This window comes from Nitrosomonas sp., assembly GCF_040240425.1.
In the GTDB taxonomy this organism is placed as follows: domain Bacteria; phylum Pseudomonadota; class Gammaproteobacteria; order Burkholderiales; family Nitrosomonadaceae; genus Nitrosomonas.
In genome coordinates, this window is record NZ_QPHG01000025.1 from 1 (window position 1) to 44,160 (window position 44,160).

39 protein-coding genes are annotated in these 44,160 nt (G+C 47.8%); 19 read left to right on the forward strand and 20 right to left on the reverse strand.

Features of this window, described 5'->3' with window-relative positions:
* Positions 1-411: 411 nt before the first annotated feature.
* On the forward strand, positions 412-486 hold the full coding sequence (locus DU481_RS10515) for a PEP-CTERM sorting domain-containing protein (RefSeq protein ID WP_350134358.1): 75 nt from the start codon (positions 412-414) through the stop codon (positions 484-486).
* Between the two features lie 100 nt (positions 487-586).
* Here the strand turns inward: DU481_RS10515 and DU481_RS10520 are convergent, their stop codons facing one another.
* Entirely contained in the window at positions 587-1,801 is a 1,215-nt protein-coding gene (locus DU481_RS10520) for an ExeA family protein (RefSeq protein ID WP_350134311.1), read from the reverse strand.
* Entirely contained in the window at positions 1,801-2,499 is a 699-nt protein-coding gene (locus DU481_RS10525) for an OmpA family protein (RefSeq protein ID WP_350134312.1), read from the reverse strand. The genes DU481_RS10520 and DU481_RS10525 overlap by 1 nt, the downstream gene beginning before the upstream one ends.
* A 373-nt stretch (positions 2,500-2,872) precedes the next feature.
* On the opposite strand from DU481_RS10525, the gene DU481_RS10530 reads away from it, so the two are divergent.
* Positions 2,873-3,766, forward strand: a complete 894-nt coding sequence (locus tag DU481_RS10530; RefSeq protein ID WP_350134313.1) for an SPFH domain-containing protein — start codon at positions 2,873-2,875, stop codon at positions 3,764-3,766.
* A 311-nt stretch (positions 3,767-4,077) separates the two neighbouring features.
* Complete coding sequence (locus DU481_RS10535; protein ID WP_350134360.1) at positions 4,078-5,286, forward strand: hypothetical protein; 1,209 nt, start codon at positions 4,078-4,080, stop codon at positions 5,284-5,286.
* A 169-nt stretch (positions 5,287-5,455) separates the two neighbouring features.
* Here the strand turns inward: DU481_RS10535 and DU481_RS10540 are convergent, their stop codons facing one another.
* Positions 5,456-7,075, reverse strand: coding sequence for an MFS transporter (locus DU481_RS10540; protein WP_350134314.1), 1,620 nt, complete (start codon positions 7,073-7,075; stop codon positions 5,456-5,458).
* A 320-nt stretch (positions 7,076-7,395) separates the two neighbouring features.
* On the opposite strand from DU481_RS10540, the gene DU481_RS10545 reads away from it, so the two are divergent.
* Positions 7,396-7,908 carry a DUF1993 domain-containing protein gene (locus DU481_RS10545; protein WP_350134315.1) on the forward strand — a complete coding sequence of 171 codons (513 nt, stop codon included), beginning with the start codon at positions 7,396-7,398 and terminating at the stop codon, positions 7,906-7,908.
* A gap of 68 nt (positions 7,909-7,976) precedes the next feature.
* On the opposite strand, the gene DU481_RS10550 is transcribed toward DU481_RS10545, so the two are convergent.
* Genes DU481_RS10550 through hsdR form a run of 3 tightly spaced genes read right to left on the reverse strand, consistent with a single transcriptional unit; the run spans position 7,977 to position 14,332 of the window.
* Positions 7,977-9,449, reverse strand: coding sequence for a restriction endonuclease subunit S (locus DU481_RS10550; RefSeq protein WP_350134316.1), 1,473 nt, complete (start codon positions 9,447-9,449; stop codon positions 7,977-7,979).
* Positions 9,446-10,918: a class I SAM-dependent DNA methyltransferase gene (locus DU481_RS10555; protein WP_350134317.1), complete on the reverse strand. Its 1,473-nt coding sequence runs from the start codon at positions 10,916-10,918 to the stop codon at positions 9,446-9,448. The genes DU481_RS10550 and DU481_RS10555 overlap by 4 nt, the downstream gene beginning before the upstream one ends.
* Before the next feature lie 30 nt (positions 10,919-10,948).
* On the reverse strand, positions 10,949-14,332 hold the full coding sequence (gene hsdR, locus DU481_RS10560) for a type I restriction-modification system endonuclease (RefSeq protein ID WP_350134318.1): 3,384 nt from the start codon (positions 14,330-14,332) through the stop codon (positions 10,949-10,951).
* Between the two features lie 143 nt (positions 14,333-14,475).
* On the opposite strand from hsdR, the gene DU481_RS10565 reads away from it, so the two are divergent.
* Complete coding sequence (locus tag DU481_RS10565) at positions 14,476-15,321, forward strand: LOTUS domain-containing protein (protein ID WP_350134319.1); 846 nt, start codon at positions 14,476-14,478, stop codon at positions 15,319-15,321.
* A gap of 287 nt (positions 15,322-15,608) precedes the next feature.
* On the opposite strand, the gene DU481_RS10570 is transcribed toward DU481_RS10565, so the two are convergent.
* Positions 15,609-16,049 (reverse strand): helix-turn-helix domain-containing protein, encoded by a 441-nt coding sequence (locus DU481_RS10570; RefSeq protein WP_350134320.1) that lies wholly within the window; start codon positions 16,047-16,049, stop codon positions 15,609-15,611.
* A 138-nt stretch (positions 16,050-16,187) separates the two neighbouring features.
* Here DU481_RS10570 and tmpT point away from each other — a divergent pair, with 138 nt between their 5' ends.
* Positions 16,188-16,832 (forward strand): thiopurine S-methyltransferase, encoded by a 645-nt coding sequence (gene tmpT, locus DU481_RS10575; RefSeq protein WP_350134321.1) that lies wholly within the window; start codon positions 16,188-16,190, stop codon positions 16,830-16,832.
* A gap of 9 nt (positions 16,833-16,841) precedes the next feature.
* On the forward strand, positions 16,842-17,645 hold the full coding sequence (locus tag DU481_RS10580; RefSeq protein WP_350134322.1) for a sulfite exporter TauE/SafE family protein: 804 nt from the start codon (positions 16,842-16,844) through the stop codon (positions 17,643-17,645).
* A 575-nt stretch (positions 17,646-18,220) separates the two neighbouring features.
* Here the strand turns inward: DU481_RS10580 and DU481_RS10585 are convergent.
* The 11 genes from DU481_RS10585 to DU481_RS10635 form a co-directional block, all read right to left on the reverse strand.
* Positions 18,221-18,877, reverse strand: coding sequence for a hypothetical protein (locus DU481_RS10585; RefSeq protein WP_350134323.1), 657 nt, complete (start codon positions 18,875-18,877; stop codon positions 18,221-18,223).
* Positions 18,870-20,867 carry a DUF927 domain-containing protein gene (locus DU481_RS10590; protein ID WP_350134324.1) on the reverse strand — a complete coding sequence of 666 codons (1,998 nt, stop codon included), beginning with the start codon at positions 20,865-20,867 and terminating at the stop codon, positions 18,870-18,872. Before DU481_RS10590 ends, DU481_RS10585 begins: the two co-directional genes overlap by 8 nt.
* On the reverse strand, positions 20,864-21,697 hold the full coding sequence (locus tag DU481_RS10595) for a hypothetical protein (protein WP_350134325.1): 834 nt from the start codon (positions 21,695-21,697) through the stop codon (positions 20,864-20,866). Before DU481_RS10595 ends, DU481_RS10590 begins: the two co-directional genes overlap by 4 nt.
* Complete coding sequence (locus DU481_RS10600) at positions 21,675-22,205, reverse strand: hypothetical protein (protein WP_350134326.1); 531 nt, start codon at positions 22,203-22,205, stop codon at positions 21,675-21,677. The genes DU481_RS10595 and DU481_RS10600 overlap by 23 nt, the downstream gene beginning before the upstream one ends.
* 2 nt (positions 22,206-22,207) lie before the next feature.
* Positions 22,208-22,537, reverse strand: a complete 330-nt coding sequence (locus DU481_RS10605) for a hypothetical protein (protein WP_350134327.1) — start codon at positions 22,535-22,537, stop codon at positions 22,208-22,210.
* Between the two features lie 167 nt (positions 22,538-22,704).
* Positions 22,705-22,932, reverse strand: a complete 228-nt coding sequence (locus DU481_RS10610; protein ID WP_350134328.1) for a hypothetical protein — start codon at positions 22,930-22,932, stop codon at positions 22,705-22,707.
* Complete coding sequence (locus DU481_RS10615) at positions 22,929-23,207, reverse strand: helix-turn-helix transcriptional regulator (protein ID WP_350134329.1); 279 nt, start codon at positions 23,205-23,207, stop codon at positions 22,929-22,931. Before DU481_RS10615 ends, DU481_RS10610 begins: the two co-directional genes overlap by 4 nt.
* Before the next feature lie 93 nt (positions 23,208-23,300).
* Positions 23,301-24,059, reverse strand: a complete 759-nt coding sequence (locus DU481_RS10620; protein WP_350134330.1) for a hypothetical protein — start codon at positions 24,057-24,059, stop codon at positions 23,301-23,303.
* A gap of 317 nt (positions 24,060-24,376) precedes the next feature.
* Entirely contained in the window at positions 24,377-24,622 is a 246-nt protein-coding gene (locus tag DU481_RS10625; RefSeq protein WP_350134331.1) for a hypothetical protein, read from the reverse strand.
* Between the two features lie 63 nt (positions 24,623-24,685).
* Positions 24,686-24,943 (reverse strand): helix-turn-helix domain-containing protein, encoded by a 258-nt coding sequence (locus DU481_RS10630; RefSeq protein WP_350134332.1) that lies wholly within the window; start codon positions 24,941-24,943, stop codon positions 24,686-24,688.
* 602 nt (positions 24,944-25,545) lie between these two features.
* On the reverse strand, positions 25,546-26,778 hold the full coding sequence (locus tag DU481_RS10635) for a tyrosine-type recombinase/integrase (RefSeq protein ID WP_350134333.1): 1,233 nt from the start codon (positions 26,776-26,778) through the stop codon (positions 25,546-25,548).
* Between the two features lie 311 nt (positions 26,779-27,089).
* Here DU481_RS10635 and DU481_RS10640 point away from each other — a divergent pair, with 311 nt between their 5' ends.
* The 11 genes from DU481_RS10640 (at position 27,090) to DU481_RS10695 (ending at position 41,381) form a co-directional block, all read left to right on the forward strand.
* Positions 27,090-28,340 carry a tyrosine-type recombinase/integrase gene (locus tag DU481_RS10640; protein WP_350134335.1) on the forward strand — a complete coding sequence of 417 codons (1,251 nt, stop codon included), beginning with the start codon at positions 27,090-27,092 and terminating at the stop codon, positions 28,338-28,340.
* A 77-nt stretch (positions 28,341-28,417) separates the two neighbouring features.
* Positions 28,418-29,314, forward strand: a complete 897-nt coding sequence (locus DU481_RS10645; protein ID WP_350134337.1) for a hypothetical protein — start codon at positions 28,418-28,420, stop codon at positions 29,312-29,314.
* A gap of 20 nt (positions 29,315-29,334) precedes the next feature.
* Positions 29,335-29,532, forward strand: coding sequence for a ribbon-helix-helix domain-containing protein (locus DU481_RS10650; RefSeq protein ID WP_350134362.1), 198 nt, complete (start codon positions 29,335-29,337; stop codon positions 29,530-29,532).
* A 486-nt stretch (positions 29,533-30,018) separates the two neighbouring features.
* Positions 30,019-30,450: a hypothetical protein gene (locus tag DU481_RS10660; RefSeq protein WP_350134339.1), complete on the forward strand. Its 432-nt coding sequence runs from the start codon at positions 30,019-30,021 to the stop codon at positions 30,448-30,450.
* 517 nt (positions 30,451-30,967) lie between these two features.
* On the forward strand, positions 30,968-31,276 hold the full coding sequence (locus tag DU481_RS10665) for a type I restriction endonuclease subunit M (RefSeq protein ID WP_350134340.1): 309 nt from the start codon (positions 30,968-30,970) through the stop codon (positions 31,274-31,276).
* A 195-nt stretch (positions 31,277-31,471) separates the two neighbouring features.
* Positions 31,472-31,687, forward strand: coding sequence for a hypothetical protein (locus DU481_RS10670; RefSeq protein ID WP_350134342.1), 216 nt, complete (start codon positions 31,472-31,474; stop codon positions 31,685-31,687).
* Between the two features lie 9 nt (positions 31,688-31,696).
* Positions 31,697-32,617 (forward strand): site-specific integrase, encoded by a 921-nt coding sequence (locus DU481_RS10675; protein WP_350134344.1) that lies wholly within the window; start codon positions 31,697-31,699, stop codon positions 32,615-32,617.
* Between the two features lie 5 nt (positions 32,618-32,622).
* Complete coding sequence (locus DU481_RS10680) at positions 32,623-33,195, forward strand: hypothetical protein (protein ID WP_350134345.1); 573 nt, start codon at positions 32,623-32,625, stop codon at positions 33,193-33,195.
* A gap of 261 nt (positions 33,196-33,456) precedes the next feature.
* Positions 33,457-36,501 carry a BPTD_3080 family restriction endonuclease gene (locus DU481_RS10685; RefSeq protein WP_502889945.1) on the forward strand — a complete coding sequence of 1,015 codons (3,045 nt, stop codon included), beginning with the start codon at positions 33,457-33,459 and terminating at the stop codon, positions 36,499-36,501.
* Positions 36,502-36,506: 5 nt separating this feature from the next.
* The gene (locus DU481_RS10690; protein WP_350134349.1) at positions 36,507-39,293 is read left to right on the forward strand and encodes a site-specific DNA-methyltransferase; all 2,787 of its coding nucleotides are present in this window, start codon (positions 36,507-36,509) and stop codon (positions 39,291-39,293) included.
* Between the two features lie 3 nt (positions 39,294-39,296).
* Entirely contained in the window at positions 39,297-41,381 is a 2,085-nt protein-coding gene (locus tag DU481_RS10695) for a UvrD-helicase domain-containing protein (RefSeq protein ID WP_350134350.1), read from the forward strand.
* 268 nt (positions 41,382-41,649) lie between these two features.
* Here the strand turns inward: DU481_RS10695 and DU481_RS10700 are convergent, their stop codons facing one another.
* Together DU481_RS10700 and DU481_RS10705 are read right to left on the reverse strand one after the other, a co-directional pair.
* On the reverse strand, positions 41,650-42,243 hold the full coding sequence (locus DU481_RS10700) for an HNH endonuclease family protein (protein WP_350134352.1): 594 nt from the start codon (positions 42,241-42,243) through the stop codon (positions 41,650-41,652).
* Positions 42,244-42,308: 65 nt separating this feature from the next.
* Positions 42,309-43,076: a hypothetical protein gene (locus tag DU481_RS10705; protein WP_350134354.1), complete on the reverse strand. Its 768-nt coding sequence runs from the start codon at positions 43,074-43,076 to the stop codon at positions 42,309-42,311.
* A gap of 559 nt (positions 43,077-43,635) precedes the next feature.
* On the opposite strand from DU481_RS10705, the gene DU481_RS10710 reads away from it, so the two are divergent.
* Positions 43,636-43,824 carry a helix-turn-helix transcriptional regulator gene (locus DU481_RS10710; protein ID WP_350134356.1) on the forward strand — a complete coding sequence of 63 codons (189 nt, stop codon included), beginning with the start codon at positions 43,636-43,638 and terminating at the stop codon, positions 43,822-43,824.
* The last annotated feature ends 336 nt before the right edge of the window (positions 43,825-44,160 follow it).

Sequence of the window (44,160 nt, forward strand, 5' to 3'; positions counted from 1 at the left end):
AGCCGGGTTTGATAAAGCTGCCAGATTTCCTGACGATCCAATAATGTTAAGCGAGTGCGTTTGTGTATGTTCATCTGCAGTATTCTCCTGAATACTGTAAACAACGCTAGGAATTCTTACAATTAAGTTTAACAAAACTGATGACATTATGCTGTGTGGCCGGTATTTTTAGTTTAAGCGCTTTGGCTTACGGAATTCCGGGTAATGCTGGGAAAACGGCACCAATTTCCAGTAGGCCATCTTCCGATGAAGAAAGTTACCCGTCATCCTGCAACTCTGATGATGAATGATCAAATGACGATGCGCATATTACCGTGAACGTGAATGCTGCATAGAATGGCAAATTCGTATTAAATGAGCACTCTTTCGATTATGCTGGTGTACAAGATATGTGCATTGGAGTGATTTTCTGTGCCGGAGCCAAAAATATATGCCATGCTGTTTGCGGGATCTAGTTTATTGAGTTTTATCGTGCGCAGGAGATAGCCTGAGCGATTAAATTCGATTGAGCCTGGCATAAACAAAGCCCGCTTCACGAGCGGGCTTTGTTTTAATTCAATCCTGACTGATTTGCGTGCAAAATTGATCAAAGATCCAGTAAGTTACGAAGGCAATCAAGTATTCCCGAAGAATCGGAACGATGGCAAAAGAAAAAAATACTGGCTATAAACGCAGTAATTGATAGAGCGAGGACCGCCATGGAAAGCATCAAACCTTTCTGATCGTATTTAGCCTTGATCACTTTTGCAATATCGTCATACGAGGGTTCAGATGGTTCGACTTTTTCTTCAGGAATATTCAACGGTTCATTGCTAGCTTCCAGATTTACTTTCGGTTCGGTTTTTTTGACAGTATGCGCAGCAGTCTGAACTTTCTCAACTGCGGGTGGTGTTGATTCTTGCGCTACAGTTCCGGTTGCAGGCGAGTGTGTTTCCTGATTCTTTCTTTCCCTGTTGTTGAGTAAAATAATGTAATGAAATACGTCAGTTATCATACCCATTCGTTGGGTAGCTTCATACACATCCTGAGCATCAACAATGGTTTTATTGCGTTCATATGAAACATTGAGCGATCGATCACAGAGTGAATTGATGGTCCGTGGCGTTCCTCCAGAACCGAACGCGATCGTGAGTGCTTCCCATCCGGTATCTGAAATGAGCTCAGGTGTTCCTCCTGCTACATGAATGCGATGTTTGATGTACTGTAATACCCGGTCGATATTCATCTTTCCCAGTGTTTCCAGCGCAGCGATCCGCTGTTTAAAGGGCGCCATCTCAGGCCGGTTGATTTTTTCCATCAGCTCTTCCTGACCAAGAAGCAATAGCTGAATGAGTTTGGTTGATCCTTCTTCAAGATTGTTGAGTAAGCGAATACCGTTGATCACATCTTCCGTCATCAGATGGGATTCATCCATAATGACTAAGCACTTTTTTCCTTCCGCATTGATTTTCAGCAATGCATTCCGGATATCCCGCATGACGAAGGTTTTTTCCGCCGAAGTCGGCTGCACTCCAAGTTCTTGCGCCAGAAATAAGTAAAGATCCGAGCTATTCGCGGGCGGTTCAGCCATCCAGATGAGTTTGATATTTTCGGGAAAATCAGACTTTATCATCTGACTCAATGTTGTTTTCCCCGATCCGATCGGACCGGTGACAACAATCAAGCCACGTCCGCTGAGCAGTGAACCGGAGATTTGCTTACGAATCCGGGCATGATCTCCATGATCATAAAAGAATAATGGATCCGGTACATTCTCGAATGGAAGTCGGTTGAGGTTAAAGTGCTGCGAGTACATGTGCATTAATTGGCTCCCTCTTGCGGCAAAAGTTTTACTTCAACTCTGCGGTTTTTGGCTCTACCTTCTTCGGTATTATTCGAAGTTATCGGTTGTGTATCACCGTAACCAGTAACCGATATCCGATCTTTCGGTATGCCGTGTAAAACCAATATATTGGCAATCGCCTTTGCGCGGCGCAAAGATAAATCCATATTGTCGCTGCCGGATTTACCAGTCGGTATATTGTCGGTATGACCTTCGATGAGAATACGGCTATTGGGAAATGCGGATATTTCCTGCACTAGATTTTCAATTGCGGAATAAGCAACATCTTGTATCACATCCTGCCCGGAACGGAATGTCTTACCGCCGAATACTGTCACGGTGTGCGATTGGGTATCCGTATTGATCGTCTTAATACCGTCTATTTTATTTTCTGTCGTCACCACTTTATTCTCAAGCTGCGTGATGACTTCTTGCATTTCTGCAACGAAAGCCTTATCGGCTTCCGAATCACCATCTGGCTGGATCGAAGCATCCGCTGCCGCAAGGGGTGCTGCAACTGGAGGCGCCGGTATGGGTGGTGGTGTAAATACCGTATCCGATTGATTATTTAAATAAGAATAAGAAGCTGTGTAACTCTGGAAATTCATGGCCTTATACGTAACGAAAGCCGATAAGGAAAAAAATATCACAGACAATCCAATGATAATTGAACGCATAGGGAAATACTCGTTATATTGATTTTTAATGTGTTACTGATGCAAGCGAATGTTAACGGATATAAGCCGAAATATTTTAGTGTATTGAAAGTTACTTTGCCCAGATGCTGTGGTTAAACCGGATAGAGAGTGTTTTTTCTACACGTGAATAGTGTGCAATTTCTTAGGGTTAATACATTACCTCTAATTTCATTGGATTGCGCAAATTTTTTATTGCTTGATGTTATGTTTATCGCATAACTCTTTACGAAAAAATGCTATGTTAGCAGATATCAATGGCTGGAAATGATTTTGGTTGGAATGGATAGGGTCGAGAATAGCACAGAAACAAATTAATTGTGTGCAATGAACAAACAATTAAAAGGGGATGAATGTGAACCAGAAATCGGGCAGTAGCGTAATCGGTACAGACGAACAGATCATTTCCGGTACCAACGGTTGGTTGATGTTGATGGTATTGCTACCCGCGATATTATTCGCGGTCTTTTTAGTGGCCACACCGGGTGGTCCTGTCAAATTAATGGCTGGTGCAGCATTGCTTACAGTAACGCTTTTCTGCTGCAAAGGGTTATTCACGCTCGAACCCAACCAGGCAGCTGTCATGATTTTTTTTGGCAGCTATGCCGGAACGGTTAATGCGAGTGGTTTTTTCTGGGTGAATCCATTTTATAACCGGACTCGCGTGTCTTTACGGATCAATAACTGGAATACACCGGTTCTGAAGGTCAATGACGAACGTGGCAGTCCGATTGAAATTGCCGCCGTGATTGCCTGGCGGGTGCAGGATACCGCCAGAGCTGTGTTCGATGTTGAAAGCACATTGAATTATTTGCAAATTCAAAGCGAGTCCGCCGTGCGGCAAGTGGCCAGCAGCCACGCTTATGACGCTGCCGAAGGAGGACAACGCAAGAGCCTGCGTACCGATCTGGATGCCATTGCGGCGCTGTTGCGTGATTCTATACAGCAACACGTCGAAGTGGCCGGGATTGTGATCGAGGAAGCCAAAATCGCCCATTTGGCTTATGCGCCCGAAATCGCCAATGCCATGCTGCGGCGCCAACAAGCGGAAGCGGTGGTGCAGGCACGGCAGAAGCTGGTTGATGGCGCAGTCGGTATGGTCGAAGTGGCCTTGAAGAATCTGGAAGATAAAAAAATCGTTACGCTGACACCCGATCAACGGGCAGTACTGGTCACCAATATGATGACTGTGTTGTTATCGGAATCGGGCGCGCAACCGGTAATTCAGATGGCGCAATCGACGCAGTAGTCACCATAAATCGCTTTAGACTGCAATCCGGCAGTCATTGCGATGAGTGCTGTTTTTTTACCGTGAGTGAGTCAATACCATCAATTAAAAGTTTAAATAAGATAAAGAATTAGGTAATGTCATTCACGTTTGACTTTAATTTGAGATGTCGCTATATAGTGAAATGCGGTATCGGCAATATTGATTCAGTGCAATAGAAATGCGAGTTTATCGACACTATAAAGGAGAATAACAGCATGTCAGCAACCACAATCACATTGTTTCATTTCGCAAAGAAATCTCATCGAATCCACAAACTGTTCCTCTGGAGCATGATATTTGTGCCACTTCTGATCTCGGGTTGCAGCATCGGCGATAAAATCGACAAGTTAACCGATAAAGTCAGTGATATTTCCGGTGATACCGTTGCTACACTGGATAACGCCATCGATGCCTTGGACCGGAATTCCGCATCGTGGCAAGCAGTATTGCAAGACACGACGGCGAAGCTGACGAGCGATGCGCAGTCCACCGTACGCAATGAAGTCTCGGATGTGCTGAATCGCAGCGTGGCCGCTACTGGCGATGAGTTGCGCTGTAATGTGGATTTTATCGGTACGCGCGTGCGCCAGGCTTTGGTGAGGATTCGCGCGCGCTTGATGCATCAGGCAGTGCCGCCGGTTGAACCGGCGTTATGTCATGTAGTCCCAGCCGCAGTGGATATGGCGCTGGATCCAAGCCGCCGCAACAAGCTGGAATTTTTTGGCTACGATTTCGATACCACACCGATCAAAGTAACGTTGCATGACACCTCGAGAACACTGGATGTCTCTCCCGAATTGGATCGATTGACGCACTATCACATGACCCTTAACCTCGGCGCCAACGGTGTTCCTTTGTCCAAAACCAGCGATCGTCTCACGTTGGAATGGCAGAATCATCCTATTTCCAGTATCGCCGTCATTCAGCCCGCGACACCGGTATGCCGGGAAAAAACCGAAACCTATGCGCGCGATACCTACTTATCGTTCACACCGCCTCATACCCGAGGTGATAAGGAATTCGGTGGTCATGGTCCGGAAGTTTGGGCTAAAGCAACCTGGAGTATCCAAGGCACGCGCGTCAACTTACGGCTCTGGATGAAAGCGCAGGAAACACGGAGCGATTGGACGACTGCGGAAGGTGAGCGCAACGATACGTACTATACAGCTCCCCCCGGTTGGCGCATTGATAGTATCGTCAGCGCCTTGGAAAGCTCAGCGCATTATATCGACACCGATCATAACGATGACCGTCAGGGCGGCGGGCCAAATGGTCCAGTGAAGGAATTCAAATTCCGCGGCGATCGCGACGGTGACGATGCCGGCAGTTATACCGGTGTGGATGTGACTTTTAATCCGTTGGTGGTGAAATTGGTCGAAGTGGCTAATTGCGCTCCGGCATCGGCGGTCAAATCGTTGCAAGTGAAAGATCAGCTTGCGCCTTCCACCATCAAGCGTCTGCAACCCATGATGTTGAAGTTGCAACCAGCGAAACCTTAGTATAGTCAAGCAATCACCGGTTTTGCGCCGGTGATTGCTCTGCCATTCCTCTATAAAAACCGGTAGTACTCAAATTTTTTTGCTTGGAGAAACCACGGGCAAGCATGCCCACTGCGGCTCTATCTTCACTGCACTGCCAGAATTGAGATAATACTGTGGTTTTTCCCCTTCATAAATCGTGATGTGTTTTGGGGATTGTTTTCGGATGGCTGCCGGTATGCGGTGCAACAGCATGCATAACACGTGGCGAGGTTTCTCCGCGATGCAGGGCAAAAATTTTGTTTTGCAGCAACTTGTCGGACACGGATACACGGGCATGCTGGCGCAAATGCGCAACCCAGGATTCGACCGTAAACATCTCGATGAACCGTCCATGGTCCTCGACATCCTCGAAAAATCCCCATTGAATGGCGCCGTCGCGGCGGCGGGTTATCTCCAATTCCTGCATCAGCAAATAAAAAGCAGCGCGATCCGCATCGTCGATACGATACTCCAGCGTTACCAGCACGGGGCCATGATCGTGCGACACAGGGATCACCGGCGCGGGATCGGACCAATGACCGGACGCCGTATAGTCATGGTGTTCGCCCAGATTGAGTTTGAATCGCGCCGTGATCGGAATCAGCAACAGCGCCAAAAATCCTGATGCGGTTAAAGCTTTTGACAGACCAATCATTTCCGTTACCTGACCCCAGCTGAGCGATCCCGCTGCCATCGCACCAAAAACTACCATCTGGAAAATGGCAAGGCCGCGGGCACGAACCCAATCCGGTAGCGCCATTTGCGCGGAAACACTCAACAACGAAACTGCCATGATCCATGACACGCCGCCTGTAAATCCCGCGGCCATGCCGATCACCGCATGCCCGCCATAAGCAAACAGCAGGGAGCTCAGTGTGGTTACCGTTGTTGCTACTATCATGATTGTGTTTGTACTGAAATGTTTTCTCATGACAGGGAGTAGAAATGCGCCGGATACTGCGCCAATACCCAATGCAGTCAATAATATACCGTAAAGACTGGGGCCGCCTTGCAATGTATCCTTCGCTATCAGCGGTAGTAATGCCCAGTAAGCGGACGCGCACATGAAAAAAGCCAGCGCATGAATCAAGGTGTGACGTAGCGGTTTGCTATGAAAAGCAAAGCGGATACCGGCACGCATGGCACCAGCCAAGCGTTCGCGCGGCAATGCGTTGTCTTGGGCGGTGCTCGTGCGCCACCATAACAGTGCTGCCGCAACGGCAAGATAGGAAATGGCGTCGAGAAAAGCCGTCGCCACGGCACCGGCTGCGGCCAGAATAAAACCACCCAATGCCGGCCCGATGGCGCGGGCGATATTCATACTGATGCCATTTAACACAATGGCGGAACTCAATGTATCGCGCGGCACAAGACGCGGCACGATCGCCTGCCATGCCGGCATGGCAAAAGCCGATCCAGTGCCTATGACGAAAGTAAATAACAGCAAGGTCCAGGCATTAACGATGCCTATCCATAACAGTGCGGTAAAAAGCAACAGTACGGCTGCCAGAAAGATTTGTGTCCAAATCAGCAGTTTACGGCGATCAAAAAGATCACCCAATGCTCCGGCGGGAAGGGCAAAAAGAAAAACCGGCAAAGTTGTTGCCGCTTGTACCATCGATATCATAACGGGCGAGGAGGATAACCCGGTCATGACCCAGCCGGAAGTGACGTTGAACATCCACGTGCCGATATTCGAAACCAACGTCGCAATCCACAGCATCGTGAAAATACGATGTTTGAATGGAGAAAAGGCTGAAACCGTCATTCCGTTTGCTACCCTCAGGTCGCCCAGGGATTGTTGGAGCTTATTACCAGCCGATTAAGGTGGGAAAATACGTCCGATTTAATGTCCGTCATGGTTTGAGGCTCCATTCAAGCCGTTCACTACAGTATTAAGAAGTACCAGCTGGTTTCAGTTTAGGTACTATACAGCATTCCCGAACACTCTCATTTTCTCGGCTTTAAGTTGTGTTTACCGGTAATCAGCAGTAGTGTCATTGTTGTTCGCACGCAATCCCGCATAATCATGAGATACTGAATGCCACACATGACATTACACTCAACTATTAACAGGAAAATATTTTGATGACTACTTCGTATATGTACAAAACCTCAGTACCCGTTTTCAAGCAGCTGTTGACCAGCTTAAGTGCCATTCTGACCAAAGCGGAAACCTATGCCGCCGAGAATAAATTTGAACCGGCCGTATTGCTGAACGCCCGGCTATATCCTGATATGTTTCCTTTGATCCGCCAGGTGCAAGTGGCTGCGGATTTCGCAAAAAGTGTATCAGCCCGGTTAGCGGGAGTTGAGGTGCCAGCCTATGAAGATAATGAGCAGACTTTTGCCGATTTGCAGGCGCGAATCGCTAAGACTTTGTCGTTTATCGAAAGTCTGACACCCGCGCAGTTCGAAGGCAGCGAAACACGCGATATCGTGTTGCGTCCGGGCACACCAAAAGAGAAAAAAATGATCGGACACAATTACCTGATTAACTATGGGTTGCCGCAATTCTTCTTCCATGTCACTACTGCTTACGCGATTCTGCGGCACAACGGACTGGATGTCGGCAAAGGCGATTTCATGGGCAGTTTTTAAGGGTTGTTGCAATACTGGCCGTGCAATTTCTGCTTGCACAAGCCATTTAGCAGGTAGGCGCTTGCCATTCATTTTGCCGCGAGCTTGCGGCTGCGCTTCGGTTTCGGAGTGAGCGCATTTTCCGCACGGGATGCCCGGATACTGTCGAGCAATACGCTGGCGGGTTCGTCGTTGGGGTCTTGCGGCACCAGCTCACCGCGGAACGCTTTGGCGAGGATTGCGGGCGTCAGTTTGTCGGTCTGGGCGCGAGCGGCGTGGTAGCGGGCTTCGATGCGGTCGGCGTAGGCGAACAGTTCCTCGACGCGGCGGACGATTTCGGTTTGTTCTGAGAATGATGGTAGTGGCAGTTGCAAAGCTCGAACATCCCCAATATTAATTCCACGAACTGCAACCCCTTTTACTGACTTCTTCATACGGTACTGAGCCATCGAAGACTGTAAATAATAAAAAACAAAATCTCGATTAACGATTGGTTGTACTGATAATCGCGCGGAGTCTTGCGTAATATTTGCCCCAGCAAGTTCATTAGGAATCTTGACAATACGGCCAACAGTGCCTCGAATAGATAATAGCAAATCGCCTGAACGAAGACGCGAGCGTCTAAACTCCTCATCTATCTGTCGCGAAGTTTTTCTAATTGTGCCCAAATTAAGTTTGTTGCAAGGAAAATCAGCTACACGAATGTAAGGGATGCCCTCATTAAGTTCAGGTCCAGGTTTCAAAATTCCATAAGTAATTGGGCGATCAGGAGAAACAACATCTCTTAAGGTGACTAGCTCCCAGCCATCAGGAAACATCTCAAGTGACAAATCATGTACACCCTCGGTAGGGGCAGCAGCATTACCCATTTTATGGCCCCCCGCCTCGTCGTGGATTGCATGTATTTCTGCTGCGAGTGATTTTGCGTTAATGTTCCGCAAAAATTGTTCCCGCCATTCCTCTGTTAATTTTCCCGAAGTTGCGGCGGTGAGGACGGCTTGGCGGAAGCGTTTGAGGATAGCTGGAATGCAGTCGAGGCGTTCGCGGCAGGCATCAACCCGCGCAAGGATGCTATCGAGTTTGTCAGCGATGCGTTTTTGTTCATTGAGAGGCGCAATAAGGAAAGCCGCATTTGAGAATCGACTTTTATTCAAAATCGAAATGGTTGTTGAGGATGCATTCTTTATCATCCAAGATTTCAATGTCTTGCAATAGTAATATCCATAACGATCAAAGACTATTGATAATTCAAACTCAACTGCATTGATTTGCTGGTTAGTGACCACGGGCACCGCAGTTATTCCAACTTTCCCTAAATTTCCGATACAAGAAACTAAAACAGCACCAGGTCGCAATAACTTAGACTGTTGAACTCCTTCGTCCGAAAGTGTCTGCTCGGCACTTACTATAGCCTTGAAATAATCATCGAGATCACTTGGCTTTACGAAAGGCGTGATGCCGCCAAAGTTAGTAATCACTTTAGTTGTTGGAGTGCTACCAGTCGAGATAGTAGCGATTTCTGCGATTGTAGTTTTTACCCAACCTTCTGGAAGATTGCTCACGCATCCACCTCATCCACATCTTCCCCCAATTCCTCCAAAATCCCCTGTAATTCGAGCAATGCGCCTTGCAATTCGTCGATGGCGGCTTGTGCCAGCAGCGTCGGTTCCGGCAGGTCGTCATGGTCAGTGGCGCTGTCGTCCTTGAGCCAAGCGATGTCGAGACTGTCGCCGCGTTCGGCGATTTGTTCGCGCGTGAAAACGCGGAACCGGGCGGTTTCCGGATTCCCACTTTCGATGGAATGACGGTATTCGCTGTTGTTGCCGTGCGGGTCGGGGCCGAAGAAGGCTTCGAATCCGGCGAAGTGCTCGCGGGTCAGTTGCGTGCGTTTGCCGAATTGCGGCATGTTGGCGCGCAGGTCGTAGACCCACACTTCCTGCGTGTTGGCTTTATCGCTATGGCCGCGCGTGAAGAACAGCACGTTGGTTTTGACGCCTTGCGCATAAAAAATGCCGGTCGGCAAGCGTAGGATGGTGTGCAGATTGCATTTGTCCATCAGGTCGCGGCGGATTTGCGTGCCGACGTTGCTTTCAAACAATACATTGTCCGGCATCACCACGGCGGCACGCCCGCCGGGCGCCAGTCCGCGGTAGATATGCTGCAAGAAGCAGAACTGTTTGTTGCTGGTCGGAAAAGTGAAATCGGTGCGGCTCGGCAGGCCGCCTCCTTTTTTGGTGCCGAACGGCGGATTGGTCAGGATCAGTGTCGCCTTCGGCAGCGCTTCGCCTTCAACTCCGAGTGTGTCGCCGTAATGAATGCCCGCGCCGCCTTCGAACGAATCCAGTCCGTGCAGCATCAGGTTCATCAGCGCTAGGCGGTGCGTGTCTTGCACGTGTTCCATGCCGTAGAAGGTGCGGTGGCGGTATTTGCGCTGCTGCTCCTCGGTCCATTCGTCGAAGTTGCCGTGCTGGCGGATGTAATTGTTGGCGACGATCAGAAAGCCGCCGGTTCCCGCCGCCGGGTCTTGAATGGCGTCGGCAAGACTTGGTTTCATCACCGCGACCATCGCTTCGATCAACGGCCGCGGCGTAAAGTACTGGCCCGCGCCGGATTTTTTCTCGTTGGCGTTTTTCTCCAGCAGCCCTTCGTACAAATCGCCGAGGTCTTCGCGGTGCACGCTGTACCAGTCGAGTTTGTCGATTTCGGACACTAGCGCCGACAATGTGACCGGTTTGCGGATGAAACTGCTGGCGTTGGCGAAAATTTCCTGCACCAGCGGCGCACCGTGATTGCCCAGATGAATCAGCAGCAATTTGTAGAATTCCAGCCGGTCGGGCGCGGCCTTCGATTCCAGATCGCCCCAGCGCTGGCCTTCGGGCAACTGATTCTCGATGCCGGTTTCCTTGGCCATTTTGAGGAACAACAGGTAAGTCAGTTCGGTCACGTACTGGTGATAGGTGACGCCGTCATCCTTGAGAATGTTGCACAGGTTCCATAATCTGGAAACGATATCAGAGGTAATGGTTGGCATGCGTATTGAAGAGATTAGTGTTAGTTGCGGTTATTTTTGTTGTTGCTGGTTTCCGGTTTGCCACAACGCATCGTTGAACGTATCCAGCACCTGCTGCAATTCGCCATTGAACACTTTGTCGAGCCGGTCAAAACCGCCGCCATCGCGCTTGAACAGCAGGTCGGGGTCATCCAGCGCGGCGCGGTCGACCAGCAGATTGGCCTTGGTTTGGCTGGCGATGCGCTTGAGCCAATCGCGTTGCGGCGTGCTCCACGGCTTGCTCGCCAGTACGTGCCGCAGTGCTTGGTCGACGCGTTCATCGAACGGCATCAACGCATCGCCAATGGCGGCCTGGCGGATGAAGCCGACGATGCGCGCGGCAATGTCCTGATTGGTCATTTCCCGCCATGCGGTGGTGAGATTGGCTTCGGTAAAACCGGCTTTGTCGAGTTCCAGCATCAGTTCGCGCAACTGCTTGCGCGTCAGCTCGCGCGGCCGAGTCTTTACTGCCATTAGTGCTGGAATGTCGTTGCTGTGGCTTTGCACGAAGGCAGCGAAAGCGTTCAGGTAATCTTCGGGTTTCGTGCCCTGGCCGTAGCCGCGTTCGGTGTTTTTCAGTTCATCCTCGTGATCGGAAATCAGTATGGGCCTGCCTGTGCTTTCGTTGGCGCGGTCGAGAATCTCGGCCAGATCGGGGTTGCTGGTAAACCATGCCGCCACTTCGTGAACCGGCAGGGCTTTGATCGTTTGAACGAAAGCCACCAGCGTCATGCCCGCGCGGGTTTCAAAATCCCGGACATTTTTATCCGACAGGTGGCGCTTTTTGCGTTGCAGTTTGGCGAGCAGTTGATCGCGCACCAGTTGCCGCGATTCGTCGTCCTTGACGGTGACCAATTCCTGCGCCAATTGCGTAAAGCTGATTTTGGGATTGACCACAACTGGCTGCATCGCGGTCAAGCCGTGCAGGGAGGCAAAGATCCGTACCGCATCGAACACCCGGAAGGTTTCCTTGCCGATGCCGTCGCACAATCGCGTGGCGCGCCCCAGCATCTGATCGAACAGAATACGGCTGTTGACGCGGCGCAAAAATACCAAATTGCAGATTTCAGGCACGTCAATGCCGGTGGTCAGCAAATCGACGGTGACGGCGACGTTGGGATATTGCTCGTTTTTGTAGCGACGGATCAGGTGCAACGGCTTGTCCGCCGCGCCGGTGATCTTGATCACGGCATCGTCGTCGACGCTGCCATAACGCGCCGTAAAAGCTTGCTTGAGCAAATCGACCACCATGTCGGCGTGCGTGTCGGTGGCACAGAAGATCAGCGTCTTTTGCCGCGACAGCGGATCGAGTTCTTGCGCCAGATAATCGCAGACCACGCGATTGAATGATTCGGTGATGACTTTGCGGTTGAAATCTTCGATATCGAGCTTGATTTCGTCCGGTGTTTTGAACAATTCGATCTGGTTATAGCGGCTGTTGAAAACTTTGATGTCGTCTCCTGCTTTCCAGGTGATGCCTTGCGTGGAAAGCACAGTTTCGATCTGAATCGGCGGTTCGTAATCGACCAGAAAACCGTCGATCACCGCTTCGCGGTAGCTGTAACTGTACACCGGCAAACCGAAGATTTGCGTGGTGTGCAAGGCAGGCGTCGCGGTCAGGCCGATTTTGACGGCATCGAAATAATCCAGCACACGGCGGTATTTTGAGATGTAGTCGTCAAAACCGCGGAAAGTCATTTCGGTCTCGGACAATTCCCGATCCAGCAGATAACCGCGATGGCATTCATCGATCACGATACAATCGTATTGGTCGACACTCGGCGGCGACGCATTTTCAGCGGCGAACAGCAGCCGCTGCACCATGCCTTGCACGGTGGCGATATGCACCGCGGTATCGCCATCCGGTGTTTGTTCGTCCAGCTCTTTGATGCCAAACGTTTCCGCAAACGATTGCAGATTTTCCATGCGGGTGTCCTTGAACGCATTGATCGCTTGCACGCCCAAGGCGGAACGATCCACCAGAAACAGGATGCGGCGGAAGCGTTTGACCTTGAGCAGGCGGTAAATCAGCGCAATGCAAGTCTTGGTCTTGCCGGTGCCGGTCGCCATCGCCAGCAGCATTTCGCGCTGACCAGCTTCGATGCCTTTTTCGATGGCGCGAATCGCTTCCTGCTGGTAATAGCGCAACGGAAAACCGTAATTGAAGGGTGTTTGGGCCAGCTGTTCATGCGCCCGGGTTTCGTCGCGTTTCATCAATGCGGTCAATCCGTCCGGAGTGTACCAGCCATCGAGCGGATGCCCCAGATTGTCCGGGCGCCGCAGATCGCAAAACCAAATGCCGCTTTTGGTGGCGAGTTGGCGCAGAAACGGGCGGCCATTCGACGAAAAAGCGAAGGGAATACGGTAAGCACCCGCATCGCCCCAGTTTTCTGCGGGCAATTCGGTCTCGGTGCTGGGCTTGAACGTGCGGCTATAGCGTTTAGCTTGCTGCAATGCGCCCGAGACATCGATGTTTTTGCGCTTGGCTTCAATCACAGCGATTGGCGTTAAACCGGCGAACAATACATAATCCGCTGGGCCGGTTTCTGTCGGCCATTCGGCGATGGCGCGATTGCGATTTTTTTCAGGCCGCGCGCCTTTTCCAAACATCAATATTTCGGAGTCGGCTTCCCAACCGGCCTGACGCAGTTGTTGATCGATGAGTTTGCGGGTATCGGCTTCGTCCAGTTGCACGGCTTCGGCAGCCGAAATGGCAGCGGCGGCGATGTTAGCGAGTGTCTCCTTCGGTTGTGCCGACGCAGTGTGCTGCTGTTCAAGAATACTTTTCTCAAGTTCACGCTTGGCTTGTTCGGCTTCAGCGGCCATTTGTTCCCAGAATACCTGTTCATTCTTGGCTTCACGTAGATTGGATTCGGTGATGCTCAATTTTTCCGTGACGCTGGCGTGCGACGTTTGGTAATCATTGACCAGCTTTTTCAGGCGCTCCAATTCAGCGTGCAATTCTTCGCTTTCATTCTGTGGCGGGGCGGGCGGTATGAAAGGGCCGGATTTGAATCCGGCATCCTTGAACGTGCGATGAAACCAGACGCCGATTTGCCAAGTCAGCTTGAGCGATAACAACGCATTACGATGATCGCCGGATAGCGAATGACTTGCCGCATTGCCGCTGCGCCGTACTTCATTGAACATTTGATACACTTCGCGCGGCAATACGCCGTTATCCTGCAACCGCCGCAGCAGATCGTATTGTGTCTCTTCCGCGGAAATAAATAACCCAGTCCGGGCCGCCAGCAATTGCGCCAGCGATTCCGTCAGTTGGCGCAGTTTTAAAAGACAGGTGTTCGGATCGCCAGCAAAATACTTTTCCGCCAGCATGCCCAGACGAAGCAGCTGTTCGTCGTGCTGGCTTAATACCGAAAAGTTTGATGTCGCCATTGCTATTGGTTTTCCAGATACTTGGCAAATTGTGCATTCTATTACATTTCGCTCGCCTGTTCTCCGGCCAGGGATGGCTCTTGCGCTCATTTCACAAGAATTGACGCCGTTATAGGTGAAATGTCTTAATAATGGAGTATTCCTTGGTGGATCAAGAACTGCACCTGACACTGCAAAACCTGAAAGATGAAGTACTCCGTAAAATTGGCAGAAACTTGCTGATATTTCAGCAAATCGAGGGCCTGCTGAAAATGATTCTGGGAAACTCAAAAGTGCAAGGCTATGCCCATGAATTAGCGCTTTATCAGGAGAAGCGTATTGATGGGATACAGAAAGATATGATGGGGCAGCTCATCAAGCAGTATTTTGACGAAATATTATCTTCAATCGATAAAGAACCGCAGGGGCCACCCGATTTGGCGGAACCGTGGTTATCTTGCTCACTTAAAATTACCATTGACGCCACTTCCGCTGAAGCCCAGCTGAAAGCCTTTGAAATGATGCGCGAGGAGCGCAATCGGTTGGTTCATCATTTCTTGCCTGGTTGGCACCCCAATTCCCCTGAAAATCTAATTTTAGCCAGTGACGATCTCGATGAACAAAGGGAAAAAGTCTTGCCTGTCTGGGAGCATTTAAAGTCCGTAGCCGAGACAATGCACCAAGTTAGGCAAATGCATGCCGGTTTTATGGCTTCCGATGAATTTATTCAGCAATTCGAGTTATTGTGGCTTCAGCAAAGCCCGTTGATACAATTGTTTTGTGACATTGCGATGCAGATTGGCCGCTCCGATGGGTGGGCTTGCCTTGCACAAGCAGGGAAATTGGTGCGTATGCAGTTGGCCGATGATGCCGTTCGGATGAGTGCAACTTATGGTCATCATTCCTTCAAAAAGCTGTTGATTGCATCCAACTTGTTTGAAATATGGGACAAAGCATTACCGCAAGGCGGATCCCGGACATTCTACCGAGTCCGTTCTGATCATAATTGACATTCACTGGTTGGAGAAAATCTGCATTTCTATAATTTTTATGCACTCAATGCTTGTTTCAATCAACTTCTTTGTAAACTTTTCACATCCAGCTGGTGCGCCATTGATCGTTATATTTTCGTTAGGCACAGTAAGCAGTAAGCATCGAATTTGACGAAGCTGATTCAGAAGGCAATTTCCCCATTCTTTTTATGAACAGAATCCGCGGAACTGACGATTATTGATTCCGTGACCCGTGTTTATCAGCATGAGAGACTACATTCAGTACTGAACATGTGTTAGACAAATCATATTTTTTGCATACCCCGCTTAGGTTTATTTTCCTTTAGTTTATTGGGTTGCCTAAACCTGTTTTTACCAGCAATCCGCAGAAGGCGAAGAAATTTTGGACACTCGAAATGACTTGGCGCTTTGCAGACCGCTGCATGACGGAGTCCATCACGCATTGCGGTCAATTCTTCGATTGTTCTGTCCAGCTCATCCGCTTTGGCGGAAAGCAGCACTCTATTAATGTCAGGCCCGTCAGAAGTGAACATTTCCGCAATCTCATCCAGCGAAAAACCGGCGCTGCGTCCCAACGATATTAGAGCCAATCGCTCTATGACGTTAGCACTAAATGAGCGGCGCAATCCATTCCGTCCATTTGATCGGATCAATCCCTTTTCCTCATAAAATCGTAGCGTTGAAGCGGGTAATCCGGATGCCTTTGCTACTTCGCTTATATCCATTATTTCACCTGTTGCAATTAATGCTTGACTTCAAGTCGACTTGAGCTTTTATCCTAGCTCAGTACACCATTTAGTACAACACTAAGGCCATGAAGTTGATGGCTTGCTATCAATCTTATAAGAACTTAAGGAACCGCTATGGAAGCAAGTTATTGGCATCAAAAATGGGAACAAAAGGATATTGGTTTTCACGAAAGCGAGGCAAATCCACTTTTAATAAAGCATTTCGCAGAATTAAATCTGCCAGAGGGCAGCCGCATATTCCTGCCACTGTGCGGCAAAACACGTGATGCGGCCTGGTTGCTTGCTTCCGGCTATCAAGTTGCCGGCGCAGAGTTGAGCGAGCTTGCTATTAACGAGTTATTTAAAGAATTGGGGCTAGAGCCGGAAATCTCCAAAGTCGGTCAATTGATTCATTATCAGTCTGAAAATATTGACATAGTAGCGGGTGATATTTTTGCAGTTTCTGCTGAATATCTTGGGCCCATAAGCGCAATATACGATCGCGCCGCTTTGGTTGCTCTACCAGCCAGCCTACGAAAACACTATACCTCACACTTGATGAGCATAACCGGCGCTGTACCGCAGTTGCTGATCTCTTATGAATACGATCAATCGTTGATGGATGGCCCGCCTTTTTCAGTAAACGCGGATGAAGTAAAGCGGCATTATGGCGCTTCTTATCAATTGGAATCCGCTGAAAGCAAGCGTGTTAACGGTGGATTGAAAGGAAAAGCTGCGGCCACAGAAACTGCCTGGTTACTCCAGAAATTCGAAAAATAGGGGATTGCTATGCCGGATATCGAATGGATATTGCTGTACCTTGTATTGGGTGCCTTGGTTGGCTTTGTAGCCGGTTTACTGGGGCTGGGCGGTGGCGGGATATTGGTTCCTTTGCTGTCATCCATTTTTATTTACCAAGGTATCAACGCAGATAACGCGATTCACTTGGCGTTGGGGACGTCGCTGGCTTGCATGATCGTTTCTTCAACGGCAAGCATTCGTGCGCATGCTTCTCAAAACACCGTGGTATGGCCAGCTGTTGGTGGAATGGCACCCGGAGTCATTGCGGGTGGCTTTCTGGCTGCGCAGGCTGCCGCCCACATCAACTCAGTCTGTATTGCTATATTTTTTGCGTTGCTCATGGCAACCGTGGCGGGGCAAATGTTTCTCAATTGGCGACCGGAACCCAGCTCAAAACCGTTAACTTTTCGTGGATTAATCGTGGCCGGAATTGGCATCGGATCTGTATCAGCACTTGCCGCGGTGGGTGGTGGTTTCCTGGCCGTTACCTACCTTGGCTATAAGAACATGAATATAAAAAGCGCTATTGGCACTTCGGCGGCGATTGGATTGCCTATTGCCATCACGGGCACTATTGGCTACATGATCAGCGGCTGGTCTATCACACTGAACAATCCCTACACCGTTGGATTCGTTGATGTGCCAGCATTCTTGGCGATAGCGTTTACCAGCGCTATTGCGGCTTCCTATGGCGCACGTTGCTCGCATAATTTACCTGACGCTTTTTTGAAAAAGATATTCGCCGCGATCTCACTGCTTTTGAGTATAAAGATGCTACTCTTTTTAGCTTGATTCTTACTTGAAAATACCAAATTTCTTGGAAGGATTTTCTGATGGAGCGGAAGTATTCTTGCAGGCTGGATCAGTTAGTAATTTCTGGATGACCATCTGTGGTAACTTTTTAGGTAGTAAAAATTGTTGCCACACTTTTTTATCGGACTCTAGCGGATTACCCTGGACTGCTACGGAAAGCGAGTTGTCCGTAGGGGTTGAGTTTCTTCATGTTTTCTGGATCGGTGCGGCAGTGTACAGATTTTCAGGCGGTGGCATTCACATTGATCAGATAACTTTATGTAAATAAAGTTATTTATTTTTCACTGTAGAAAAGTTACTACGTTTTTTACCACATTTTTTTAATCGCTGCCCGGTTTTTAGGCAGTTAATCTGCATAATTTATAGGCAATGATTATTTTAACCCCCCCCCTATTTAAATGCGGTTTTTTGCGAACGCAGAGCAACAATCGGTCTAGGTCTTAAGAGGTCATAGGGATTTTGACCGCCCCCGGTCATGTCATGGCTAGGGTATACCCCCCCTCTGAGTTTCCCGCATACAAAAATCTGATGAAGCGAACGGTCTACGGAACCAGTCAGCTAGACTTTTGAGCCGCCCCGGTGGCTTTGGTCTGGTAGTCATTGCATGACTCAGGCGCAATCAATACACGTTCGCCGATATAGAGCGCTTCCAGCATGTGATGCTGCTTGCCGCACACGTAGCGATACACCGGGCGGCCATCGTTTGGTATCAGTTCCATGCTGATATGCTTGCACCCTTGGCAGCTTGTTCCTGTTCCTCGGTGTTCGGTGAATGGGCGGATTGCTTTGTGTGGATTGATACCGTAACTCTGGCACAGTATCGCCCATGATTTGATTTGTTCGGATTGTGGAATGGTTTGCAGTTTCCAGATTGCTTCGAGTATTTCTTCTTTGCTGACTGTTGCTTTATTGCAACAGGTCAATAGCAAAGTAACGGCAATCGGATTTATCGGATGCGTTTTTGCGGCGCGAAAATTATCTGAAGCCACGCCTTCACCGGGCGCATGATTTTCATTTTCTTTCCTACCCCCTAAAAAACTTGTAGGAACAGTAGGAACAAAATCACTAAACCCGCATGAATGAATGCTTTCCGTGTTCCTACTTTCGTCATTTTCTGTTCCTACAAACCCCGTTTTGTTCCTACTTTCCGCATCATTTACGGGGTTTTGCTCTTCATCTTCCGGCTTGATCAGTGCATTCCAATCAATCATTTTGTGAATGCCAAATGGTTGGAAGGATGTAAAACACTCGCTGCATACCGCAGCCCGAGAGCCGTTTATTTGTTGCTAAATTGCGACCATCGCCTTTCATGAAACCCCGGTCGATCAGCAGGCGCGCAACTGCCCGATAGTCAAAACCCTTGCAGATTTCGGTCTTGAACACTTCCGGCAAACAAAAGAACTCCGTTTTGTCTTCGTGATTCTTTTCACGGAAACCCGCACGGTTCAGCGTCTTGGGCGCATGATCATCATCGGCATTAGCTCGACCGTTGTCGGTAAAGCGGGATTCAGCGTGTAATTCCAGGAAATGCCGCACCTGTTCAATCATGGCACGCTCTTCCTTGTTGCCTTCACCGCCAAAGGCTTGCAGCCATGCCTTAAAGCAAGTGATGGCGGCTTGCATCGATGCGCCCGGCTCCCAGCCGGTAATACCCCATTCTGTAGCCAGCTCACCCGCAGCACCGGCTAAGGCGAATCTTGCCGCTACCCGTTGCGCTTGACCGCTGGCGGCTTGGGTCAGTGTTGCTTTCTCGAATGTTTGCCGGGCATCGAATAGTGATTCACGCAATGTTTCCCGGTGTTTCAGCACGCTTTCAATAAATGCCGTGAAGGCCGTGCCATAGTATTTACTTACGACACCATTCAAAGCTTTGGCGAACTCATGCCCGTTGTCGAAGCCGTGCAAGTTCTCGAAGCAGCCCAAACCTTGCCCGGCATCGGCGGGAATATCGGCCATGCGCAATTCAGCACCGGCAGGCGTTTTCTTGCCACTCTCAGCCACATGCTGGGCTAAACTCAACTCACCGGCGGATAAGAACAGCAACCGCCATTTAGCGGTACTGCGTGCGCCCCCGGTCACATTCGCCCGCACCTTAGCCGCACCATTAGCTAGTAAATATGCTGATTCCCCAGCTATCCGGGCATCGATCATCTTCAATTCGTCAAGAGTTAGAAGTGCATCGCAATGAGACATGGCGGTACTTTCCAGCCCGTTATCAGTCGACCGCCACCGCTGCAAATACTCAGGCGAACCGCACACGCTACCGGCCACAATCAAAGCGCTCGTTTTGCCGCTGGAAGTAGTGCCCCGGTAATGAAAGCCGCCGGATTCCATTTCAATCAAATGCAGCAGCGGGGCGGCAAACGCAACCGACACAGCAAACGTTAAGCGGCTATTGCCTACGCACAAAGCCGCTACCTGTTCCCGCCATTGCTTCAGCGTGCCACGCTGTTTGAATGGGTTTGAATCCGGGCGGTTATCGTTGAATAACCACTCTTCATCGGATTGACCTAGTGATGCATCAGGCAGAACAAACGTTAAGCCGTCAGCGTTCCCATGCCAGCCGGTTCGGTTGGTCGTTCTGGCGCGTTTCTTGATCTCGGTTGTCTGCAAGTATTCAAGCAGCAATGGGCGGGCTTTGGGCATGATTTCCAGCCCTTCTGATAGCAGCGCAGATGCAACCTGCATACCATCGCCGCAAAAGTCTTTCATCGGGATAATAATCCGCTTTGGCATTTCATCCGGATCACGGAAAGCGCAAACCAAACCCCAATCCTTGTTATCGGCTGTGCGTGTACGCGCCAATACTTCCAACCTTCCGCACACCTTGCGGCGGCGTAACATGCCGTCCTTGCCCGGTTCGAGAAACAGTACGGAATCATCCGTCACCATGAAACCGCGTTGTACGGTTTCTGCTTCCGGTTCATCGGGTTTATCGACTAAATCCGATTGCCCAGCGGTGGGATTGGCATCAGACAGGAATGCATCCTCTCGCTTCAGAAACTCAGCGAACCGGTCAGCATCCCAGCCACACGCCACCAAATCGGCGGCATCGTCTCCCGGCTGCAATGGTTCACCGGCCGCACGCTCCAACCGATCGACATGCAGCACTCGAACCGAACTAGCACCAGCAGCCATCAACCGTTTCAGCAAATCACCGGCGGCTTTCTTGCCGGGCAGATCGGCATCCGGAAAGATCACACAATCACGCCCGGACAGCGGCTATAATCCGATTTCTCTACGGCTTGGCTTCCACCTTGCCAGCACAAAACAGGATGATCAGGCAGCAGCTTTTGCAGAGCTTCCGCTGCCTTCTCACCTTCAGTAAACCAGCACACAGCAACAGGAAATTGCAGCAATCCCGGCAAGCCGTACAGCGGACGCAAACCCGGCGAAACCTTGAACCGCCATTCATACTTACCGGCCTTCTGCCAAAGTGTCTGCGGGCTGAATTGCTTTTTCTCACCCTTGGGCTTGTCGAAGCGGCAATGATAAAAATTCACGCGGCCATCATGCGCAAGGTACGGATAACGCCTTGTCGGTTTCCCGTGCTTTGAATGTGCAGCCGGTAGCGGCGGTGCATCATCGGGAACCGGCATGACGCATTGCCAGCCGTCACCATCGCCACCTGGCGAAACCGTGGCGGCATTCGCTTCTTTGTTGCTGGTTGATGGTTTACCATTGCCCGGCTTTCTGGAATCGCTGCCGGTGCGTTTGGGCGGGTTGCTTTCTTCCGGTTCGAGTCCCAGAAAAACCGCCAAACGGCGGGCGGCCTTTCCTTGGGTTTCACCTTCCAGATAGGCAACCAGTGCCACCAGATCAAGCCCTTTGTCACGGGTGGCAAAGTCTGACCATTTGCCGGTTTTAAGGTTGATGCTGAATGAACCGGGTGCGCTATCCGCACGCTTAGGGTTCAACGTGAGGTATTCGCTACCTTCACGCTTGCCGCCGGGCAGCCAGCTATTCAAGATGCTGTCAATGTTACCTAGTGCGGCGGCTGAAACCCGCTTAATGAAGGGAATTGATGGCATTATTACCCCTTTCCGCAGACTTCAACAGTATTGAATAAAGCTGTTTCATACCTTGCTGAGCGGAATCTAAATAATCACACGCCCAGCTTAATGCCGTAAAAAAACCATTAACCCATTCCACGCTTAGCGGGACATCAAGCATCTCATCATTATCACCAATTCGTGATTCCGCTATTTTTACGGCTAAAGAAATAATTTGTAAGGTGTGGCCGATGCTTTCGTTAATGCTTTTAAGGGGCTTTTCATCCTTGCCGTATTCAGTCGCTATCATTTGTATTTGCTCAAGATCGGAGACGATCCCATCGAGCAATCTATAAACTCCACACATTTGCTCCATGCTTAAAACAAATGAACGGCCATCAATTTCTAAAAGTTCGCGGCAATCGATTAACTGAAAAACTCCATTAATCCTCAGCATCCATAGCTGCGCTTTCTTGATGTCTTTTAGTGCTTCTAAATTTCTATTTGATTGTTTTTCTGATGAAGGGATTTGATTAGATGCCGTCATGGTTATGCTCCTTTGTTTGAACGGTCTCGAGAAAACCGCCACCCGTGCGGGACACGGGGCGGGCGGATAGATCGGGTTAGCAGACCGGGGATAAGACCGGCGAGCCTTTCGGCTCCCCAAAATACCCGCCCATAAAAACAAAGGGCAAATAAATAACGGACATAAAAAATGCCGCATAGCGGCAATATCCGCTTATCCAACAGGCTGCTAAACCCGTCCATTGATTTTGCAATGGCACAGCGAGCATAAACCCAGCAAGAGGGCAAAGTCAACAGGAAGTCATTCATCGCGCCCTCCGCTTGATCGCCGCTCCAACCATCTGAAAAGCTCATACGCAAAGATATGTTGCTTCCGCGTGTGATATGGATTATCAGCAATCCATTCTTGCAACAGGTCATGAACCTGACCGGGTGGAAGTGGCGTTAATCCGCATTTGCACAATGCGACTACCTTTCCCGATGCCGGGATTACTTCATTTATCATGATTGTCCCCGGCTCTTTAGAGTGAATCACGGATTTCCGCAATCAGATCATCAAGCTTCTGATTCAGAATTGCAGTGTGAAAATCTGCTGCTGCGGTTCTCATAAAACCGGCGATCAATTCCGGGTGTGCTTTTGCAAAACCTTCCCCAAATTTAGAATCAATAATTCGGATGGACTGATTGAAATAGGTTTCTGCCGTGTCCCGTGCTTGCAGCATCAGGTCAGTAGGGGATAGATTGCTCATGCCCGCACCCCCGCATGCTTAGCGGGTGTATCGCCTTTGATTTGATCGTGAATCCATTGCTGAATTTCCGATTCACGCCATCGGCTGGCATTGCCGATCTTGACTGGTGGCGGGAATTTGCCTTGCTTGATTAATTGATAGATGAAACTGCTTTTGAAGCCGGATCGTGATTCAACTTCCGGAAGTGGTAGAAGTCTTTCTGTTGCCGGTATTGCTGGCAATTGCCCGGTTTCGCCGGTTAAATGGTGCTGCGGGGTTGATACTGTTTTAATCATTGTGCCTCCATGTCAATTCATAGCCGCGAATGTGGCTATTGCAATGAGGCACTGTAATGATTAGGTGTATTACTGGATACCGAAAACTATAAGCTATTTTTCGTTACGTTTTCGTAGCCTGTCGATAAAATTCATCTGTGAGTCGTAATGATCTCTAGCTTGTTTTAACCAATAATCAACCCGGTCAATATTCAAACCACCGAGAATATAAATTGCTCTTAAACATTCGGCAGCTAAACTACTGTTGCTGGCAACGAATTTGATTCTGAGTTTGAAAAATTCTCTTTCTAGTGCCATAGCCGTTCCAAGCTCTGCACCTTGTTCATACCATGGGCAATCTTTTCCTGATGTATTTAAACTGTGTTTTGGTAATTCTCTGGCGGCTTTTCGTAAACCTAAGGCGAATGTGGCTAAGTCTTCTATACTTTCTTTATTCTTCCAAGATCCCACCTCAACCATAAAATCCCAGTTATATTTTATGGGATTAGGGAAATTATCTTTCTTAGCGATTTCATCTAATCCACAATACACAGAATAACAAAGCGCAGCAGAATCAATGCCTCTAAGCTGTTCAATAACTCCCTCTATGTGCGAAGCTAATGAATTTATTCTTTCTTGTCTACGTTGCTGTTTCTCTGGCTGCAATTTTTTTATGGCAGGAATAAACTCAGCGAATCCCTCCATACAACCAATCAATACATTTGTTTCAAACTCTATATCATCGGGGTACTGCAACCGGCCTTGTTCAGCAATTGCTCTATGTAATTTTTCTGAAAGTCTTATCCGCGTTTCCTTGTCAAATCTCAAACGCTTATTTGTTTTGCAGTCTAAGTCATCGCCATTATCTGACATAACACCCCTTCAAAGTGTTGCCCTTCAAGATAGGTCACTCCAAGGCGGTTGAAGGTATCCGCTTTTCGTTCCGTCGAACTATGGAGTGATTCGATTATTTTACATCGAAGAATGGAGGTCTAAACTTACAAATTGCCCGAGGCGTCTTCATGATTTGAAGCCGGGATTAAGGCTGCTTAAATTTTGTGCAATTATGGAAAAATCAGGGGGGTACTTTTCAAAATGTGAGTAACTTTGTGAGTAAAAATTCAATCACAAAAATATTAAATGGCGTGTTTAAAGGGTTTCAAAGGATAATGTGAATCCACTTAGAGCATTCACTCTATGGAATTGATGATTTTATCCAAGTATAGGCGTGTCTTTTTGGCGGCTTGCTCTTCGTTTCTTGTCAATTCTTTCTGTACCAAGTTTGCAAAATTAACCAGGCTTTGTGAAGGATAGGCATCTTGCAAGCCATAGTCATGAAAGAATTCAGCAATCCAGTGAGCTTTCAATTCACTGCTTCCCGTTTCTTGAAAGAAGGCATCCGCTGCTAACTTGATGTAGTCTGATAATTTATGCATCGCGTGGGCATTTCACTTCTATACGGGGTTTCTGCAAAACTGAACAAGTAAAAGCCGCAACACTTAAGGGTTATTATCCACAGAGGAGGCAGCTTCACGCCGCGCTTGTCGTTCTTTTTTCGTGGGCGGTTCGAGTAGGGTGGCGGTTAAATCATGCAGTGTCAGCAATAGTTGAAGGTGTCGCTGTGCCCATACGGGTAGGGGTGCTGAATCGTTCGCCCAATTGCAGACGCTGACACGAGAAACGCCCGTTGCCGATGCAAAATCACTTTGTTTCCAGCCCAATTTATCCAGCCCGTTTTTAAAATCTTGCGGTGTCATATTGATTCCTTCGCGCGCGTGAGAGTTTTTTAGGGTAGCAGAACTATTGGTGTAAAGCAACTTTAATTAAAAGTGGGAAAACATATTAATAAAGTAAACCAGATTTAACAAAAAGTGGATAATCGTTAAAATAGTGAATTTAACATAACGTACGTTATTGGCAATTGAAAAAATATTTCGCTAAAAGTGGGAGATTCAATATTCATGCGGGTTACAGCGATGTTTTTATGGCTTATCCGATTATTGCGCATAATTATTCACGCATCTTTTAGCGCAATGAATAATTATTTAGTCAATTTCATGACTGAGAATTGACCATTTTTCCCCACGTTGGGGGGTGGCAACAGGATCATTCCGCGCTGCATTTTCGCATTAAAACTTGCTGCGAATCTCAAAATCTCGGTGGCTAATCGGAGCATAAAACCCCGGAATTTCCCCAAATTGTAGGAACAAAACAGGGTTTGTAGGAACGTTTCTTGAAAATGCAGGAACACGTAAATCAAGCATTCATGCGGGTTTCAGGATTTTGTTCCTACTGTTCCTACTGTTCCTACAAGTTTTTTAGGGGGTAGGATATAAACTCAAAAATGACAGCGAAAAAATCAAACCGATTTACCGAATAACGGAATGACTTCCGCTCCCTTTTCCAGTGCTTCGATATGGTTACTCCACCAGATCATCATTCGTTTTCTTTCCGGCAAGTATTCCGCCCGGTTGTATGCGCCACGGACTTCATTCCTTTCGCCGTGTGCCAATTGCCGCTCTATGGCATCCGGACTGAATAAGCCGGACTCGTTCAATGCCGTGGAAGCAACCGCCCGGAAGCCGTGACCGGTCATCTTGCCTTTATACCCCAGGCGATACAGTGCAAAAAGCAGGGTATTGTTGCTGATGGGTTTGTTTGGATTTCTGCCTGGCAGCAGGTAGCGGCTATCACCGGCGATGCTTTTTAGTTCTGCCAGTATGTTCAATGCTTGATGGGTAAGGGGAACAACGTGTTCATTTCCCATTTTCATGCGCGTAGCTGGCACAATCCATAGCGCATTGCTCAGGTCGATTTCTTCCCATAGTGCGCCTATCAGTTCGTTGGTACGAACGAAGGTTAAAGCCAGCAGTTGCAAGGCAAGCTGTGTTTGCCTATCGCCAATGCGTTCATAGGTGGCGATTGACCGTAACAATTCCGGCAATTCTTCAGGTTTAACCGCTGCCTGGTTTTTCTTTTTGTGCGGTGTGAGTGCGCCCCGCAGATCGCCGGAAGGATCACGGGTGCAACGGCCGCTTGATATGCCATAGCGGAATACCTGACCGCACACCCCCAGCACTCTATGCGCCAGATCATAAGAACCCCGCTGCTCAATGATGCGGATCATATTGAGCAGCTGCGGTGCTTCAATCGTGCTGATAGGGTACATGCCGATATAAGGAAATACATTGCCTTCCAGCCGTCTAAGCACATCCTTTGCATGACTGCCTTTCCATGCATTGGTTCGCTGTGTGTACCATTCCCGAGCAACTACTTCAATACTATTGGCGGCGGCTTCCTTCGCTTTCTGCTTATTCAGTTTGCGGTCAATGGAAGGATCGATATTGCCCATTAGCTTTACACGCCCAGCCTGTGCAAGCTGTCTTGCTTGCTTTAACCCCACAACAGGATAAACGCCAAGGGATAAAGATTTCTCCTTGTCATGAATCTTATAGCGCAGCCGCCAATACTTGCGGCCATCTTCATAAACCCAAAGGTAAAGCCCCTGGCCATCGTGAAGCTTGCGAATTTTGGAGCCTTCAGCGGTAGCATTCTTGCAGGCTAGATCAGTCAACAATTCCTTGATAGCCATAATGTGGTAACTTTTTGTGTGGTAAAAATTGTTACCACGTTTTTTACCACACTTTTTTAGTGGATTCCAGCGGATTATTTTGGATTGTTACGGAAAGCAGATTGCTTATAGATTAAGTGTTTCGGTGTGTTTCGTGGATTGCTGCGGAAGTGTGTGGATTGGGAAATGGCGGAGGCGGTGTCTTCTTGAACTAGGTTTCACAATGTTTCATGATGTGTCCTATCCAGTTAATTATTAATTAGTTATTAGTTTTTATTGTTCCAAAAAGTTTCTTGCTATATCATCAAATCCCAAACGTTTTGATGGGAAGGATGATGGGAAGAATTAAGTCTGCCATATCGGCCCTGGGTGTGAAAAAACTCTCTAAGGCACCAGGCATGCACGCTGTAGGGGGAGTGCCGGGTTTGTATCTTTGCGTCAATATGAATCCGAACTCCACCGATATGAATCCCTGTTTCGCAGCCTCATGGATTTACCGCTACTCCTTTTCTGGTCGCCGCCGCGATATGGGATTGGGCAGTTATTCCGATTATTCACTAGAAGAAGCCCGCCATCAAGCCAGTAAATGCCGCAGCCAGGTACTGCAAGGTATCGATCCATTGGATGACAAGCAACAACAAAAAGATGCCGAGAAAAAAGCGCATAGCAAGCGAGTCACCTTTCAACACTGCATCGAAAGCTATCTGGATGCGCATGGCGATGCCTGGAAGAATCCCAAGCACCGGGCACAGTGGCGCAGCACATTAGAAACCTATGCCTGTCCGGTTGTCGGCAGTCTGAATGTGGCGCATGTGGATACCGGCCTGGTATTGAAAGTCCTGGAGCCGATCTGGAAAACCAAAACAGAAACCGCTACCCGTTTACGCGGACGCATTGAAAGCGTTCTGGATTGGGCAACCGTGCGAGGGTATCGCGAAGGGGAGAACCCAGCCAGATGGAAAGGGCATCTGGATAAATTATTGCCATCGCCCTCCAAGATCGCCAAGGTCAATCACTTCACCGCCTTGTCCTACAAGAAAATCCCGGAATTCATGCAGCAATTGCGCAATCAACCCGGCATCGGTGCCGCTGCATTGGAATTTGCAATTCTTACCGCAGCCCGCTCTGGTGAAGTCAGGGGCGCACTGTGGCCGGAAATCAATCTACCGGAAAGATTATGGCTGATTCCCGCCGATAGAATGAAAGCTGGACGGGAACATCGCATTCCATTATCCGATGCAGCTATAGCGATACTGGAACGGATGAAAGAACATCACGTATCTGATTTTGTCTTTCCCGGCACCAAGCAAGATAAACCGCTATCGGATATGAGTCTCACAGCCGTACTGAAGCGCATGGAGCGGGGTGATCTGACGGCGCATGGATTCCGATCCACATTCCGGGACTGGGCCAGTGAAACCACCGCTTACCCGCAAGAGGTCTGTGAAATGGCGTTAGCTCATACCATCGCTAATAAAGTCGAGGCCGCGTATCGCCGGGGAGATCTATTTGATAAACGCATCAAGCTCATGATGGATTGGGCAAGCTATTGCAACGGCATGGCAACAGCGATTCAATCATAAATTCCACAAGTAAAAATCGACCACGCTAATTTTAGAAAGAGCGATGTTTTTTCTAATAACGTTAAGGAGTGGTGAATATGTGTGAATACTGTTATGAATCCGCGATGCTTTACTTTGTGGCATCCGGTCAAAGACATGACATTTATAGTCGGTTTGCTTATCTTGAGGAAGCCGATGATCTTAAAACCGAGATCGAACAACTGGAAGATCCCAATAATCCGGAACCGCTAATTGATCTGGCATTCTGCCGCTTATATGATCACTACTTGACGCATGGCTTCGATGCCGGGTTATTCAATACCCTGCAGAATAAATTTGGACATGAAGCCGTGCAATCTTATCTCGCCAAACGGCAAGCCTGCCACAATGATTTATTCCGGACAGAACTTAGCCAAATTGAATTCTTAAACGATGAAACCCGCTGGAACCGGTTCATGGTCGATCAGGAAAGAATATACAGCCACGCCCTGGAATTGCTAAATTCCTATTATGACTGGTGGGTTCTCGGTATCGGCAAGGAAAAAGAAAAGAGAAAACCAAATTCCATCGATGAAAGTTTACTGTTTGCCGATGAATTAATAACCACAGGTGCTGAATGGGACAAATTCCAGGCACTATACCCAGCGCTATTCTTTGCATTGTCATACCTCACCAACCACCATAGAGATTCTGACATCATCCGGAAAATTGCATTGACAAACCTGAATGATGGCGCAGACATTTGGACGAAAGACTTATGGCTGCAACGCAAAGCCATGATCACCTGTGTGAAGCGTGACGGTTTTTCATTGATCGTGGATAACCTAAGCCATATCCGCTATGAATTGATCTACTATGTTTTGCTGAAGGTCACAATCAATCCGGCAGAACTAATCCTGTTGAAAGAGGCCATCCTCGCAGAACAAGGCGATCGCCTGATTGGGACGATGGAGCGCGGACATCTCTTTGAGTTAATGGATCAGTTGGTCGAATAAAATAACCAGCAAGTTTGTATATGGGAACCATACGTAAAACTATCACGTTAACGGATAAAAAAGATCAATGGATTAAAACGCAGATTGAGGCCGACGGCTTCACGAATGACAGCGAATACATCCGTGATCTTATCCGTCGTGACCAGGAGCAGAATGCCCAATTTCTGGCACTGAAACAAGCTTCCATGCCGATCAGGCAGGGCTCAAGATTGACGTAGAACCTCGCGATCTCGCTGCGCCACCGTTGCTTGCGCAGCACGGTCTTACTATGTACATCCACACCGAGAACTTGAAATGCTCTTTTGCCAAATCGACACCAATCGTTGAAATCTTCATGTCGGATGCTTCTCTCTTGTTTAGTGGGCTTTACTGCTCTACTGCTTTGGCACTTCGATGCCGTTTAAGGTAGTGAGCGTACATTCCATTACTTTTAATCCACAATTACCGCGAAAATATATCCTCTTCAGGAATACATACATTTTCACATCGCTATTTACAGGGCAAGTTATCGCCAACAGGAAGAATTAGGCATCGCAGCTTGTCCCAAATAACCAAGCCTCCGGAAAAGCTGAGCTGATTCAGAATAATGTAAAGTCATTTGTAAGACACTGCACTAGAAAGCTATGCGTGTTGCCTTGATTGGCGTTAATTCTGGAGTAATATATACGTTATATTGAAAGCCTAATTGTAAATTTGGACACAAAATGATGGAAGAAGTATTTAAGGCTCTTGTCACTCAGTATCAATGTACTTTCGAGGTATTAAAGATAATTGGGGCGCCACTTGTTGCTATCGCTGTTGCAATAGCTGCATCCCTAATTCAATATAACCAATGGCGCACAACTCGAGACAAATTGCGGCTTGATCTATTTGACAAGCGATTTCGGGTTTACATTCAGCTATTCATATTCTTAAATGAGCGACTTAACAAAACTGAGTTTACACATGAAGAGTGGAGAGAATTTGAATTTGCCATCAATGAATCTCGATTCCTGTTTGATAAATCCACTTATGATTATATCGTGAATTTGAAGGATCTTCTTACCGATTACAGGATTGCTTCATTCGTTGGCAAACAGAGGAGCGGACAGGTAACGGCGGAATCGAAACACAAGGACCTCTTGTCGATGAGATGAAGAATGCGTTGGAATTGTTTGAGAAACAATGGGAACGTGCGCCAGCCATTTTTGCTCGTTATCTAAGTTTTGCGCATATTCGTCATTGAGACATGGTGTGTGTACAAACATCCAGCCAAGTGTTCTAGTCGATGATTTTATAAATATTTTCACATTATTTTTATCTTAACGGGGTCAGAAGCTGGAATCTGCGGATTAACAGTTCAAATTTCAAACCTCACCAATCAGCTCGGAGAATTCTCATAAGTACTTGATATAAATATCATTCTAATTTGAAGACTACAAAATAATCCTCTAAAATATCACTGTATTGCATTTTATGTTTAGAACATAAATTTTTTATCTTCTGTGCAACATGTTAAAGGTAGCTTTATATCAGCAACCTTTATCGTAATACCTATCAGCATCAAAGTAACTGGTAGCACCTCAGTAATACTCCAGAAAATCCCATTTAACGCAGCATCCAGGCAGAAATTTTTAACTGCCAGCTTTTGCTCGTCCATAAAAAGGAGAAAAAATGTGTAACCCCGAATCAACAAGGGAGCGGCGACCTATTGCCCTGTTTCCGTTAGGCCAAATCGTTGCAACCCCCGGCGCACTTGAAGCACTGGATCGGTATGCCATCAATGCGATGGATTTGATTCGACGCCACCAATCCGGCGACTGGGGCAACGTGCCACCCGGCGATGCAGAAGAAAACCTGCGCTCGGTTGAAAACGGCTGGCGCATTTTATCGAGTTACGCCATCAGCGATGATCAGAACCTTTGGATCATTACCGAAGCGGATCGCAGTGTCACAACCCTGCTGTTGCCTGAAGAGTATTGAGCCGGATTTTGCTGTTTACCAAATAATAACAAGCTCCTTTCGGGTGTTATGGGAGCAAACTAAATGAAAACACCCAAACGTTAGCCTGTCAGCAGATTCAATGCTGGCGGGCTTTTTTATTACTTCTCAACTTACGATAACTGTTCATTATCGCAACCGTGATGATTAGGTTATCCATTACTTATGGAGATTCATATGAAATTGATTGAAAAATCCGATTCACCATTAACCGATGCCGTGGTGGAACTGACCGGCAAGGATGACAATGCCTTCTTGATTCTTGGCCTGGTCCGTCGCGCCATCCTGAAAAGCAACCGCCCGGAACTGGCGGAAAACTTCATGCGTGAAGCCACGGCCAGCGATTACGAGCATTTATTAAGCGTATGTATGCGCTATGTCGATGTCCGGTAGGAGACTGTCATGAAGAAGGATTCGCTATTGTCCAGTCATGGTACTCGCAAAAAAGTCCGCACCTATCTGGCCGCCACACAAGCCAAGAATACCCAATTGGCCTATCGGAGCGATATTGCGCATTTCCTGAAAAGCGGGGGCAGAATTCCGGCAACCCCGCATTGCGTAGCATCCTATCTGGCGGTTCATGCCAATACCTTGTCGCTGGCGACACTCAATCGCCGGGTGGTGGCAATCGGTCACGCACATAAAGATAAAGGATTGGCATCACCGACTCGCTCGGCACTGGTCACCGATACACTGCGTGGTATTCGGCGCATCAACGGCAGCAGGCAGCGGCAAGTCATGCCACTACTCAAAGCCGATCTGGTAAAAATTACCCGAAAACTGCCCGGACTAATCGGATTGCGCGACAAGGCACTGCTATTGATCGGCTTTGCCGGAGCATTCCGCCGGTCTGAATTGGTAGCGCTACAGGTGGAAGATGTGCGGTTTGTGGCTGAGGGTACGTTGATTCAGGTGCGCCGCAGCAAAACCGATCAGAATGGCGTCGGCAGGAATGTCGCCATTCCTTACACCAAAGGCCGTCATTGCCCAGTACAGGCTTTAAAACAGTGGCTCAAAAAATCAAACATCAAAACCGGTACACTGTTTCGCCGCATGAATCGCTTCGATCAAATAACGGATTATGGATTATGCGCTGCATCGGTAGCGCTGATCATCAAGCAGCGTGTGGCCGAAGCCGGATTGAATCCCAAGCAGTATTCCGGCCATAGTTTGCGAGCAGGATTGGTGACCAGTGCGGCCAAAGCAGGCGTCAGTTCCTGGAAAATCCGTCAGCAAACTGCGCATAAGTCGGATGTGATGTTGCAGCGCTATATCCGGGATGGTCAGTTGTTTCACAACAATGCGGTCAGCCAAATCTGGTAACCATCATGTCTGATGAGGAAAACATCATGCCCATCCGGCAAGGCAGTATTGATGGACTTTGCGGTGTGTATTCAGTGATGAATGCAACCGAAGCCGTCATCGGTAAATTTCACTACGACCGCAAACTGAGACGCAAAGCCAGCCAAAGGAAAGTTTTGTTTAAAAAGCTGATCGGCTATTTGGCTAAGCAGGACATGCTAGAAGAAGCCATGATTTGGGGTTTTGAAAATATTGACGCCAAAGGCGGATTCATAGACATTGCCATTAAATCCGTGAAAAAGTACCAGAGGCGCAAACTACGCAAAAAAATCGCATTCGATACCGATGACGTGACACTGGATGCCTATTGGGAAAAATTGACCGAGCACTTAAAGCAACCAGAATCAGCAGTCATCATCTGCCTGAGCGGTCGTATCAAGCACTGGACGTGCGTCAGACGGATTACGCCCAATGCGTTGATTTTGTCCGATTCATCCGGTATCCGGCAGATTGCCCGGGATCGCTCCACCATAGAAACGGAAAGCCGGGATATGTATACCTTGTGGCCGAGGTTGACTTATTTGCTGTCGGTCGTATGAAAAATACCTGAAACACTGGTGATTGTTGGGATTTTATACGCTTAATCCTCGATTTTCATTGGTAAGATCGGCTAGTATAATCTCTACAATCCGGTCTGCACCGTCACTATCAGCCATAACATATATAGTTGGGGCGTTTCGGCGTAATGCGTGATACATTCATGGATGGCGTGACCAGGGTGTAGTGGTGCAGAATATTGGAGCGCGACTAATGAAAGAAAACCAAAATTAACAGCTCCAGCAGGTAAATAACTAATAACCATGTCCGATGCGTTTTTTAAGAAACCAATCCTGAATTCGCCCTACGAATATCCAGCAGCTCATTGGGAAATGGTAGACGGGCTTCCCACTCAGAATATCGTGAATTCTCGCCGTCGTGCGGAGTTCATTACTCCCATTCCCAAACCCAAGAAACGCAAAGAAACCAAGTCGCAGGAAATGTTTGACGAAAGCATGGGACTGGGTGACGGGCGCCAAAAATACGATCCGATTTCCATCATCAATGAACTCAGAAGTCATGTCGATGCTTGGCGTCTGCTGCACAGCGAGCGTGACTGGATGGTTACGCCCGATACCGCGCGACTTTTGAAGCATTGGCGGCATCATGAATTTAATGGCATTCGCCCCTTCTTTTGTCAGGTCGAGGCTGTAGAAGTAGCAGTATGGCTGACAGAAGTAGCACCAAAGCTTGGCGCCAGAGGAAAAAAATTTCTTGATTACCTCGACAATGTCAATGCGGACGCCAATCCCGGCCTGATGCGCTTAGCACTGAAGCTTGCGACGGGAGCAGGAAAAACCACCGTTATGTCCATGCTCATTGCATGGCAGACAGTCAATGCGGTGCGCCAACCCAGTAGCAAGAAATTTACCCGAGGGTTTTTGCTTGTTGCACCGGGCCTGACTATCAAAGACCGCCTACGGGTATTGCAGCCCAACGATCCTGACAGCTACTACAAAAACCGTGAAATTGTGCCAAGCGACATGCTTGCTGATTTGGAACGAGCGAAGATCATTATCACCAATTATCACGCATTCAAATTACGCGACCGTGTGGAAATATCTGCCGGAGGTCGAGCCTTATTGAAGGGTAAACACGGCGAAGATTTGAATACCCTTGAAACTGAAGGCCAGATGCTCCAACGCGTCATGCCGGAATTGATGGGCATGAAGAACATCATGGTGCTGAATGATGAAGCGCACCACTGCTACCGCGAAAAGCCGGGCGATGATGAAGAAGGAGATTTAACCTCCGACGAAAAGAAGGAAACCGAAAGCAATCTGGAGGCGGCTCGCCTTTGGATTAACGGATTGGAAACCATCGCCAGAAAACTCGGTATCAATCGCGTAATTGATTTGTCTGCAACACCATTCTTCTTGCGCGGCTCAGGTTATGCAGAAGGAACGCTGTTTCCTTGGACGATGAGCGATTTCTCACTGATGGATGCGATTGAATGCGGCATCGTGAAATTGCCCCGTGTTCCTGTGGCCGACAATATCCCCGGCGCGGAAATGCCCAAGTTCAGGGAATTGTGGAAACATATCGGTCCGAAAATGCCAAAGAAAGGCCGGGGCAAAGGCGCACAGCTCGATCCATTAAGCATTCCGGTCGAATTGCAAACGGCGCTCGAAGCGCTATACGGCCATTACGAAAAAACTTTCACCCTCTGGGAAAAAGAAGGCATCAAAGTTCCGCCGTGCTTCATTGTTGTTTGTAACAACACGGCAACATCCAAGCTAGTCTATGACTATATTTCAGGATTCCGCCCTATAAACGAAGATGGTTCAACGGGATTTGAAAACGGACGCCTGAAATTATTCCGAAATTTTGATGAACACGGCGAACCTTTAGCCAGACCAAACACGCTATTAATAGATAGCGAACAACTGGAATCCGGTGAGGCACTCGATACCAGCTTCCGTGAAATGGCGTCTGATGAAATAGAGCGCTTTCGCCGTGAAATTATCGAGCGGACGGGCGACCAACGCGCAGCCGAAAACCTCACTGACCAGGATTTACTGCGCGAGGTAATGAATACCGTCGGCAAATTCGGGGCGTTGGGCGGCAATATCCGTTGTGTGGTATCCGTATCCATGCTCACAGAAGGCTGGGATGCAAACACCGTCACTCACGTTTTGGGTGTCCGTGCATTTGGAACGCAGCTGCTTTGCGAGCAAGTGATTGGCCGCGCACTGCGTAGGCAGTCATACGAACTGAATGAAGAAAACCGATTCAATGTCGAATATGCCGATGTGCTGGGCATTCCGTTCGACTTCACGGCCAAGCCAGTAGTCGCGCCGCCGCAACCACCGCGTGAAACGATTCACGTTAAGGCTGTGCGTCCCCAGCGCGACCACTTGGAAATTCGTTTCCCTCGCGTGACGGGTTATCGGGTAGAGCTGCCGGAAGAAAGACTCACGGCGGAATTCAATGATGATTCCGTTCTCGTATTGACGCCGGATTTGGTCGGTCCGTCTGTTACGCAGAATTCAGGGATTATCGGCGAAGCGGTTGACCTGAATCTTGTCCATACGGGCGATTTGCGCCATTCAACGCTTCTCTTCCATTTAACGCAGCGTCTGCTTTACACGAAATGGCGTGACCCAGGTGAAGAACCCAAAATGCATTTGTTCGGCCAGCTTAAGCGCATTACAAAACAGTGGCTGGATACTTGTTTAATCTGCAAAGGCGGCACTTATCCGGCGCAGCTCATGTACCAAGAACTTGCGGATATGGCGTGCAGCAGAATTACCGCAGCAATCACGCAATCTGAGCAAAACAAGAATCGCCCGATTAAAGCCTTGCTCGATCCCTATAACCCGACGGGTTCGACGATGCAGGTCAATTTCAACACGTCCAAAACGGATCGCTGGGAAACCAACCCGCTTCGGTCGCATATCAACTGGGTGATTTTGGATAGCGATTGGGAAGGCGAATTTTGCCGTGTAGCGGAATCGCACCCGCAAGTTATTTCATACGTCAAAAATCATAGCCTGGGGCTGGAAGTTCCATATCGGTACGGTTCAGAGACCCGCAAATATAGACCGGATTTCATAGTTCAGATTAACGATGACAAAGGCGATCTCTTAAATATGATCGTCGAAATCAAAGGCTATCGCCGCGAAGATGCGAAGGAAAAAAAACTCACGATGGACACCTACTGGATTCCGGGCGTGAATAACCTAAAAAGCTATGGGCGCTGGGCATTCGTGGAATTCGCAGACGTGTTTGAAATGGAACACGACTTTAAGCAAAAGGTCGAGGAGTATTTTAACAAGATGATTGTAGAGGAAGTGGGGAAAGGATAATAGCAATGGCAAAAGCAGATAAACCACAGGCCAAGAAAAAGGTTGAAACCCTGACCCATGACGGTGCTTCGCGCAAGAATATCCCCACGGCGGAATATGAAGCGGTACTTCACGAGAAAGACAAAAGCTCAATCCGTGTGGCGTATGAGCAGCGCAATCGCGATCTTGACCCGCAGTTAGTTTGGCGCGGTAAAGACGAACAGGATTGGTCTGACCTTGTTGTTCACGCGCCGCCACTCTACATTCAGGAAAAAGTTCACCCCAGAGTTCTGATTGACGACTTGCGTCGTCAAACCGAACGCACCAATGCCGAAGCCGCCGCGCAGAATGAAGGCTTTATGGGCGATTTGTTTGCCGACTTTAACGGCCTACCAAACGAGGCAGCCAAAACCGAGTTTTACCAGCACGACGCCCATTGGTCAAACCGCATGATTTTGGGTGATAGCCTTCAGGTTATGGCTTCGCTTGCAGAACGCGAAGGAATGCGCGGGAAGGTACAGTGTATTTATTTCGATCCACCTTATGGGATCAAATTTAATTCGAATTTTCAGTGGTCAACGACCAGTCGGGATGTAAAGGATGGTAACGCGCAACACATTACCCGCGAGCCTGAACAGGTCAAAGCGTTTCGTGATACATGGCGCGACGGTATTCACTCTTACCTCACCTATCTTCGAGATCGTCTCACGGTTGCTCGCGATTTATTATCGGACTCAGGCTCCATATTTGTTCAAATTGGTGATGAAAACTCACATAGAGTGAGAGCACTTATGGATGAGGTTTTCGGCGAAGAAAATTTTTGTTCATTAATCTCCTTTGTCACCACTGGAGGCGTAAAGCAAAACTTCCTCTCCACTCGATGTGACTATTTACTTTGGTATGGAAGAGACAAGAAGAAAACAAAATATAGGCAGCCGTATTTCGAAAAAGACATCAGCGATGGTTCAGCAAAGACATACTCATGGATTGAGTTTTCTAATGGAGTTCGTAGGGGTTTAACAGCTGATGAGAAAAGGTCATTTTTAATTCCTAACGATGGGAAGCTATACAGACCTGGCAATATAACAACACAAGGAAATCCTGTTTTTGAGTTTGAATATCAGGGAAAAACCTACGGCAAACCCTGGAAAACAACTCATACTGGTATGACTCGCATGGGAAAAGCTGGCCGGTTGCATGTAGCTGCGAACAGTCTGTCACAGGTAAATTACCTGGAAGATTTTCCTGTATCGGAAATAACTTCTCTTTGGACGGACACGTTTCTCGGTAGTTTTGCCGAGCAGAAAACTTACGTAGTTCAAACGTCGCAAAAAACTATCCAACGATGTTTTCTTATGACCACAGATCCCGGCGACCTTGTTCTTGATCCTACTTGTGGTTCAGGAACTACTGCATACGTTGCAGAGCAGTGGGGGCGCAGATGGATAACGATCGATACTTCTCGCGTTGCATTGGCGTTGGCTCGGTCTCGTATTATGGGGGCACGTTATTCTTACTATCTCTTGGCAGATTCTAAGGACGGCGTACTGAAAGAGGCTGAGATTACTCGTACTGCACCATCGTCGAAACTAACAACCAATAACATTCGCTATGGTTTCGTATATGAACGTGTACCGCACGTTACGCTGAAATCCATAGCCAACAATACCGAAATTGACGTTACTTGGGACAGGTATCAGCTTGAACTTGAGCCATTGCGCGACGCCTTAAACAAAGAACTGAAAACGACGTGGGCGGAATGGGAAATTCCAAGAACGACCGAAGATAATTGGCCAAATAAAGCCAGAGAGCTTCACCGGAAGTGGTGGGATAAACGAATTGCACGGCAAAAGGAAATTGATGCGTCTATCGCGGCCAAAGCTGAGTTTGAGTATCTGTACGACAAGCCGTATGAGGACAATAAAAAAGTTCGCGTTGCTGGCCCGTTTACGGTGGAAAGTCTTTCTCCCCATCGCGCCCTCATTGTGGGTGCCGACGATGAGTTAATTGATCCCGCCAGCCGGAAAGCAGAGTTGGAAGATGAGAAGGATTTTGTTCAGATCATTCTTGAAAACCTGAAAACCGCAGGTGTTCAGCAGGCGCACAAGGAAGACAAGATTAATTTCATATCCCTCACGCATTGGCCAGGAGAAATGGTTTGCGCCGAAGGCCGCTATATCGACGAGAGAGAGATTGAAAAACGTGCGGCCATTTTCATCGGCCCTGAATTCGGCACTGTCTCAAGGCCGGATTTGGTGAGCGCGGCCAGAGAAGCCGCCGATGCGGGCTTTGATGTGCTGATCACCTGTGCCTTTAACTATGACGCGCATTCCACGGAATTTGAAAAGCTGGGCAAAGTGCCTGTCTTGAAGGCGCGTATGAATGCCGATCTGCATATGGCCGATGACCTGAAGAACACAGGCAAAGGCAATCTGTTCGTGATTTTCGGCGAGCCTGACATTGATGTGCTCGATGCAGAGGGCGGCCAAGTTCAAGTTAAAATCAATGGCGTCGATGTATTCCACCCCAATACAGGCGAAGTCCGTAGCGATGGCGCGGAAGGCATCGCATGCTGGTTTATTGATACCGACTATAATGAAGAAAGCTTCTTCGTTCGTCACGCCTATTTCCTTGGCGCGAACGATCCTTATAAATCGCTGAAAACCACGCTTAAAGCCGAAATCAACCAGGAGGCATGGGATTCGCTGAACAGCGATTTATCACGGCCTTTTGATAAACCTAAAAATGGACGCATCGCGGTAAAGGTTATCAACCACCTGGGCGATGAGGTAATGAAAGTTTACAGGGTGTAGTCAATGGAATTTCGTATATCCGATTCATTCACTAGCAGCCTTGCCAAATTAATGGGTGAGGAGCAGAAGGCCGTTAAAACCACGGCCTTCGATTTGCAAATGAATCCTGATGCGCCGGGACATAGTTTTCACAAGCTAGATCGTGCCCAAGATAAGAATTTCTGGTCGGTGCGCGTCAATCGGGATATACGCATAATTGTTCATCGTTCCCAGTCCAGCTTGCTGCTTTGCTATGTTGCCCATCACGACGATGCGTATAAATGGGCAGAAAAGCGCAAACTGGAAACCCACCCGACAACAGGCGCGGCGCAGCTTGTGGAAATTCGGGAGCGTGTCGAGGAAATCAGGGTTCCTTATTACGTCAACGTCGAAGTGACCGCACCGCCAAAACCGCTACTTTTTGCAAAGTTTCAGGATGAAGAATTACTGAAATATGGCGTGCCTTTCGAATGGCTGACTGATGTAAAGAATTCCAACGAAGATTCCATTCTTGAATTGGCGAACCACCTTCCGGCTGAAGCAGCGGAAGCGGTTCTTGAAATTGCAGTGGGTAGAACGCCAAGAGTGCCGGTAGCCATTCCGCAGCCAGTGAATCCGTTTGAACACCCGGATGCTAAACGGCGCTTCCGTATGATGAGCGATGTAGAAGCGCTTGAACGGGCGCTGGATTCGCCTTGGGAAAAATGGACGGTATTTCTTCATCCAGATCAGCAAGAGCTGGTTGAAAAGGATTTCAACGGCCCAGCCCGTGTATCCGGTTCCGCAGGTACAGGCAAAACTATTGTTGCGCTACACCGCGCCGCCCATCTTGCAAGGCAAAACATAGAATCCCGAGTGTTATTAACAACGTTTACAGATGCACTGGCAAATGCACTCAAGGAAAAGTTGAAGCATTTAATTGGCAAGACGCCCCGACTGGCAGAGCGCCTTGAGATTTATTCCATGGATGCCGTTGCGCAGCGGTTGCATCGTTTCAATGCACAGAAGAAAACACAGCTTAAAAAGGATGAACTTTTCAAGCTGGTTTCGAATTTTACGGAACAAGCGGATGGATTGAAGTATTCTAAATTCTTTGTTTTTGAAGAATGGTTGCAGGTTGTCGATGCGTGGCAAATTACTACATGGGAAGAATACCGCGACGTTCGCCGACTTGGGAGGAAAACAAAACTCACGGAGTCACAGCGCCAGGCCCTTTGGGCAATTTTTGAGAAAGTAAACGCTGAGTTGAAAAACTTGAATGCCGTCTCAATGGCAGGCATCTATCTGGATTTGACGAATTCTTTCAGCGAGAAGAAGAACAGCCCTTACGATTTTGTGGTTGTTGATGAAGCCCAGGATATTAGCATTCCGCAGCTCAGGTTTTTGGCAGCGCTGGGAGGCGATAAGCCTAATGCACTGTTCTTTGCAGGAGACCTGGGGCAACGGATTTTCCAACAGGCATTCTCCTGGAAATCCCTTGGCGTTGAGGTGCGTGGTCGATCCAAAACCTTGCGCGTCAATTACCGCACGTCTCACCAAATCCGTATGCAGGCAGATCGTTTGCTTGGCCCCAGTGTTGCGGATGTCGATGGATACGAAGACGACCGCACCAGCACAATTTCTGTTTTCAATGGCCCGTTACCACTCATAAAAAACTTCGATACGACAGATGGAGAAATTTCGTTCGTGTCTGGATGGATTGAGAATCTACTCAACAATGGATATGAGCCGCATGAAATCGGCGTTATTGTTCGCTCTGAGAATGAGCTTGATCGCGCAACGGCTGCTGTTGAGAAAGCGGGTATGCCATATAAAATTTTGGACAGCTACATCCAGCTTGCTCACGGAAGCGCCGCAATTTGCACCATGCACCTTGCCAAGGGTTTGGAGTTCAGGGCCGTTGTTGTGATGGCTTGCGATGATGAAATTATTCCATCGCAAGAGCGCATAGAGTCAGTGGCCGACAATGCCGATTTGGAAGAGGTCTATGATACGGAAAGGCACTTGCTTTACGTCGCATGCACCAGGGCGCGGGATCGGTTGTTAATTACTAGCGGAGAGCTGCCTTCTGAGTTTCTTGAAGATATGTCGTCATCACAAAAATTCTAATTAGATAAACCAACAGCAGTCCTGCTCGTGGCTGACGCTGCAAGATAGCCATTTTTAGAAACCAACATCGCTTCCATTCTTGAACTCATGCTTCTTCCTGCGGTGCCCCGCGAATGGTTCTTAGCGCCTCTATTTGTGCTCGATGAAACGATTAAAAAATCAATTATGAATTATCGATATGATCCTAACTTGGATAAGTTAATCAAATAACCCAGTTTAGGGTTCCAAGCTAACATTGCCGATATTTGTACGGAACCTGATTGTCCGGTTACCGGCAAGTCTCAGCCAACATCCCCATCGTTTCCCGCTCCCGGCTGCTGAACCACAACCGATATTTTTCTTTGATATGAGACCAGCGCTTGCCATATTCGCACCAGTACTCTTTTCGTGGCGGCAACCATTCGTGCGGTGCCTGGTCGGATTTGGATTGATTGGCCGCATCGTCAACGACCACGAGATTTTCGAAATCATTGGCAAACGTCCGGCGCTGATCGCGCGTCCATTTATCCGCACCGTGCCGATGCGCATGAGCTAGGGGTACGATATGATCAATATCGACATTCGAGGCTTTGCTGAATGTTTTGCCCGTGTACACGCCGAACCATTCGCCGGATACTACCGTGCAGTGTCTTGAATCCTTGAATTTGACCGGCACCCGGCTAGAAGCGATCAACATTTCCTGCCGTGTGTTCTGACAATCCCCATCGGCATCAATCCAGTGCGGCCAATCTTTGCGATTGTAGGAACTAACCGGAGCGGGGGCGGCGATTGATTCCTGTTGAGGGGTAACCCGCTTTTCTACTGCGCAGCCGGAAAGTGTCACCAGGATTGCGACTAACAGCTGTAGGAGATAAATTTTCAAAACCACTGTAGCTTAACTGCCTTAATCAGTTCAACATTATGTTCTTATTATTAAATGTAGAAATATCAAACTTTACCAGTTCTAGGTACTTTTACATAAAGAGCACTTCTTTTATTCGCACATATCAGTTTCTTTGAATTATCTTCTTTATGATTATGAGGTATTTTTTTTAAGTGGCATTCAGGTATATCTTCTCCTGGGCAAAGACATAGAGCCCATTCAGTAAAAGCATAATTTTCAGTTCCAGAATCATTTGTAGCGGACAGCAGATATTTCCTGCCTGTTGCTGAATTGATTCTATATTCCTGACCTTTATTCATTGCTTCTAGCATTTTTTTGGCTATATCAGTTTTTTGTGCAAATTTTTTCGCTGTTTCAAAAGTAACCTTTCTTTCGGATCTGGCTTTATAAATTCTAAGGGTAATGTGTTGTGCACCATTTATGACAGTAGGTAGCCACAATTTGCGTGATACTGATTTTCCTGATTTTTTAAATTCAGTAAGTTTGCTTTTTAATTCATCAATTTCAGCCTTGATTTCTGGCCACCAGGTTTTTGACGGACGGACAAAATAAAGAGTCTTTCGTGGAAAGCGTTCTGACGACCCATGACTAGCAATTTTTTCCTTAATACTATTCTTTTTAATGATCTCCAGCCAGCGATCCCTAGCCTTCATAACTTCGTTCAATAGATTCTGCGGCTGATCTGATTTCTTTTCCACTGACTTTTTTGTGGGATTTTTTGCGGTTCCCTTATTCTGGGTTTGCTTTTTTGGGGATGGGCTGATCACTGGTTTTGATTTTTGCTTTTTTGCATTATCAGCCTGTGCTGCCATGTGAGGTGCCTCGACGTTAAATATTCTATTAATTCAATTAAAACCCTTCCAGGAAATTACGAGCATTTCCCCAAATTATTTAGCAAAAAATCCAGAAGCATAAGTAGCTGATTCCGCCGAATTGGCGCTACATATTGCAGTATGGTAATTATAAAAATAATCCTATTAATTCAATCCGTTCAATTAATTCCATTAACTTTATCTCTTTTAAGCAAGGAATATTAATTCTATTAATTACCATAAAAAGTCAATTTGGCGATGAATGTACTAATCAACTCGGGAAAAGTAATAGAAGTAATGGATAACACCGAATTCAATCAATTGCATTATTTCTATTAATGCATAACTACCTGTTTTTATAGTAAAGAATAGAATTTTTCAGGAATTTTTTCTGTTTTTTCAATCACTCCAATCCTGTCTTTTTTACTTCAAATCGAGCCAATTTCGTATCTGTAAAGAGCCTCCGCAACAGAAAAAATCATGCAGTTGGATTTTTCTTTTGCATAAGCGCGGTGACAACCATTCACTGCATCTGAAAATTTTTTGTTGGAGGTTATTTATGCGAAGAGTCCTTCGTACGCAGCAGGTAATACAAATGTCAGGCATGTCCAGATCGGCGATATACCGGCTGCGGAAAGAAAATAAATTCGTGCGCCATATAAATCTGGGGCCGCGGTCTGTGGGCTATTTTGAAGATGAGCTTACTAAATGGTTAGAAGAGCGGGTCGAGGTTTCGCGAAAGACTTAATGTGAAATCGCTATTTTCTAATTGCTAAACGATGGCGACAGTTTGTCACAACGAAATTGCAGGCGCCAAACCGGCAAGGTGACAAATTGTCGTTCGATGGGATCAATTCAATAAATTATCCGGTTGGAGATGAGAAGCAAATTTCTGTAACACATCACTCTATTACTCAATTTAACACTTAGAGATCAACTGGGAATCAATGATAAAGGGAATTATATATGACTAAATGTAAGAAACCTCAGGGTTGTTTACAGAGAGGTTGATTGAAATAAGCGTCGAGTATTTCATAAGGGGTGGCATTATTCAAACTCTTATGAGGCTTAACGGTATTGTAGA

Excerpts from the sequence above, each read along its gene's own strand:
- DU481_RS10520 (WP_350134311.1), bottom strand. The coding sequence starts at position 1,801 with ATGCACATGTACTCGCAGCACTTTAACCTCAACCGACTTCCATTCGAG.
- DU481_RS10525 (WP_350134312.1), bottom strand. The coding sequence starts at position 2,499 with ATGCGTTCAATTATCATTGGATTGTCTGTGATATTTTTTTCCTTATCG.
- DU481_RS10535 (WP_350134360.1), top strand. The coding sequence starts at position 4,078 with ATGATATTTGTGCCACTTCTGATCTCGGGTTGCAGCATCGGCGATAAA.
- DU481_RS10540 (WP_350134314.1), bottom strand. The coding sequence starts at position 7,075 with ATGACGGTTTCAGCCTTTTCTCCATTCAAACATCGTATTTTCACGATG.
- DU481_RS10545 (WP_350134315.1), top strand. The coding sequence starts at position 7,396 with ATGACTACTTCGTATATGTACAAAACCTCAGTACCCGTTTTCAAGCAG.
- DU481_RS10555 (WP_350134317.1), bottom strand. The coding sequence starts at position 10,918 with ATGCCAACCATTACCTCTGATATCGTTTCCAGATTATGGAACCTGTGC.
- hsdR (WP_350134318.1), bottom strand. The coding sequence starts at position 14,332 with ATGGCGACATCAAACTTTTCGGTATTAAGCCAGCACGACGAACAGCTG.
- DU481_RS10570 (WP_350134320.1), bottom strand. The coding sequence starts at position 16,049 with ATGGATATAAGCGAAGTAGCAAAGGCATCCGGATTACCCGCTTCAACG.
- tmpT (WP_350134321.1), top strand. The coding sequence starts at position 16,188 with ATGGAAGCAAGTTATTGGCATCAAAAATGGGAACAAAAGGATATTGGT.
- DU481_RS10580 (WP_350134322.1), top strand. The coding sequence starts at position 16,842 with ATGCCGGATATCGAATGGATATTGCTGTACCTTGTATTGGGTGCCTTG.
- DU481_RS10585 (WP_350134323.1), bottom strand. The coding sequence starts at position 18,877 with ATGATTGATTGGAATGCACTGATCAAGCCGGAAGATGAAGAGCAAAAC.
- DU481_RS10595 (WP_350134325.1), bottom strand. The coding sequence starts at position 21,697 with ATGCCATCAATTCCCTTCATTAAGCGGGTTTCAGCCGCCGCACTAGGT.
- DU481_RS10600 (WP_350134326.1), bottom strand. The coding sequence starts at position 22,205 with ATGACGGCATCTAATCAAATCCCTTCATCAGAAAAACAATCAAATAGA.
- DU481_RS10605 (WP_350134327.1), bottom strand. The coding sequence starts at position 22,537 with ATGAGCTTTTCAGATGGTTGGAGCGGCGATCAAGCGGAGGGCGCGATG.
- DU481_RS10610 (WP_350134328.1), bottom strand. The coding sequence starts at position 22,932 with ATGAGCAATCTATCCCCTACTGACCTGATGCTGCAAGCACGGGACACG.
- DU481_RS10615 (WP_350134329.1), bottom strand. The coding sequence starts at position 23,207 with ATGATTAAAACAGTATCAACCCCGCAGCACCATTTAACCGGCGAAACC.
- DU481_RS10620 (WP_350134330.1), bottom strand. The coding sequence starts at position 24,059 with ATGTCAGATAATGGCGATGACTTAGACTGCAAAACAAATAAGCGTTTG.
- DU481_RS10625 (WP_350134331.1), bottom strand. The coding sequence starts at position 24,622 with ATGCATAAATTATCAGACTACATCAAGTTAGCAGCGGATGCCTTCTTT.
- DU481_RS10630 (WP_350134332.1), bottom strand. The coding sequence starts at position 24,943 with ATGACACCGCAAGATTTTAAAAACGGGCTGGATAAATTGGGCTGGAAA.
- DU481_RS10635 (WP_350134333.1), bottom strand. The coding sequence starts at position 26,778 with ATGGCTATCAAGGAATTGTTGACTGATCTAGCCTGCAAGAATGCTACC.
- DU481_RS10640 (WP_350134335.1), top strand. The coding sequence starts at position 27,090 with ATGATGGGAAGAATTAAGTCTGCCATATCGGCCCTGGGTGTGAAAAAA.
- DU481_RS10645 (WP_350134337.1), top strand. The coding sequence starts at position 28,418 with ATGTGTGAATACTGTTATGAATCCGCGATGCTTTACTTTGTGGCATCC.
- DU481_RS10650 (WP_350134362.1), top strand. The coding sequence starts at position 29,335 with ATGGGAACCATACGTAAAACTATCACGTTAACGGATAAAAAAGATCAA.
- DU481_RS10660 (WP_350134339.1), top strand. The coding sequence starts at position 30,019 with ATGATGGAAGAAGTATTTAAGGCTCTTGTCACTCAGTATCAATGTACT.
- DU481_RS10665 (WP_350134340.1), top strand. The coding sequence starts at position 30,968 with ATGTGTAACCCCGAATCAACAAGGGAGCGGCGACCTATTGCCCTGTTT.
- DU481_RS10670 (WP_350134342.1), top strand. The coding sequence starts at position 31,472 with ATGAAATTGATTGAAAAATCCGATTCACCATTAACCGATGCCGTGGTG.
- DU481_RS10675 (WP_350134344.1), top strand. The coding sequence starts at position 31,697 with ATGAAGAAGGATTCGCTATTGTCCAGTCATGGTACTCGCAAAAAAGTC.
- DU481_RS10680 (WP_350134345.1), top strand. The coding sequence starts at position 32,623 with ATGTCTGATGAGGAAAACATCATGCCCATCCGGCAAGGCAGTATTGAT.
- DU481_RS10685 (WP_502889945.1), top strand. The coding sequence starts at position 33,457 with ATGTCCGATGCGTTTTTTAAGAAACCAATCCTGAATTCGCCCTACGAA.
- DU481_RS10690 (WP_350134349.1), top strand. The coding sequence starts at position 36,507 with ATGGCAAAAGCAGATAAACCACAGGCCAAGAAAAAGGTTGAAACCCTG.
- DU481_RS10695 (WP_350134350.1), top strand. The coding sequence starts at position 39,297 with ATGGAATTTCGTATATCCGATTCATTCACTAGCAGCCTTGCCAAATTA.
- DU481_RS10705 (WP_350134354.1), bottom strand. The coding sequence starts at position 43,076 with ATGGCAGCACAGGCTGATAATGCAAAAAAGCAAAAATCAAAACCAGTG.
- DU481_RS10710 (WP_350134356.1), top strand. The coding sequence starts at position 43,636 with ATGCGAAGAGTCCTTCGTACGCAGCAGGTAATACAAATGTCAGGCATG.